Source organism: Pseudomonas parakoreensis, from assembly GCF_021602155.1.
Lineage (GTDB): Bacteria > Pseudomonadota > Gammaproteobacteria > Pseudomonadales > Pseudomonadaceae > Aquipseudomonas > Aquipseudomonas parakoreensis.
The window spans coordinates 56,053-112,111 of sequence record NZ_BQHY01000007.1; the positions used below are offsets into that span (position 1 = coordinate 56,053).

Consider the following 56,059-nt stretch of genomic DNA (forward strand, 5'->3'; position numbering starts at 1 on the left):
CTGAACAGCTCGCCGTCCCACCAGACGGTACCGGCATCGATCGCGTCGCGTTCGGTCTGCGACATCGGCGGCAGGGTTTTCTGGAACCAGTTGAACAGCGGCGCGGTGAAGTGTTTGCGGCGCAGGTCGGGCAGCAGCAACGGCGCAGCAACCACCGCGAGCACGACCCACAGCACCAGCAGCAACCAGCCCGGCGCATGGCTGAAAATACCCATCGCCAGCAGGTAAATGGCGACGATGCCCAACGCGGGCAGCGGGGCGATGCGGCGGTGAGCGAGGTACGCCACACCGACGATCAGAACCAGTATCCACAACAACAGCATATGTAATCCTCCGTGAACCAGGGCCAACCGACCCACCAGAGCTTAGACGGCATCTGTAAAACGGGTGGTCAGAACATGGTGATTGAACTCGTGGGAAACCCCGGATGGTTTTCGTAGGTTCGGTGGGCAACACCCGTGGGAAATCGTTCGCCATTCCCGCGTCTTCGCGTGCATGTTTGGCCGAAACGTCGTTATCTCTGTGCTTGAGCTGTCGCTAGACTCGGGGCTCCCCCAGGAGAACATCGTAATGCGCGAGTATCTGAGTCCCGGCCGCTTCATCGATAGTGACCACCCGGCGGTGGTGGAGTTCGCCGAACAGCACCGCGGTGCCAGCCGTGACCCGCTCGAGCAGGCGCTCGGTCTCTATTACGCCGTACGTGAAGCGGTGCGCTACAACCCCTACACGTTCAGCCTCGACCCGCAGACCCTGTGTGGCAGCCATGCGCTGGCGACCGGAGAAAGTTATTGCGTGCCCAAGGCCACCTTGCTGGCCGGGTGTGCGCGGCATTGCGGCATTCCCGCACGCATCGGTCTGGCCGACGTCAGGAATCACCTGTCGACCCCGCGTTTGCTGGAGCTGTTGCGCAGCGATGTGTTCGCCATGCACGGCTACACCGAGCTGTTCCTCAACGACCGTTGGGTCAAGGCCACACCGGCCTTCAACCAGCAACTGTGCGAACTGTTCAACGTCGCACCGTTGGACTTTGACGGGATCCATGACAGCGTTTTCCACCCGTACAACCGAGACGGCGCGTTGCTGATGGAGTATCTGGTCGATCACGGGCAGTTCGCCGATGTGCCGGAACAGTTCTTCTTCGAACATCTGGAAAAGTGCTACCCGCACCTGTTCGGCGAACATCAGGCGAAGGTGCTGGGCGATATGCAGAGTGATTTGAGCCGTACATGATCCGGCGTATGCTGCCTGCCCACGCATTGAAAAAGAGGCGGTCATGCTGAAGATCTGGGGACGGAAAAACTCATCGAATGTCAGGAAGCCACTGTGGGCCGCCGAAGAGCTTGGCCTGGCCTATGAGGCGATTGACGCGGGTGGCGCTTTCGGGGTGGTCGACACACCTGAGTATCGTGCGATGAACCCGAACGGCCGGGGCCCGGTGATCGAGGATGACGGCTTCGTGCTGTGGGAATCGAATGCGATCGTGCGTTACCTGCTGGCCAAACATGCGCCGAACAGCCAATGGTTTCCGGCAGACCTGCAAGCCCGGGCCATCGCCGACAAATGGATGGACTGGACCACCTCGAGTTTTGCCGGGCCGTTCCGCACGGTGTTCTGGGGTGTGGTGCGTACGCCAGCGGACCAGCAGGACTGGCCAGCGATCAACGCCGCAATCAAGGAGTGCACGGCCCTGCTGGCCATGGCCGATCAGGCCCTCGCCAGCCAGCCATACCTGTCCGGCCGAGAAATCGGCATGGGCGATATTCCCCTCGGCAGTTTCATTTATGCCTGGTTCGAGATGCCCATCGAACGCGCCGCGCAGCCGCATCTGGAGGCCTGGTACGCACGGTTGAAGCAGCGTCCGGCCTATCAGAAAGCGGTTATGACCGCGTTGACTTGATAATAACTATCGACACTCTTGACTGTACTTGTGTGGCGGCGGCAAGCACCATTGCGTTCACGCGCCGTGGTTGTTTTGTTCGCCTCCCGGCCCAATCTTTCCTTTTCTTCCCTTCTTGGTGCGTAAATCCGATATGAGTTCCGCTCTGTCCATCCGGCAGCTAACCAAAACCTACGGCAACGGGTTCCAGGCCTTGAGTGGTATCGATCTGGACGTCGCCGAAGGTGACTTTTTCGCCTTGCTCGGCCCTAATGGCGCGGGCAAATCCACGACCATCGGCATTCTCTCGACCCTGGTCAACAAGACCAGCGGCACGGTGAATATCTTCGGTCATGACCTGGACAAGAACCCCGCCGCGCTCAAGCGCTCGATCGGCGTGGTGCCCCAGGAATTCAACTTCAACCAGTTCGAAAAGACTTTCGACATCGTCGTGACCCAGGCCGGTTACTACGGCATCCCGGCGAAAATCGCCAAGGAGCGCGCCGAGCAGTACCTGACCCAGCTTGGCCTGTGGGACAAGCGCGATGTGCCGTCGCGCTCGCTGTCCGGCGGCATGAAGCGGCGTCTGATGATTGCCCGCGCCCTGGTGCATGAGCCGCGCCTGCTGATCCTCGATGAGCCGACCGCAGGCGTCGACATTGAACTGCGTCGTTCGATGTGGACATTCCTCACCGAGCTGAACCAGAAAGGCATCACCATCATCCTCACCACGCACTATCTGGAGGAGGCTGAGCAGTTGTGCCGCAACATCGGCATCATCGACCACGGCACCATCGTCGAGAACACCAGCATGAAACAGCTGCTGGGCCAATTGCACGTCGAGACCTTCCTGCTGGATCTGAAAAACGACTTGCACGCTGCGCCACCATTGATCGGCTATCCCGCGCGGTTGCTCGACGGCCATACCCTGGAGGTCCAGGTCGACAAATCCATGGGCATCACCGCGCTGTTCACTCAGTTGGCGCAACAGAACATCGAAGTGCTGAGCCTGCGTAACAAAACCAATCGCCTCGAGGAGCTGTTCGTGTCCCTGGTGGAGAAAAATCTGTCGAAGGTGGCGGTATGAGTTCCGAATTGCGCCCCAACCTCGTCGCCCTCAATACCATCGTTTACCGTGAGGTCCGGCGTTTTACCCGAATCTGGCCGCAGACCCTGCTGCCGCCGGCGATCACCATGGTTCTGTATTTCGTGATCTTCGGTAACCTGATCGGCAAGCAGATCGGCGGCATGGGTGGCTTCAGTTACATGGAGTACATCGTGCCGGGGCTGATCATGATGTCGGTGATTACCAACTCCTACGGCAACGTGGTCTCGAGCTTCTTCGGCAGCAAGTTCCAGCGTTCCATCGAGGAACTGATGGTCTCGCCGGTGTCGCCGCACACCATTCTGATCGGCTACACCATCGGCGGCGTGCTGCGTGGTCTGATGGTCGGGGTGATCGTGACCATTCTGTCGCTGTTCTTCACCCATCTGCAGGTGCATCACCTCGGCGTGACCTTGTTGGTGGTGATTCTGACCGCGACGATCTTCTCGCTGCTGGGCTTCATCAACGCGGTGTTTGCGCGCAACTTCGATGATATTTCGATCATCCCGACGTTTGTGCTGACGCCGCTGACCTACCTCGGTGGCGTGTTCTACTCGATCACCTTGCTGCCGCCGTTCTGGCAGACCGTGTCGCTGGCCAACCCGGTGCTGCACATGGTCAACGCTTTCCGCTACGGCATTCTCGGGGTGTCGGATATCCGCATCGGTATCGCGATCACCTTCATGCTGGTGGCGACTGTGGTGTTGTACCTCGGTTGTGCGCGGTTGCTGGTGAGTGGGCGCGGAATGCGGACCTGATCCAATGTGGGAGCGAGCCTGCTCGCGAATGCAGACAACACAAAAATAAACGGCCTCCCACTGCGGAGGCCGTTTTGCATTCAATGCACGCGGTTCTTTTTGCGTCGCGCCCATTGCCGCGCCACCCACCAGCGCCAGTACAGCATCACCGTGAAGTAGGCGAGGATGCCCAGAAGCAGTCCGCATACCACCGACCCCAGCAAAAACGGCTGCCACATGGTCGAGAGCTCTCCGCTGATCCATTCCCAGGTCAAGGAGTCGGGCAGGGTGCGGGCGGGCACATTCATCAACCAGGCTCCGGCCTGATAAGTACAGAAAAACACCGCCGGCATGGTGATCGGGTTGGTCAGCCACACGAGGCTGACGGCAATCGGCATGTTGCCGCGCACGGTGATCGCCAGTGCGGCCGCCACCAGCATCTGCGCCGGAATCGGCAGGAACGCGGCGAACAGGCCGACGGCCATCGCCCGGGCCACCGAGTGACGATTGAGGTGCCAGAGGTTGGGGTCATGCAACAACTTGCCGAGAAAGCGTAAGGATTTGTGTTCCCTGATGCTCGTCGGGTCGGGCATGTAACGTTTGAATAAGCGCCGGGGCATAAGGCTTCTCGGTCGGTTAAGGCGGCAAGTATGTCTGGATTCTACGAAGCGCCCATTCAGACTTTGTGACAATTGTTGACTACGCCCCGCCTTCGCAGCAGCTATGCCTAACGCAGGAACCCTCAAGGACAGGCTTATGCGCACAGGGATGATGGCGCTGGCAGTCGGTCTGCTGGTACCCGTTTTTTTGCCGGTTTTACCGCCGGTCGGGTTGATGATGTTGTTGCCGCTGGTGGGGCTGATGTTGCTGCCGTTTCGCAGCTATCCGCTGGCGTTTCTGCTGTTCGGTTTCTCTTGGGCGTGCGTCGGTGCGCAGTCGGCGTTGAATGATCGCCTGCCCGCAGCGCTTGACGGCGAAACCCGTTGGGTCGAGGGGCGGGTGGTCGGCTTGCCGCAAACCAGCGAGGGCGTCGTGCGTTTCGAGCTGGCCGATGCCCGCTCGCGACACGAGAAATTGCCGTCGTTGATGCGTCTGGCGTGGCACGCCGGGCCGCCGCTCAACAGCGGCGAGCGTTGGCGGCTGGCGGTGAAGCTCAAGCGCCCGAGTGGCCTGCTCAATCCCGATGCGTTCGATTACGAAGCGTGGCTACTGGCGCAACGCATCGGCGCGACCGGCACGATCAAAGACGGTCAGCGCCTGGCCGAGGCCAGTTGGGCGTGGCGCGACAGCATTCGCCAGCGCTTGCTTGAAGTGGACACGCAGGGCCGGGGCGGTGCATTGGCGGCGCTGGTGCTCGGTGACGGCTCCGGGCTCAGTCGCGAGGATTGGCAGATCCTGCAGGACACCGGCACCGTGCATCTGCTGGTGATTTCCGGTCAACACATCGGGATGTTGGCGGCGGTCGTGTATCTGCTGATCGCCGGGCTGGCGCGCTATGGCTGGTGGCCGCTGCGCTGGCCCTGGCTGCCATGGGCCTGTGGGCTGGCGTTTGCCGCAGCGCTCGGCTACGGCTTGCTCGCCGGGTTTGATGTGCCGGTGCAACGGGCCTGCGTGATGGTCGGGCTGGTGTTGTTGTGGCGCCTGCGCTTTCGCCATCTCGGCGCGTGGTGGCCGCTGTTGCTGGCCTTCAATGCGCTGCTGTTATTCGATCCGTTGGCCAGTTTGCGTCCCGGTTTTTGGCTGTCGTTCGCCGCCGTGGGGATTTTGATTTTCACCTTCGGCGGGCGCCTCGGCGCGTGGAATTGGTGGCAGACCTGGACCCGGGCGCAATGGCTGATTGCGCTGGGCCTGTGCCCGCTGTTGCTGGCGCTGAACCTGCCGATCAGCCTCAGCGGCCCTCTGGCGAATCTGCTGGCGGTGCCGTGGGTCAGTCTGCTGGTGCTGCCACCAGCGCTGCTGGGCACGCTATTGTTGCCGGTGCCTTACGTCGGTGCAGGCTTGTTGTGGCTGGCCGGTGGTTTGATCGACTGGCTGTTTCGCGGCTTGTTGGTGATCGCCGGGATCTGGCCGGCATGGATCTCACCGTCGCTGCCGTGGTGGACCTTGTTGATTGGCAGTCTCGGGGCCGTATTGTTGCTGTTGCCGCGCGGTGTGCCATTGCGACCATTGGGTTGGCCGTTGCTGTTGATTTTGCTGGCGCCGCCTCGCGAGCGGGTGGCCGAGGGACTGGCTGATATCTGGCAACTCGATGTCGGTCAGGGCCTGGCGATCCTGATCCGCACACGTCATCACACGGTGCTCTACGACGCCGGGCCACGTTTCGGCGATTTCGATCTGGGGCAGCGGGTGGTGCTGCCGGCGCTGCACAAACTGGGGGTCGAGCGCATCGACCTGATGCTGCTCAGTCATGCCGATGCCGACCATGCCGGTGGTGCGCTGGCGGTATCGCGGGGCCTGAAAGTGACACGGGTGATCAGCGGCGATCCGCCCGGCCTGCCCGCCATCCTGCAGGCCGAGGCCTGCGAAAGCGGACGCCAGTGGCAGTGGGATGGGGTCCGTTTTCAACTGTGGCAATGGTCGGCGGCCCAAGACAGTAATCAGCGCTCTTGTGTGTTGCAGATCGAGGCCAATGGCGAGCGTCTGCTGCTGACCGGCGATATCGACACGGCTGCCGAACGGGCTCTGCTGGAGAGTCCGTTGGCGCTACCAACGCATTGGCTGCAAGCGCCGCATCATGGCAGCCGCAGTTCGTCTTCAATGGCACTGCTTCGGGCTCTGAGGCCGCATTCGGTGCTGATCTCCCGGGGGCAGGGCAATTCGTTCGGGCATCCGCATCCGCTGGTGCTGGCGCGTTATCGCCAGCAAGGGCTGCGCATCTACGACAGCGCGCAGCACGGCGCCATTCATCTGCGCCTGGGCGGCTTTCAGGCGCCATGGCTGATGCGTCAACAGCGGCGTTTCTGGCGGTGAAACACCATTGATCGCGGGATCGGCGAATGCGGCATCAGGTCGTCGGGGCGGCGGGTCTTAATCGCGAACCGGTATGGTAAAGTGGCGCACTTTTTCGAGGGGACTGTCACTGTGTGGGAATTGGTCAAATCCGGCGGCTGGATGATGTTGCCGATCATTCTGAGTTCCATCGCGGCCATGGCGATTGTCGCCGAGCGCCTGTGGACCCTGCGCGCCAGCCGCGTCACCCCCGAGCATCTGCTGGGCCAGGTCTGGGTCTGGATCAAGGACAAGCAGCTCAATAAAGAAAAGCTCAAGGAATTGCGCGCCAACTCGCCGCTGGGTGAAATCCTCGCCGCGGGCCTGGCCAACTCCAAGCATGGTCGCGAGATCATGAAGGAATGCATCGAAGAAGCCGCCGCGCGGGTGATTCACGAGCTCGAACGCTACGTCAACGCGCTGGGCACCATTGCTGCCATGGCACCGTTGCTGGGCCTGCTGGGCACGGTACTGGGCATGATCGATATTTTCAGCGCTTTCACCGGTTCCGGCATGGCCACCAACGCTTCTGTGTTGGCCGGTGGTATTTCCAAGGCACTGATCACCACCGCAGCGGGCCTGATGGTCGGTATTCCATCGGTGTTCTTCCACCGTTTCCTGCAGCGCCGCATCGATGAACTGGTGGTGGGCATGGAGCAGGAAGCGATCAAACTGGTCGAAGTGGTGCAGGGCGACCGTGACGTCGATCTGGCCGGGGACAAAGCGTGAAATTCCGTCGCAAACCCCGGGAAACGATCGACATCAACCTCGCGTCGCTGATCGACGTGGTGTTCATCCTGTTGCTGTTTTTCGTCGTGACCACCACCTTCACCCGTGAGACCCAGTTGCGCGTTGATCTGCCGGAATCGGTCAGCGGCTCGCCTGCCGAAGACCAGCAGCTCAAGCAACTGGACGTCGCGATCAGCGCCGAAGGTGTGTTCTCGGTGAACAACAAGATTCTGCCGAAGAACGACCTGGCGACGCTGATGGAAGCCATGCAGAAAGAAGCCAACGGTGACACCAACATGCCGTTGTCGATCAGTGCCGACGGCAAGACCCAGCACCAATCGGTGATCACCGCCATGGACGCGGCCGGCAAGCTCGGTTTCAGCCATCTGCGCATGACCACGGTCGAGGCGGCGCCCAAATCCTGATGAGCCTGTCCGATCGTTTGCTCGCCGCGTGGTATCAGGGGCACCCGGCCCTGACGCTGCTGCGGCCGCTGGAAATGCTCTACCGCCGCGTGGTGGTCAACAAGCGCCAACGCTTTCTCGACGGTGAAGGCCCGATCTATCAGCCACCGGTGCCGTTGATCGTGGTCGGCAACATCACCGTCGGCGGCACCGGCAAGACGCCGATGATCCTGTGGCTGATCGAGCATTGCCGCCGTGCCGGCCTGCGCGTCGGCGTGGTCAGTCGTGGTTACGGCGCCAAACCGCCGCAACTGCCGTGGCGGGTCACCGCCGAGCAGAGCGCCGATATCGCCGGCGATGAGCCGCTGTTGATCGTGCAGCGCACCGGCGTACCGCTGATGATCGACCCTGATCGCAGTGCCGCGGTCAAAGCCTTGCTCGCCAGTGAACCGCTGGACCTGATCCTCTCCGACGATGGCATGCAGCATTACCGTCTGGCGCGGGATCTGGAGCTGGTGCTGATCGACGCCGCTCGTGGTTTGGGCAACAAGCGCTGCCTGCCGGCCGGTCCGTTGCGCGAGCCGATCGAGCGCCTGCAAAGCGTCGATGGCGTACTGTTCAACGGTGCCACGGCGGATCGTGAAGAGGGTTTCGCCTTTCACCTGCAGCCGACGTCGCTGGTCAATCTGCGCAGCGGCGAGCGCCAGCCGCTGGCGCATTTTGCGCCCGGTCAATCGGTGCACGCGGTGGCCGGGATCGGCAATCCGCAACGTTTCTTCAATACCCTCGAAGCGCTAGACTGGCGGGCAATCCCCCATGCGTTTGCCGACCACGCCGAATACAGCGTGCAGGCCTTGAATTTCACACCGTCATTGCCGTTGGTGATGACCGAGAAGGATGCGGTGAAGTGCCGTGCCTTCGCGGCTGACGACTGGTGGTACCTGACGGTCGATGCCGTGCCGTCACCGGCCTTCGTGGCCTGGTTCGACACCCAGTTGATGCGCCTGTTGCCCGATCGTCTTTTGCCTTAACTCTTTATCCAGGGAATGTTCATGGACACCAAATTGCTCGATATCCTCGCGTGCCCGATCTGCAAAGGCCCGCTCAAGCTCAGCGCCGACAAGACCGAACTGATCAGCAAGGGCGCCGGTCTGGCCTATCCGATCCGCGACGGCATCCCGGTGATGCTCGAAAGCGAAGCGCGCACCCTGACCACTGACGAGCGTCTGGATAAATGACCACTGCTTTCACCGTTGTCATCCCGTCGCGCTACGCCTCGACCCGCCTGCCGGGCAAACCGCTGCTGGATATCGCCGGCAAGCCGATGATCCAGCATGTCTGGGAACAGGCGAGCAAAAGCAGCGCCAGCCGCGTGGTGGTTGCGACTGACGATGCGCGCATCGTCGAGGCCTGCAAGGCGTTCGGCGCGGAAGTGGTGCTGACCCGTGAAGATCACAATTCCGGCACCGATCGTCTGGCTGAAGTCGCCGCCAAACTGGGCCTTGCGCCGGACGCGATCGTGGTCAACGTGCAAGGCGATGAACCGTTGATCCCGCCAAGCGTGATCGACCAGGTCGCCGCCAACCTCGCGGCCCACACCGAAGCGCGCATGGCCACGCTGGCCGAGCCGATCGAAGACGTCGAAACCCTGTTCAACCCCAACGTGGTCAAGGTCGTCAGCGACATTAACGGTCTCGCGCTGACCTTCAGTCGCGCCACCTTGCCGTGGGCCCGCGATGCTTTCGCCAAGAGCCGCGACGTGTTGCCCGAAGGCGTGCCGTACCGTCGCCACATCGGCATTTATGCCTACCGCGCCGGCTTCCTTCAGGACTTTGTGAGCTGGGGCCCGTGCTGGCTGGAAAACACCGAATCGCTGGAACAGCTGCGTGCTCTGTGGCATGGCGTACGGATTCATGTGGCCGATGCGTTGATCGCGCCGCCAACCGGGGTCGACACCGTTGAAGACCTCGAGCGCGTTCGTCGCCTGCTGGAGGCCTGATGCGCGTTCTGTTCGTGTGCCTGGGCAACATCTGCCGGTCGCCCACCGCTGAAGGCGTGTTACGCCACAAACTGCGCGCAGCGGGGCTGGAAAATCAGGTCGAAGTGGCCTCCGCCGGCACCGGTGACTGGCACGTCGGCAATCCGCCGGACAAACGCAGCCAGGCCGCAGCCAAAGTGCGGGGTTATGACCTGTCAGCGCAACGCGCGCAGCAGGTCAGCCGTGCCGATTTCGCCAGTTACGACCTGATTCTGGCCATGGACCACAGCAACCTGCGCAACCTCAAGGCCCTGCAGCCGTCCACTGGCAAGGCTGAACTCGATCTGTTTTTGCGGCGTTACGCCGGTGTGGTCGATGAAGTGCCGGATCCGTACTACGACGGCGATCAGGGCTTCGAGCAGGTACTGGACCTGATCGAAGCGGCGTGTGACCAACTGTTGATCGAAGTGAAGGGCCGGTTATGAGTTTGCAGCTTCAATCACAGGTTTCGCTGAAACCGTTCAACAGTTTTGGCGTCGATGTTCGCGCGCAGTTGTTTGCCGAGGCCCACAGCGACGCCGACGTCCGCGAAGCGCTGGCCTATGCGTCTGCCCATGACGTGCCGTTGCTGGTGATCGGCGGCGGCAGCAACCTGCTGCTGACCGCAGACATTCCGGCGCTGGTGCTGCGCATGGCGACCCGAGGCATTCGGCTGATCAGTGACGACGGCAACCGTGTAGTGATCGAAGCCGAAGCCGGCGAGCCGTGGCATCCGTTCGTGCAGCACACGCTGGCGCAGGGTTTTTCCGGTCTGGAAAACCTCAGCCTGATACCCGGCACTGTTGGCGCGGCGCCGATGCAGAACATCGGCGCCTACGGCGTTGAGATCAAGGATGTGTTCGCCGGGCTGACCGCGCTGGACCGCCAGACCGGCGAACTGCGCGACTTCAGCCTGGAGGAGTGCAACTTCGCCTACCGCGACAGTCTGTTCAAGCAGCAGCCGGGACGTTGGCTGATCCTGCGGGTGCGCTTCAAGCTTGATCGTGTCGCGCATCTGCATTTGGAATACGGCCCGGTGCGCCAGCGCCTGACCGAGCAGGGCATTGAGCAACCAACGCCGAGCGACGTCAGCCGCGCAATCTGCAGTATCCGCAGCGAAAAACTGCCGGATCCGGCGGTGCTCGGCAATGCCGGCAGTTTCTTCAAGAATCCACTGGTATCGGCTGCACTGGTCGAGCAGATCAAGGCGCAACACCCGGATCTGGTGGCCTATGCACAGCCGGACGGGCAGGTGAAACTGGCGGCCGGTTGGCTGATTGAGCGCGCCGGTTGGAAAGGTTTTCGCGAGGCTGATGCCGGCGTGCATAAATTGCAGGCGCTGGTGCTGGTCAACTACGGCACCGCCACCGGCCTGCAATTGCTGGAGCTGGCGCAACGCATCCAGAAAGATATTGCCGAACGTTTCAATGTCGAACTGGAAATGGAGCCGAACCGTTATTGAGGCTACGCTTCAAGTCGGTATCCAAAGCCCTGCACTGAGCGAAAGTGCAGGGCTTTTTTGTTAACGGTGGGTTAACTTAGCCAGCTAACGATAACCGTCATTTGCTCCACCCAAGGCCCGGTGCAGACGTTCGCGTCGGCACAAGAGAGCCATGGTTAATACAGATCAGTAAGCAGTGTTCTCTGTGGCGAGGGAGCTTGCTCCCGCTGGACTGCGTAGCAGACCCTGCCTGAAAACCGGGCCGCTACGCGCTCCAGCGGGAGCAAGCTCCCTCGCCACAGGTTCAGTGTTCGGCTTCACTGATGTGTATTGGCCCATTAGCCTGAGTCGATCTGCGTGAACCACCGCCAGTTCTGCTCGACCCCATAACCACTAATATGCGGGCGTGCCCATGATTACCCTGAAACTAAACGGTCAAGACCATTCCCTCGATGTCACGGAAGACATGCCGCTGTTGTGGGCTATTCGTGATGTCGCCGGTTACAACGGCACCAAATTCGGCTGCGGCATGGGCCTGTGTGGCGCCTGCACCATTCATATCGACGGCTTGCCGGCGCGCAGTTGCATCACGCCGATCGGCTCGGTGATCGGGCAGAACGTCAGTACCATCGATAACCTGCACGCCGATCCGGTCGGGAAAGTCGTTCAGCAAGCCTGGCTCGACAGCGCTGTGGCGCAATGTGGTTTCTGTCAGGGCGGGCAGATCATGTCTGCCACGGCGTTGCTTAAAACCAATCCGGATCCGAGCGACGAGCAGATCGAAGAAGCGATGGTCGGCAACATTTGCCGGTGCGGCACGTATAACCGGATCAAGACCGCGATCCGTCAGGCCTCGACTCACCTGAAGGAGGCCAAGGCATGAGCCGCTTGCCGAACGATTTCGCCCTGAGCAATCTCAGCCGCCGCGGTTTTCTCAAAGGCGTCGGCGCCACGGGCGCATTGGTGCTGGCCGCGAGCTGGGGCTGGCAGGATGCATTGGCTGAAGACGCGCCGAAGAAGTTTGGCGCTGATGGCATGCCCAACGGCTGGATTGACGATCCCAAGGTTTACGTGAGCATTGCCGCAGATGGCACGGTCACCGTGGTCTGCAATCGTTCGGAAATGGGCCAGGGCGTGCGCACCAGCCTGACCATGGTGGTCGCCGATGAACTGGACGCCGATTGGGCCAGGGTCAAAGTGCAGCAGGCGCCGGGCGATGAAGTGCGGTTCGGCAATCAGGACACTGACGGTTCACGCAGCATGCGGCACTGGTATGAACCGATGCGCCGTTGCGGCGCGGCGGCCCGGACCATGCTGGAACAGGCAGCTGCCGCGCAGTGGCAGGTACCCGTAGGCGAGTGCCATGCGCAGTTGCACAAAGTGCTGCACATACCGTCCGGCCGCGAGCTGGGTTACGGCGAACTTGCCGCGGCAGCCAGTGCGCTGGCGGTGCCAGCCCGTGACAGCTTGCGCTTCAAGCAGCCGTCGGAGTTTCGCTACATCGGCAAGGAAGGCACCAAAGCCATTGACGGTGCCGACATCGTCAACGGGCGCGCGGTGTATGGCGCCGACGTGCATTTCGACGGCATGCTCTACGCGACCATCGCCCGTCCGGCGGTGTATGGCGGCAAGGTCAAGTCGCTGGATGACAGCGCCGCGCTGAAGGTTCCGGGTGTGCTGAAGGTCATGCAGATCGAGAGCCGTCCACTGCCTTCGGAATTCCAGCCGCTGGGCGGCGTTGCGGTGATTGCCAGCAATACCTGGGCGGCGATCAAGGGCCGCGAGGCGCTGAAGATCGAATGGGACGACGGGCCCAACGCCAGTTATGACTCGATCGCTTACCGCAAAGCGCTGGAAGCGGCGTCGCGCAAACCCGGCAAAGTGGTGCGCAATACCGGTGATATCGACAAGGCGTTGAGCGGCGCTGCCAGTAGCCTCGAAGCCTCCTATTATTTGCCGCATCTGGCCCAAGCACCGATGGAGCCGATGGTCGCCATCGCTCGCTACGACAAAGGTGTGTGTGAAGCGTGGGCGCCGAGCCAGGCGCCGCAGGTGACTCGTGAACGCATCGCCGAGCGTCTGGGGCTGCCGTTCGACAATGTCACCTTCAACGTCACGCTGCTCGGTGGTGGTTTCGGCCGTAAATCCAAGCCGGATTTCGTCGTCGAAGCGGCGATCCTTGCCAAGGAGTTCCCCGGTAAAGCGGTGCGAGTGCAATGGACCCGCGAAGATGACATCCATAACTCGTATTTCCACACAGTGTCCGCCGAGTATTTGAAGGCGGCTGTCGGCAAGGACGGCATGCCGTCCGGCTGGCTGCACCGTACCGTGGCGCCGAGCATTACCGCGCTGTTTGCGCCGGGCATGAACCATGAAGCGGCGTTCGAATTGGGCATGGGCTTTACCAACATGGCCTACGCGATTCCCAACGTGCGCCTGGAAAACCCCGAAGCCACGGTGCATACCCGGGTCGGCTGGTATCGCTCGGTGTCGAACATTCCTCACGGGTTTGCGATTCAGAGTTTTGTCGATGAACTGGCGCACAAGGCCGGTATTGATCCGCTGAAGTATCAGATCAAGTTGCTCGGCCCGGATCGGCAGATTGACCCGCGCACCCTGAGCGAGGAGTGGAACTACGGCGAATCCCCCGAGCGCTACCCGATCGACACCGGACGCATGCGCACGGTACTGGAAACTGCGGCCAAGGCTGCCGGTTGGGGACGTCAGTTGCCCAACGGCCGTGGTCTGGGTCTGGCGGTGCATTACAGCTTCGTCACCTATGTGGCGGCGGTGATCGAAGTCGAGGTCAAGGACGACGGTACGCTGATCGTGCACAAGGCTGACATCGCCGTCGATTGCGGGCCGCAGATTAACCCGGAACGCATCCGCTCGCAGTTCGAAGGCGCCTGTGTGATGGGCCTGGGCAACGCGGTGCTGGGTGAAATCAGCTTCAAGGACGGCAAGGTCCAGCAGGACAACTTCCACATGTACGAAGTGGCGCGCATGTCGCTGGCGCCGAAGGCAATCGCGGTGCATTTGGTGACGCCGCCGGGCGATGTGCCATTGGGTGGTGTTGGTGAACCCGGCGTACCACCGATTGCGCCGGCGCTGTGTAACGCCATCTTCGCTGCCACCGGCCAGCGCATCCGCAACCTGCCGGTGCGTTATCAGTTGCAGGGTTGGCAAAAGGCGCAAGCGTGATGGACAGCGCCGATCTCAACGTTCTGCGCAGCGTGCTCGAATGGCGCCGCGCCGGGCAGCGAGTGGTGCTGTTCAGCGTGGTGCAAACCTGGGGCACCGCGCCCCGGGCGCCGGGTGCGATGCTCGCGTTGCGCGAGGACGGCGTGGTGATTGGCTCGGTGTCGGGCGGTTGTGTCGAGGATGACTTGATCGCCCGTCTGCACGACGGGCGCATCGCCAGCGACGGACCACCGGTGCAACTGATTACCTATGGCGTCACCCGCGAGGAGGCTGCGCGCTTCGGCTTGCCCTGTGGCGGCACGTTGCGTCTGACCGAAGAGCGGGTCGCTGATCCGGCGTGGGTCGCCGAATTGCTCGCGCGGTGTGAAGCGCATGAAATTGTCGCCCGTGAGCTGAACATCGAAACCGGTGAAGTGGTGCTATCAGCGGCGAGCAAATCCGATGTGCTGGCATTCGACGGCAAGACCCTGCGCGCCATTTATGGCCCGCGCTGGCGTCTGCTGTTGATTGGCGCCGGGCAGCTGTCGCGCTACGTGGCGGACATGGCCCGGCTGCTGGATTTCGAAGTGCTGATTTGCGATCCGCGTACCGAGTTCGTCTACGGTTGGGAAGAGCATCACGGGCGCTTTGTTCCGGGCATGCCGGATGACGCTGTACTAAGCATTCAGACGGACGAACGCACAGCCATCGTCGCGCTGACCCACGACCCACGTCTGGATGATATGGCGTTGCTTACGGCGCTCGATTCGCCGGCCTTCTATGTCGGCGCACTCGGTTCGCGGGTCAACAGCCAGAAGCGCCGGGACAATCTGGCTCAGTTAGGCTTGTCAGAATCAGCCATTGCGCGATTGCATGGGCCGATCGGTCTGCACATCGGCAGCCATTCACCGGCGGAGATTGCCCTGTCGTTGTTGGCGGAGATTGTGGCGATCAAGAACGGCGTCGAGTTGAAACAGAAAAACGTTAGGGACAAGCCATGAGTCAATCCATTGCAGTGATCGTATTGGCAGCGGGCGAGGGCAGTCGCTTTCGTGAAGTTGCCGGTGCCGACAAGGACAAGCTGCTGGCCGATTGCACCGGACGCGACGGTGCGGTGCGTTCGGTGATCGAGCAGGTGTTGCTGAGTCTGCCGGCCAATCTCGACAAGCGGGTGCTGGTGACCACTGACGCACGGCCGCAGGCGATGCGCATGGCGCAGGCTTATGGCTGCGATGTGGTCTCGATTGAATCGACCGGAATGGGTGACAGCATTGCGGCAGGCGTTGCGGCTTGCCCGGACGCCGATGGCTGGCTGATCGTGCTGGGGGATATGCCGTTTATCTTGCCATCCAGTATTGAGCGGGTGGTGGCGGCGATGGCTGACGACGCTGTGAGCGTACCGGTGCAGGACGGCGAGTTTGGCCATCCGGTGGGTTTCGGGCGTTCATACGGAGCGGGGTTGCAGGCGCTGACCGGTGATCGCGGTGCCAGGCCGTTGTTCAAGCAGGGGCGGGTGGTGGAAGTGGCGGTGGATGATCCCGGGGTGGTGTGGGATATCGATGTGCCAGAAGCGTTGGTTTTTAGATAACAGCAAGATCAAAAGATCGCAGCCTTCGGCAGCTCCTACACAGGTCTCCTGTAGGAGCTGCCGAAGGCTGCGATCTTTTGATCTTCTAAATGGAATAAAAAAGCCCCGCCAGGTTTTCACCCGGCGGGGCTTTTTATCGGCTTTCGGAATCAGACGAGCGGTTTAGGCTCGTGTTCTTTTTCCTCGGCCTCTTGGTGATGCTCGACCGCGTCCTGAACGGAGCGTGGTGCTTCGGCGATGACCGATTCAACCACGGCTTCTTCAGTCACGGCAGCAACCTCGACCACTTCAGCAGCCGGAGCAGCAGCGGCAGCCAGTTCGGCTTCCTTCTGCAGGCGCTCGGCTTCACGCTTGCGGCGACGCACTTCACGTGGGTCGTTTGGCGCACGGCCGTTTGGCGTAAGGGCGCTGACCGGTGCGGCTTCAACCACTGGAGCAGGCTCTTCGGCCACCACAGGTGCTTCAGCGACTGGCGCTGGAGCAGGTGCAGCGGCTTCGACCACTGGCGCGGCAGCCTTGGCTTCTTCAACCACTGTGGCTTCAACGACTGGCGCTGGCGTTTCAGCCACCGCAGGCTCGGCAACCCAGTTGAACGCGGTCTGTTCTTCGCGAACTTCACGCACGGTTTCGGTCACGGTTTCAGCGACGGTTTCAGCAACCGGCTCTGCGGCCACGACTGGCGCTTCAACCGCCGGAGCAGGTTCGGCAGCGACGTCAGCTTGAGGCTGAGCTTCGCGAACCGGCGCGACTTCGACTTCCGGAGCAGCAATCACTTCCACCGGGGTAGTGGCCTCAACAACCGGCGCTTCCACTGGAGCGGTTTCCTGAACAGCGGCGGTCGCGCGTTCAGCTTGCTCGTGAGCCTGTGCTTCGGCCGGAGCGCTGATCACGCTGCTGGCAACAGCGGCGGTCACGGCCAGGCCGGCAGCCAGATCGGCAGCGCTTGGAGCAGCGGCGTTTTCGCCGGACTCGGATTCTTCCGAACCTTCGATCACATTGCCGTTGGCATCACGCTGACGCTCGCGACGGTTGCTGCGACGACGCTGACCACGGGAGCGACGACGTGGACGATCGCCTTCGGCGTTGTCCTGACCGTCTTCCGGCAGTTGCTCTTCGTTGGTGTTCACTTCTTCTTCAGCGACGGCAGCAGCGGCCTGCTCGGCGCGCGGTTGACGCTCTTCACGCGGCGGACGCGGTGCGCGTTCTTCGCGTGGCTGACGGGCCGGACGCTCTTCTGCGACCACGGCAGCAGTGGCAGCCGCTACGGGTGCAGCCGGAGCGGCGTCCAGAGGCTCGCGCAGTTCACGCACGCGCTCTTCACGCTCGCCACGTGGCTTGCGGTCTTCGCGTGGAGTACGTGGCGCACGTTCTTCACGCGGAGCGCGTGGAGCACGTTCTTCGCGAGCGGCTGGCGCCTCGGTACGGGCTTCACGTGGCTCGCGGACTTCACGGGCTTCACGTGGCTGACGCTCTTCACGCGGCTCGCGTGGGGCGCGTTCTTCACGCGGTGCACGTTCTTCGCGCGGCTTGCGCTCTTCATCGCGGCGACCGTTACGGTTGCGGCTCTGCTGACGACCGTTGCGACGTTCTTCGTTGCGGGCCGGACGCTCGGTGGCCGGTTTTTCAACGACGACCGGTGCGGCTGGCTCTTCTTTGGTAGCGAACAGGCTGACCAGTGATTTCACCAGACCCTTGAACAGGCTTGGCTCTGGCGCGGCAACCGGAGCCGGCGCAGCGGCGGGCGCGGCGACTTCGGTCGGCACTGGCGCGTTGGCGCGGGCCGGAGCAGTCTTGACCGCGGCTTCCTGGCGAACCAGGGTGCGGGTCGCAGCGGCTGGCTGGACTTCTTCGACTTCGGCAGCGGCGGCAGCGATTTCGTAGCTGGACTGGTTGGTCGCGGCTTCCGGGCTGTCGTCACGCAGACGCTGAACTTCGAAGTGCGGGGTTTCGAGGTGATCGTTCGGCAGAATGACGATACGGGCACGGGTGCGCAGTTCGATCTTGGTGATCGAGTTGCGTTTTTCGTTGAGCAGGAACGCGGCGACCGGGATCGGCACCTGAGCGCGCACTTCGGCAGTGCGGTCTTTCAGGGCTTCTTCTTCGATCAGGCGCAGGATTGCCAGCGACAGCGATTCGACGTCACGGATGATGCCGGTGCCGTTGCAGCGCGGGCAGACGATGCCGCTGCTTTCGCCCAGGGATGGACGCAGGCGCTGACGGGACATTTCCAGCAGGCCGAAGCGCGAAATGCGGCCGATCTGCACGCGAGCGCGGTCGGCTTCCAGGCATTCGCGGACTTTCTCTTCCACGGCGCGCTGGTTCTTGGCCGGGGTCATGTCGATGAAGTCGATGACGATCAGGCCGCCGATGTCGCGCAGGCGCAACTGACGGGCGATTTCTTCGGCGGCTTCAAGGTTGGTCTGCAGGGCGGTTTCTTCGATGTCGCTGCCTTTGGTGGCGCGCGCCGAGTTGATGTCGATGGACACCAGGGCTTCGGTCGGATCGATAACGATGGAACCGCCGGAAGGCAGTTCGACGACGCGCTGGAAAGCGGTCTCGATCTGGCTTTCGATCTGGAAACGGTTGAACAGCGGCACGCTGTCTTCGTACAGCTTGATCTTGCTGGCGTACTGCGGCATCACCTGACGGATGAAGGTCAGGGCTTCGTCCTGGGCTTCAACGCTGTCGATCAGCACTTCGCCGATGTCCTGGCGCAGGTAATCGCGGATGGCGCGGATGATCACGTTGCTTTCCTGGTAGATCAGGAATGGCGCGGAGCGATCCAGCGAGGCTTCTTTGATGGCGGTCCACAGTTGCAGCAGGTAATCGAGGTCCCACTGCATTTCTTCGCTGCTGCGGCCCAGGCCGGCAGTGCGCACGATCAGGCCCATGTCGGCCGGTGCAACCAGACCGTTCAGCGCTTCACGCAGTTCGTTGCGTTCTTCGCCTTCGATGCGACGGGAGATACCGCCGGCACGCGGGTTGTTCGGCATCAGCACGAGGTAACGACCGGCCAGGCTGATGAAGGTGGTCAGGGCAGCGCCCTTGTTGCCACGTTCTTCTTTTTCGACCTGAACGATGACTTCCTGGCCTTCGCTCAGGACGTCCTTGATGTTGACGCGGCCTTCGGGGGCTTTCTTGAAGTATTCGCGGGAGATTTCTTTGAGGGGCAGGAAGCCGTGGCGCTCGGAGCCGAAATCGACAAAGGCAGCCTCAAGGCTTGGTTCGATGCGAGTGATACGGCCTTTGTAGATGTTGGCCTTCTTCTGCTCGCGTGCACCGGATTCGATGTCCAGGTCGTAGAGGCGTTGGCCATCTACCAGTGCAACACGCAACTCTTCGGGTTGAGTTGCGTTAATCAGCATTCTTTTCATGTAGTACCGTCGGTTTCCGGGCTGCCGGAAACGGCGTTCGGCACACACGACTTCTCACGGTCGGTGTCAGGTGCGTCGGGAGTGGTTGGCCATTCCCGTGTCCAGCGATGTCAGGCCAATTGGGCCGATATCGCGACGTACGCGTCCTGCTTGCTGTGGCTACTTAAGCACTCAGTCAGGAGGAGGAATCAACCAGCGGCTGTGGACGAGATGAAGCGTCTTGATAAAGCCTATTGCTACACAGTCCGGCGGTTGTGCATCTCCACCCTACACGTATCCCTGATAATTCGGGTGCTGCCGCGCGCAGAATCCGCAGCGGGTTGGCATTTACCGTGAGCTCCGAAAGGGGAGGTCACGCATCATGGCTAATTCAGGCGATGTTTCCGAAGCCTTCGCTCGGGGTCATCTGCAGCTGACTGCACTTTGTGAACTGGCCTCGAATATGTGCCTGTCAGGCGAGTGAAAACTCTGCTCGACGGTGTAATTCAGGCCTCATGTCACCTGCGCTTGTTACAACTGCAAACTCCACCGTTACGTAGCGAAAGCCCCGTAGGACGGCCTCGCGTCCTGGTGAATTGCGTTGGTCAGGGCCGGTTTTTGACCGTGGTTCCGCTGTCCAGGCCGCTTTTGGCGGCGTTCGCGACTATAGCAGCAATGATTAAGTGCTTCAATTCCATAAAAATTGTTATCATCCGCGGCATGACAACTACTGCCCCTTCGACTCCAGGCGTTCAACTGCTTGAAGTCTCGCCGGAGTATGCCGGCCAACGAATCGACAATTTCCTCCTTGCCCGGCTCAAAGGCGTGCCCAAGACCTTGATTTACCGCATTTTGCGTAAAGGCGAAGTGCGTGTGAACAAGGGGCGGATCAAGCCCGAATACAAGCTGCAGGCCGGCGATATCGTGCGCGTGCCGCCGGTTCGCGTGCCTGAGCGCGACGAGCCGGTGCCATTGGCTCAAGGCCTGTTGCAGCGTCTGGAAGCCTCGATTGTCTACGAAGACAAAGCCCTGATCGTGATCAACAAGCCCGCCGGCATTGCGGTTCACGGCGGCAGCGGCTTGAATTACGGGGTGATCGAAGCCTTTCGTCAGTTGCGTCCCGATGCCAAGGAGCTGGAGCTGGTTCACCGTCTCGACCGTGACACTTCCGGCCTGCTGATGATCGCCAAGAAGCGCAGCATGTTGCGTCACTTGCACGCGGCATTGCGCGGTGACGGTGTCGACAAGCGCTACATGGCACTGGTGCGTGGCAATTGGGCGACCTCGATCAAGCAAGTCCGCGCGGCACTGGGTAAAAGCAACCTGCGCTCCGGGGAGCGCATGGTCGAGGTCGACGAGGAGGAGGGCAAGGAGTCGGTGACCGTGTTCAAGGTCCTGCGCCGCTTTGGCGACTTTGCCACCCTGATCGAAGCCAAGCCGATCACCGGGCGCACCCACCAGATCCGCGTCCACACCTTGCACGCCGGGCATTGCATTGCCGGCGACACCAAGTACGGCGATGACGGTTTCAGCAAGGAAATCCGTGATCTGGGCGGCAAGCGCCTGTTCCTGCACGCCTACATGCTGACCGTGCCGCTGCCCGATGGTGGTGAACTCAAGCTGCAAGCCCCCGTCGATGAAATGTGGGCCAAGACCGTGGAGCGATTGAGTGCGCCCATCTGATTACAAGCTGCTGATTTTTGATTGGGACGGCACCCTCGCCGATTCCATTGGTCGGATTGTCGAGGCGATGCATTCGGCGTCCACGCGTTCCGGTTTCGAGTTGCGCGATGATTTTGCCGTCAAGGGCATCATCGGTCTGGGCTTGCCCGAGGCAATACGTACCTTGTACCCGGACATCAGCGATGCCGAAATGACCCTGTTTCGCGAGTATTACGCCGATCATTACATCGCGGCAGAAGCTGTGCCTTCGCCGCTGTTCGAGGGTGTGGTCGAGTCGATGGCGTCGTTTCGTGAGCAGGGTTATCACCTGGCGGTCGCGACCGGCAAGAATCGTCGTGGACTGGACCGGGTGCTCAAGGCCAATGGCTGGGAAGATTATTTCGATATCACCCGCGCTGCCGACGAGACCGCGAGCAAGCCGCATCCGTTGATGCTTGAGCAAATTCTCGCGCATTGCGACGTGCGGCCCGAGCAGGCGCTGATGGTCGGGGATTCGTCCTTCGATCTGCTGATGGCGCGCAACGCGGGCATGGCGTCGGTGGCGGTCAGCTACGGCGCGCAGTCGATCGAGTCGCTGCAGCAGTTCGAGCCGCGCCTGTCGATCAACCGTTTTAGTGAATTGCACGCCTGGCTGGGGCAGCAGGCTTAATACGTTTTTGCTGGGGTACAGCGCATGACCGACGAATGGAAAGCACCGGCCAAGGCAAGTGCCGACGACGGTGACGAGAAAAGCTGGAAGCTGCTGGAAAAGACTTTGCTGGCCAGTGTGCAGGAGCAGCGTCGCTCGCGGCGTTGGGGGATTTTCTTCAAGCTGCTGACATTTGTTTACCTGTTTGTTGCGCTGATCCTGTTCACGCCGCTGATGGACATGGAGAAGAGCGCCACCCGTGGCCCGAACTACACTGCGCTGATCGACGTCACCGGCATGATTGCCGACAAGGAGCCTGCCAGTGCCGACAACATTGTCGGTAGCCTGCGAGCAGCCTTCGAGGACAAGAAGGTCAAGGGTGTGATCCTGCGGATCAACAGCCCTGGCGGCAGTCCGGTGCAATCGGGTTATGTGTATGACGAGATCAAGCGTCTGCGCGGCCTGCATCCGGATACCAAGGTGTATGCGGTGATTTCCGATCTCGGTGCGTCCGGTGCCTATTACATCGCCAGTGCGGCGGATCAGATCTATGCCGACAAAGCCAGTCTGGTCGGTTCCATTGGTGTGACGGCGGCCGGTTACGGTTTTGTCGGCACCATGGACAAGCTGGGCGTCGAGCGTCGCACCTATACGTCGGGTGAGCACAAGTCGTTCCTCGATCCGTTCCAGCCGCAGAAGCCTGATGAGACTGCGTTCTGGCAGACCGTGCTGGACACCACGCACAAGCAGTTCATCAATAGCGTCAAGCAGGGGCGTGGCGATCGCCTGAAGGATAAAGAGCATCCGGAGCTGTTCTCCGGGCTGGTCTGGTCTGGCGAGCAGGCGCTGCCGCTGGGTCTGATCGATGGTTTGGGTAATGCCAGTTCGGTGGCGCGGGATGTGATTGGCGAGAAAGAGCTGGTGGATTTCACCGTGCAGGAGTCGCCGTTCGACCGCTTCTCGAAAAAGCTTGGTGCCAGTGTGGCTGAGCAGTTGGCGATGTGGATGGGGTTCCACGGGCCTTCGTTGCGCTGATTCGTTGTAAAGATCAAAAGATCGCAGCCTGCGGCAGCTCCTACAGAGATCAATGTAGGGGCTGCCGCAGGCTGCGATCTTTTGCTTTAAGGGATTTGCACGCCTTCGGCCAGCAACATGTCGATCAGGCGAATCAGTGGCAGGCCGATCAGGCTGGTGGCGTCAGGCCCCTCGGTGGACTGAAACAGGCTCACCCCCAACCCTTCGGCTTTGAAACTGCCGGCGCAGTCGTAGGGCTGCTCAAGGCGCAGGTAGCGCTCGATGCGTCCTTCGTCGAGCTGGCGCATGTGTACGGTAAATGGCACGCAGTCGACTTGGCAGTGACCCGTCTGGCTGTTGAGCAGGGCCAGGCCGGTGAGGAAGGTTACGCTAGCGCCGCTGGCCGCCAGCAGTTGCTCGCGAGCCTTGTCGAAGGTGTGCGGCTTGCCGATGATCCGTTCGTCGAGCACTGCGACTTGGTCTGAGCCGATAATCAGATGAGTGGGGTGGCTGGCGGCCAGTGCCCGGGCTTTCTGTTCGGCGAGGCGCTTGACCAGTTCGATGGCGGATTCGCCCGGCTGGTGGCTTTCGTCGATATCCGGCGAGCTGCAGACGAACGGCAGGTGCAGACGGGCGAGCAATTCACGGCGATAAGTCGAGCTCGAAGCAAGTAATAAAGGCAGCATGGGCGTCTCCTGAGGCAGACGCGAATTCTAGCGGAGGCACGCAAGTGACGGACAGGGCACAATTTCCTTTGACATGGGTGGGGGCATCCCTATAATGCTGCGCCTATGTTGAATGACCCGATTCCACCTCACGTTGACCCGCGCAAATTGGCTGACCGTGGCACCACCCTTCAAGGTGAACTGCTGCTGGCCGATTTGAAGAGACTCTGCGACCCGCTTTCCGACGATGTCGGTACGGTGCAGGCCAAATTCGTTTTTGAGCGAGATGAACGTAAATCTGTGGTGATCCACAGTTTTATCGACACCGAAGTCAAAATGGTTTGCCAGCGTTGTCTTGAGCTGGTCACCCTGCCGATCCACAGCGAATGCAGTTACGCTGTTGTGAAGGAGGGTGCGAATACCCAGTCGTTACCGAAAGGTTATGACGTGCTGGAACTGGGCGAAGATCCATTGGATCTGCAGTCACTGATCGAGGAGGAGCTTCTGCTCGCCTTGCCCATTGTGCCTGCTCATCATCCGGAAGAATGCCAGCAGCCGGCGGGAGCAGATGAACCCGAACCGAGCGAGGACGAGGTAACGCGGTCCAACCCGTTCAGTGTATTGGCGCAGTTAAAGCGTGACCCAAACGTTTAGGAGTTAATCAATTATGGCTGTTCAGCAGAACAAAAAATCCCGCTCTGCCCGTGACATGCGCCGTTCGCACGACGCTCTCGAGGCTAGCACCCTGTCTGTAGAAAAAACCACTGGTGAAGTTCACCTGCGTCACCACGTATCGCCAGAAGGCGTATACCGTGGCCGTAAAGTGATCGACAAGGGCGCTGACGAGTAATCACTTGTCCGCTCAAGTCATCGCGATTGACGCAATGGGCGGGGACTTCGGTCCCCGCAGCATTGTTCAGGCCAGCCTTGCTTGCCTTTCTGCTACGCCCTCGCTGCACCTGACCCTCGTCGGTCAACCCTCCCTTCTTGAAGAACTGATCAACGGCCAATCGGCTGCCGATCGCGCGCGCCTGACGATTGTCCCGGCGTCTGAAGTCATCACCATGGACGAAAAGCCGACCCAGGCCTTGCGTGGCAAGCCGGATTCGTCGATGCGTGTCGCCCTGGAGCTGGTGCGTGACGGCAAGGCCCAGGCCTGTGTCAGCGCCGGCAATACCGGGGCGTTGATGGCGCTGTCGCGTTTCGTGCTCAAGACCTTGCCGGGGATTGACCGGCCGGCGATGGTGGCGGCGATTCCGACGCAGAAGGGCTATTGCCAGTTGCTCGATCTGGGCGCCAACGTCGATTGCAGCGCCGAGCATCTGTTGCAGTTCGCGGTGATGGGCTCGGTGGCGGCGCAGACGCTGGGCATCGCCCGGCCGCGTGTCGCGTTGCTGAATATTGGCACCGAAGACATCAAGGGCAATCAGCAGGTCAAATTGGCGGCGACCCTGCTGCAGGCGGCGCGCGGCATCAACTATATCGGCTTTGTCGAGGGCGATGGTTTGTATCGCGGCGAGGCGGATGTGGTGGTCTGTGACGGTTTTGTAGGCAATATCCTGCTCAAGTCCAGCGAAGGCCTGGCGACGATGATCGCTGCACGCATCGAGGCCTTGTTCAGGAAAAACTTCGCTTCCCGCGTAGTAGGTGCTCTGGCCCTGCCATTGATGAAACGTCTGCAAGCGGATCTCGCGCCTGCGCGACATAATGGCGCAAGTTTCCTCGGCTTGCAGGGCATCGTGGTGAAAAGTCACGGTTCGGCCGGGGTTCAGGGCTTTCAGAGTGCGATTCAGCGCGCGCTGATCGAGATTCAGGAGAACCTCCCCGAGCGCCTCCACGGTCGTCTGGAGGATTTGTTGTCTTAGGCGTTTTCGTCGGACAATGCTTAAATGTGACCGCCCGGTTCAAAGGGCCATCCAACTGTCAGTTTCTTGCGTCCCCCGGTGGGGCGTCACTTTCCGACGACAAGATCATTAGGGGCTTGTTACATGTCTGCTTCCCTCGCATTCGTCTTTCCAGGACAGGGTTCGCAGTCCCTCGGCATGCTGGCCGAGCTGGGCGCGGAACATCCGCTGATCCTCGAAACTTTCAAAGAAGCCTCTGAGGCTCTGGGCTATGACCTGTGGGCATTGACCCAGCAAGGCCCGGAAGAGCTGCTCAATCAAACCGATAAAACCCAACCGGCCATTCTGACCGCCTCGATCGCCCTGTGGCGTTTGTGGCTGGCTGAAGGTGGCGCGCGTCCGGCATTCGTTGCCGGTCACAGCCTGGGTGAATACAGCGCGCTGGTTGCTGCCGGCAGCCTGAGCCTGGCTGATGCGGTGAAACTCGTTGAGCGCCGTGGCCAGCTGATGCAGGAAGCCGTTCCGGCCGGGCAGGGTGGCATGGCCGCCATTCTCGGTCTGGAAGACGCTGATGTGCTGGCCGCCTGTGCTGAAGCGGCGCAAGGTGAAGTGGTCAGCGCGGTGAACTTCAACTCGCCGGGCCAGGTGGTGATTGCCGGTGCCAAGGCTGCCGTCGAGCGTGCCATTGAAGGTTGCAAGGCCCGTGGTGCCAAGCGTGCCATGCCGTTGCCGGTGAGCGTGCCGTCGCACTGCGAGCTGATGCGTCCGGCGGCCGAGCGCTTTGCCGAATCCATCGCTGCCATCGACTGGCAGGCACCGCAGATCCCGGTCGTACAGAACGTCAGCGCGCAAGTGCCGGCCGATCTGGAAACCCTAAAGCGTGATCTGCTCGAGCAACTGTACAAGCCCGTTCGCTGGGTTGAATCGGTCCAGACCCTGGCCGCCAAAGGCGCCACCAGTCTGGTCGAATGCGGTCCGGGCAAAGTCCTGGCCGGTCTGAACAAACGTTGCGCCGAAGGCGTTTCGACTTCCAACCTCAATACCCCAGACGCTTTCGCTGCCGCCCGTGCAGCGCTGGCCTGAATCAGGAGAAACTTGCATGAGTCTGCAAGGTAAAGTTGCACTGGTCACCGGTGCAAGCCGCGGTATCGGCCAGGCCATCGCACTGGAACTGGGTCGTCAGGGCGCCATCGTTGTTGGCACTGCGACCTCCGCCAAAGGCGCCGAGGCCATTGCTGCCACCCTGAAAGAGCATGGTATCCAGGGCACGGGTCTGGAACTGAACGTCACCAGCGACGAATCGGTCAGCGCGGTGCTGGCGAGCATTCAGGAGCAGTTCGGTGCGCCGGCAATTCTGGTCAATAATGCTGGCATCACCCGCGATAATCTGATGATGCGCATGAAAGACGATGAATGGTACGACGTGATCGATACCAACCTGAACAGTCTGTATCGCCTGTCCAAGGGCGTTTTGCGTGGCATGACCAAAGCGCGCTGGGGCCGAATTATCAGTATTGGCTCGGTGGTGGGTGCCATGGGCAACGCAGGCCAAGTAAACTATGCAGCCGCCAAGGCCGGTCTGGAAGGTTTCAGCCGTGCGATGGCGCGTGAAGTCGGTTCGCGTTCGATTACGGTCAACTCGGTAACCCCAGGGTTCATCGACACCGATATGACCCGCGAACTGCCGGAAGCACAGCGTGAAGCCTTGCAGACGCAGATTCCGCTGGGTCGTCTGGGGCAAGCTCAAGAGATCGCTTCGGTGGTCGCTTTTCTTGCATCCGACGGTGCGGCATACGTCACTGGAGCTACAATCCCGGTGAACGGTGGGATGTACATGTAAGTAAAATGTGACGGATTGCTTCAAAAAAATGTCATACGAGCTGTCTAAAATCCGTTATAAAGCTGCAATCTATTTATAGGCAGAGGGCCGCAGGGTTTGAGGAGTGAAGCTTTCAGTTGAAAAGCTGAAAAGCCTTTCTATACACTTACCCACTGGCCAGCTGCCTGAATTTGTCCATTAGGAGTGAAAACAAGGTATGAGCATCATCGAAGAGCGCGTCAAGAAAATCGTTGCCGAGCAACTGGGTGTTAAAGAAGAAGAAGTGGTCAACACTGCTTCCTTCGTTGAAGACCTGGGCGCCGACTCCCTTGACACCGTTGAGCTGGTGATGGCTCTGGAAGAGGAATTCGAGACCGAAATCCCTGACGAAGAAGCTGAGAAGATCACTACTGTACAAGCTGCAATCGACTACGTTACTAGCCACCAGGCGTAATAGTTTGTAATCGTTGTCTGCTGTCATGGAAAAACCGCACTGCCATCATGGCGTGCGGTTTTTTCTTTAGGCCTGATGCAAAGTCGTCATTTGAAAAAGGAGAGTGCTGTGTCGCGTAGACGCGTCGTAGTCACCGGTATGGGTATGTTGTCGCCACTGGGCACGGATGTGCCGAGCAGTTGGCAGGGCATTCTGGCTGGCCGCAGTGGCATTGGTCTGATCGAACACACCGACCTTTCTGCCTATTCCACCCGTTTTGGCGGCTCGGTAAAGGGCTTCAATGTCGAGGAATACCTGTCGGTCAAGGAAGCACGCAAGCTCGACCTGTTCATTCAGTACGGTCTGGCCGCGGGTTTTCAGGCTGTTCGCAATGCTGGTCTGGAAGTCACCGACGCCAACCGTGAGCGCATTGGCGTGGCCATGGGCTCGGGCATCGGCGGTCTGACCAACATCGAAGAAACCAGCCGTACCCTGCATGAGACGGGCCCGCGTCGAATCTCGCCATTCTTCGTGCCAGGCTCGATCATCAATATGATTTCCGGTTTTCTGTCCATCCACCTGGGTGCGCAGGGACCGAACTACGCCATTTCCACTGCCTGTACCACCGGAACGCACTGCATTGGCATGGCGGCGCGCAACATCATGTACGACGAAGCCGACGTGATGATCGCCGGCGGTGCCGAGATGGCCGCGTGCGGTCTGGGCATGGGCGGCTTCGGCGCGTCCCGTGCGCTGTCGACCCGCAACGACGAGCCGACCCGCGCCAGTCGTCCATGGGACAAGGGCCGTGATGGCTTCGTGCTGTCCGACGGTGCCGGTGCGCTGGTGCTCGAAGAGCTCGAGCACGCCAAGGCTCGCGGCGCGACCATTTATGCCGAGCTGATCGGCTTCGGCACCAGTGGCGATGCGTTCCACATGACTTCGCCACCCGCTGATGGCGCTGGTGCAGCGCGCTGCATCACCAATGCCCTGCGCGATGCGAAAATCAACATCGACCAGGTGCAGTACATCAACGCCCACGGTACCTCGACCCCGGCCGGCGACCTTGCCGAAGCCAATGCGATCAAGACCGTGTTCGGTGAGCACGCCTACAACCTGGCGGTCAGCTCCACCAAGTCCATGACCGGTCACCTGCTGGGTGCGGCGGGCGCGGTCGAGGCGATCTTCAGTGTGCTGGCAATCAACAGCCAGGTGGCCCCGCCAACCATCAACCTCGACGAGCCGGACGAGGGCTGCGATCTCGATTTCGTGCCGCACACGGCGCGCAACATGGACATCGATGTCGTACTGTCCAACTCCTTCGGGTTTGGTGGCACCAACGGCACGTTGGCGTTCCGTCGGTTCGCCGGCTGATGGACAGCTGGGTCGACGGTCAGCCGGCTGACGCTCTGTCGCTGAAGGATCGCGGCCTGGCTTATGGCGATGGGCTGTTCGAGACCATCGCCGTGCGCGGCGGCCAGCCGATATTGCTGGATCGTCACCTGACGCGTTTGGCCGAGGGCTGCTCGCGTCTGGCTATCGCTGCGGATATTGATCGGGTTCGCACGGAACTGCGGGCCTATGCCGCGGCAATGGGCGAGGGGGTACTCAAGCTGATCCTCACCCGTGGTGATGGCTTGCGTGGCTACGCGCCCGATCCTGCGGCGCAGGGTCGACGCATCCTGCAAGGCAACCCGCCTGCGGCTTATCCTGCCGTGCATGGCGAGCAGGGTGTGCGCCTGTTTCCATGCGCCACGCGGCTGTCGAATCAGCCGTTGTTGGCCGGGCTCAAGCATCTGAATCGGCTGGAGCAAGTGCTTGCCCGCGCCGAATGGCGCGACGGCGAACACGCCGAAGGCTTGATGCTTGATCAGGCCGGACGCGTCATCGAAGGCGTGTTCAGCAACCTGTTTCTGGTGCGCGACGGCGTACTGATCACCCCGGATCTGAAGCGCTGTGGCGTGGCCGGTGTGATGCGTGCCGAACTATTGTTTCAGGCCGAGTCATTGGCCATCCCCACCCAAATTACCGATGTAAGCCTCGAACAGCTGCAATGGGCTGACGAAGTCTTTATCTGCAACAGCGTTTATGGCGTCTGGCCGGTACGCGCCTACGCTGCACTGAGCTGGCCGGTTGGCCCGCTCACCCGTAAACTGCAAACCATTGCCCGCGCGCTACTGGATGCCTGATTCGTGAGACGTAAATTCTTGCTGCTGCTGGAAACCGGACTGGTTCTGGCAGGGCTGATAATGGGCGCCAGCGCCTGGAAAATTCATTCGGCGCTGGAACAGCCTCTGAACATCACGCAGGAAGAACTGCTGGATGTGCCGAAAGGCTCGACACCGACCCGCACCTTTCTTGAACTCGAAACCGAGGGGGTCATCAAGGACGCCTTCTGGTTGCGCATTTACTGGCGCTTCAATCTGGCCGGCACACCGATCCATACCGGCGAGTACCGCATGCAGCCAGGCATGACCGTCAACGGTCTGATCGACTTGTGGAAGCGTGGCGAAGTGGTGCAGTACAGTCTGACGCTGGTCGAGGGCTGGAATTTCCACCAGGTCCGCGCCGCGCTGGCAAAAGATGAAAAGATCGAGCAAACCCTCAAGGGCTTGAGCGACAGCGAAGTGATGGAGAAAATCGGTCATCGGGGATTGTTCCCGGAAGGTCGGTTCTTCCCGGATACCTACCGTTTCGTGCGGGGCGTTTCCGATGTCGAATTGCTGAAGAAGGCCTTTGACCGGCTCGATGAAGTGTTGGCCAAGGAGTGGGAAAACCGCTCGGCCGATGCGCCGTACAGCGAGCCTTATCAGGCGCTGATCATGGCGTCGCTGGTGGAGAAGGAAACCGGCGTACCACAGGAGCGCGGGCAGATTGCCGGCGTGTTCGTGCGCCGCATGGCGCTGGGCATGCAGTTGCAGACCGACCCGACCGTGATCTATGGCCTGGGCGACCGCTACACCGGCAAGTTGACCCGTGCTCATCTCAAGGAGCCGACGCCCTACAATACCTATGTGATTCCCGGGTTGCCGCCGACGCCGATTGCCATGGTCGGTCGCGAGGCGATTCACGCCGCGCTCAATCCGGTGGAAGGCAACAGCCTGTATTTCGTCGCCCGTGGCGATGGCAGCCATGTGTTCTCCGATGACCTGGATGCACACAACAGTGCGGTGCGCGAGTTCCAGCTCAAGCGCCGCGCCGATTACCGCTCCAGCCCGGCCCCGGCGAATGCGCCGGCGGCTCCGGCCACGGCGACGGAGGAGGCGATTCCTGCCGCGTCCCCGAATACCGCGCCTGAAGCGCTGCCGCAGGTTCCGCCTCAGGAACCTGCGCCAGCCCCTGCTGCCGAGCCTGAGACGGCGGCACCGCAAAATGCGCAATGACTTTGATTAAGGACTGCCTGTGACTGGCTTGTTTATTACCCTGGAAGGCCCGGAAGGCGCTGGCAAGAGCACCAACCGCGAGTACCTCGCCGAGCGTCTGCGCGTCGAAGGTATCGAAGTGGTGCTGACTCGCGAACCCGGCGGAACGCCACTGGCCGAACGGATTCGCGACGTGCTGCTGGCCCCGGCCGATGAGGTCATGAACCCCGACACCGAGCTGTTGCTGGTGTTCGCCGCGCGCGCCCAGCATCTGGCCGAAGTGATTCGTCCGGCACTGGCCCGTGGCGCGGTGGTGTTGTGTGATCGTTTCACCGATTCGACATACGCCTATCAGGGCGGCGGTCGTGGTTTGTCAATGGAGCGCATTGCTGCGCTGGAGACGTTCGTTCAGGGCGACTTGCGGCCGGATCTGACACTGATTTTCGATCTGCCGGTGGAAATGGGTCTGGCTCGCGCCAGTGCCCGTGGCCGTCTGGATCGTTTCGAGCTGGAAGGCCGGGCGTTTTTCGAAGCGGTGCGCAATGCGTTTCTCAAGCGCGCTGAGGCTGATCCTGCACGCTATGTGCGCATCGATGCCGGTCAGCCATTGGTCAAGGTTCAGCAATCGCTGGACACCTTGATTCCGAACTTGCTGGAGCTGATTCGTGGCTGAGGCCTATCCATGGCAGGACAGCCTCTGGCAGCAACTGGCCGGACGCAGTCAGCACGCTCATGCGTATTTGCTGCACGGCCCGGCCGGGATCGGCAAGCGCGCGCTGGCCGAACGCCTGATGGCCAGCCTGCTTTGTCAGCGTCCGACACCGGAAGCCTGCGGTGAGTGCAAATCGTGCCTGCTGCTCAAGGCCGGCAGCCACCCGGACAATTACATCCTTGAGCCCGAGGAAGCCGACAAGGCGATCAAGGTCGACCAGGTACGCGATCTGGTCAGTTTCGTGGTGCAGACCGCGCAACTGGGCGGGCGCAAGGTGGTGCTGATCGAGCCGGTGGAGTCGATGAACATCAACGCCGCCAACGCCTTGCTAAAAAGCCTTGAAGAGCCTTCCGGCGATACCGTGCTGTTGCTGGTGAGCCACCAGCCGAGCCGTTTGCTGCCGACGATCAAGAGCCGCTGCGTGCAGCAGGCGTGTCCGCTGCCCGGTGAGGCCATGAGCCTGCAATGGCTGGCACAGGCGCTGCCGGAGTGTTCCGAAGAGGAGCGCATCGAATTGCTGACGCTGGCGGCAGGTTCGCCACTGGCGGCGGTCAGCTTGCAGTCCCAGGGCGTGCGCGAGCAGCGGGCGCAGGTGGTCGAAGGGGTGAAGAAGTTGCTCAAGCAGCAGCAATCGCCGACACAATTGGCCGAAGAATGGAAAAGCATTCCGATGCTGCGCCTGTTCGACTGGTTCTGCGACTGGTCGAGTCTGATCCTGCGCTATCAACTGACCCAGGATGAAGCCGGCCTCGGTCTGACCGATATGCGCAAAGTCGTGCAGTACCTGGCGCAGAAAAGCGCCCAGGGCAAAGTCCTCGATATTCAGGACTGGATTCTCGCCCAGCGGCAGAAAGTCCTGAGCAAAGCCAACCTCAACCCGGCACTGCTGCTGGAAGCGTTGTTGGTGCAATGGGCGGGTTTGCCTGGTCAAAGATAAGAATGTGTACCTAGACTCTGAACATCAGCAGTGGAGGTCAACATGAATGAAGCCATCAGCCCCGGGCCGCGCAACGGCATCCTGTCCCTGACGATCAAGGACAAATCGGTGCTTTACGCTGCCTACATGCCGTTTATCAAGAACGGTGGCCTGTTCATCCCGACCAACAAGAGCTACAAGTTGGGCGACGAGGTGTTCATGCTGCTGAACCTGATGGACGAGGCGGAGAAGATCCCGGTGGCCGGCAAGGTCGCCTGGATAACCCCCAAAGGTGCGCAAGGCAATCGTGCCGCCGGCGTCGGCGTGCAATTCAACGAGGGCGACAACACCGCCCGCAGTCGCATCGAAACCCATCTGGCCGGAGCCCTGAAATCCGACCGTCCCACTCATACGATGTAAGTAGCCGTCTTTTTTATGCTCGTAGATTCCCATTGTCATCTTGATCGCCTCGACCTCGCCGCCCATGATGGCTCGCTGGATGCTGCACTTGATGCGGCCCGCCAGCGTGGGGTCGGGCATTTCCTGTGCATCGGCGTGAGTGCCGACAACGCTGCCGACGTCAAGGCCCTGGCCGAGCGCTATGACGACGTCGATTGCTCGGTCGGTGTGCACCCATTGGATGTGCAACCGGGCGCGGCGCCGGCACTGGACTGGCTGCTGCATGAGCTCAATCACCCGAAAGTGGTGGCGATCGGTGAAACCGGTCTGGACTATCACTACGAGCCGGAAGCCGCCGAGCTGCAGCAGGCATCCTTCCGCCTGCACCTGCAAGCCGCCCGGCAGACCGGTAAACCGGTGATCATCCACACCCGTGGCGCCCGTGCCGATACCCTCGAACTACTGCGTGAAGCGGCGTTGCCCCAGGCCGGTGTGCTGCATTGCTTCACCGAAGACTGGGACATGGCCAAGGCTGCGCTGGACATGGGTTATTACATTTCCCTGTCGGGCATCGTCACTTTCCGCAACGCCGACGCTCTGCGCGATGTGGCGAGCAAGGTGCCGACTGATCGCTTGCTGGTGGAGACCGATTCGCCGTATCTGGCGCCGATCCCGTATCGCGGCAAACCGAACCTGCCGCAGTACGTGCGCGAGGTGGCGGAGTTTCTGGCGATGCTGCGTGGGGAAGACTATGAGCGGTTTGCCGAGCAGACCACCGAGAACTTCAAGCGGCTCTTTCCCTTGGCGCATGTAAAAGGCTGATCGTGTAGGAGCTGCCGCAGGCTGCGATCTTTTGATTTTGATTTTTTAAAAACAACATCAAAAGATCGCAGCCTGCGGCAGCTCCCACAAGCGCGGTGGGCGTAAATGACAGGGATTTACGCCAAATCGCAGGCAAAAAAAACCCGGGTTCTGGGGGGTGAATCCGGGTTAAGACCATTAGGAGTAAAACAAAGGCACGCGGTCCCTTGGTACCTTTACCGGCACGGCACTTGGGGGAGATGCCGCCCGACAGTTCAAGTATTGATCAGTCTGGCGTTCAGTCCAGTTGAGCGGTCGGGGTTTTTAAACAAATTTGGAATACGTGCGCTTCAGTTGAGTTCTCATTGCCGCCTCAGCGTTCGCAAAATGAACAAGAAACACAGATATGGTCGGATGATCCGTGCATTTTTGTGCAAGTTAGGCATAATACGCGGCTTCGAATTTTGACCCCTACAGACCTTTTCTTATGCACAAAGAACCTCGTAAGGTCCGTGAGTTTCGTCGCCGTGAGCAAGAAATTCTCGATACCGCGCTCAAGCTGTTCCTCGAACAAGGTGAAGACAGTGTCACCGTCGAGATGATTGCTGATGCCGTGGGTATCGGCAAAGGCACGATCTACAAGCACTTCAAATCCAAGGCCGAGATCTATCTGCGGCTGATGCTCGATTACGAGCGCGATTTGAACGAGCTGCTGCATTCGGCCGATGTCGACAAGGACAAGGAAGCGCTGTCCCGTGCCTACTTCGAATTCCGTATGCGCGACCCTCAGCGCTATCGCCTGTTCGACCGTCTCGAAGAGAAGGTGGTGAAAGGCAATCAGGTACCGGAAATGGTCGAGGAACTGCACAAGATCCGTGCCTCGAACTTCGAACGCCTGACCTTGCTCATCAAGGGCCGGATCAGCGAAGGCAAGCTCGAAGACGTGCCGCCGTACTTCCACTACTGCGCGTCCTGGGCGCTGGTGCACGGCGCTGTCGCGCTGTATCACTCGCCGTTCTGGAGCAACGTGCTCGAAGATCAGGAAGGCTTCTTCCAGTTCCTGATGGACATCGGCGTGCGCATGGGCAACAAGCGCAAGCGCGATCCGGAAACCCCGAGCAGCTGAATCATTCAGCGGCCTTATTGCGCCATGATTTCGCTACATGACGCAGTACCGCAGGAATATACTCAGGCATAGGGCTTGCTAAAACTTGATTTGTGAGTCAAGTTTTAGCGGCTCGAAATTCTATCGCCGGAGTGATCATGATCGTTGACCGTCAAGGCAGGCGTTTTCGCAATTTGCGCATCAGCCTGACTTCAGCCTGCAATTACGCCTGTACCTACTGCGTGCCCAACGGCAAGCGGTTGGTGGCTGCGCAGGATGAACTGTCGGCCGAGGCCATGGCCCGTGGCGTGGCTTATCTGATCGAAGCCGCCGGCATCGAGCGCCTGCGCATCACCGGCGGCGAGCCGTTGGTCAGCCCCAAACTCGAATCTTTCATGAGCGCCGTCGGCAAGATGGGCCTGGAAGACATCAGCCTGACCACCAACGGTCAACTCCTGGCGAAAAAGCTGCCGCTGCTGGTGGATGCCGGTCTGCGCCGGATCAACGTATCCCTCGATACCCTCGACGCCGGCGCGTTCCGCAGCATCGCCCGTGGCGGCGATCTGGCAACCGTGCTCGACGGCATGGATCAGGCGAAAGCGGCGGGGATGAAGATCAAGGTCAACATGGTGCCGCTGCGCGGGCAGAACCTGGATCAGGTGATGCCGCTGCTCGACTATTGTCTGGAACGTGGCTACGAGCTGCGTTTCATCGAGTTGATGCGCATGGGCCACCTCGCTACTGACTCCAATGCCTTCCTGCAACAGTTCGTCAGCCTGCAGCAGTTGCTGAGCCTGATTGGCGAGCGTTATGAGTACGCACAAGCCGATGCGCCGGTGGACGCCACGGCCGTGCGCTATGCGATCCCGGGGCTGGGCCATTTCGGCGTGATCGCCAACGAAAGCGTGCCGTTCTGCAGAACCTGTTCGCGCTTGCGTCTGTCGTCGACCGGCTGGCTGCACGGCTGCCTGTCGTCGAGCAACCGCCACTATGTCGGCGATCTGCTCGACAAGCCGCGTCATCAGGCATTGCCGGCGTTGCAGCGTTTGCTGGTCAAGGCGCTGGGCGACAAGCAGGAAGTGGCGTTCTCCGGTGGTGCGACCGTCATGAAGATTATCGGCGGCTGATCCTTTTTTTCGCGAGCAGGCTCGCTCCCACAGGGTTTTTCTTAATCCTGTGGGAGCGAGCCTGCTCGCGAAAGCATTTCATCATCCGGCAAAGATCCTGAGCTGGCGCAAAAGCTGCATCCAACGGCCATTCGCCGGTTTTCCGTCACCGGCTTCTGGAGGATGAGGATGCGTAGCCTGGTTTTGCTGCTGGCCGTTTTGGCGCTTGGCGGCTGTATGACTGTCAGCGATATGGCCGAAGGCACTCGCTATCAGATGAGCGACGCGGGGCTGTTGGATCACAGCGACAGCCGTCGGGTGAACAACTTCCGCATTCAGCCGGACTCGTTCATCTACATCGCCCAGGGTTCATTCGCACCGCCGGGTGGCTCCTATCCGCGCCCGAACGTTGTGGCCGAAGAAGCGTTCAAAGGTTTTGTCGAATACTTCCCGATGGTCCGCCGTGCGCGAGCCCCGGAAGGCCTCGATCAGGCATTGGGCGAAGCTCGCGATGCCGGTGCTCACTACCTGCTGTATACCCGCTTCGCCAAGGCTGACGACCGCATCGGCAACTCCGACGAGTGGCTCGATCAGGAAGCCGTGGATCGCCTCGGCATCGACGGCGGGGTGATTCAGATCATGTTGATCGAGACCAGCACGCAGTATTTGATTGATACTGCACGGATCAAGAGTCGTGGCGGTTTACTGACGTTCCACGATAACAAGCCGGAAGACCTGATCGGCCCGCCACTGGCGCAATACGCGCGCAGCCTGCTGGGAGTCGGCGACCAATAAACCCAAGGAGTACGCCATGAGTGGCCCGCAAAAAGCCAATGACCTGTTGGGACAGATCCCCAAAACCAAAGGCCTGCCGCCGGTGCATTTGTGGAATCCGGACTTCTGCGGCGACATCGACATGCGCATCGCCCGTGACGGCACCTGGTATTACCTGGGCACGCCGATCGGGCGCAAGCCGATGGTCAAGCTGTTCTCCACCATCATCCGCCGCGACGGCGATGATTACTTCCTGATTACCCCGGTGGAAAAGGTCGGGATCAAAGTCGACGACGCGCCGTTTGTGGCGATTGCCGTGGAGGTTGAAGGCGAGGGTGAAGCGCAGTTGCTGCGCTTCACCACCAACGTCGAGGAGACCGCCGAGGCCGGGCCGGAACATCCGATCCGCGTCGAGATCGACCCGGTGACTCAAGAGCCCGCGCCTTACGTGCACGTGCGCAGCAACCTCGAAGCGCTGATTCACCGCAATGTGTTTTACCAACTGGTGGAACTGGCGGTCAGTCGCGAAATCGACGGGCAGCGCTGGTTGGGCGTATGGAGTGGCGGCGAATTCTTCCGCATCGGCCTCGAGCCTTAAACAAAAATCCCTGTGGGAGCGAGCCTGCTCGCGAAGACGATATGTCAGTAGATCTTAGGGCGACTGATACATCGCTTTCGCGAGCAGGCTCGCTCCCACATAGGATTTTAGAGTCACCTTGAAATCCCGATTGACTGTTAATCGTATGATGATTAGCGTGAACACCCATCGCCAAGCGCTTTGAGGTTTTCATGTCCAGCAGCTTTCATGCATCAACGGTCGATTGGCTGGGCAGCTGGATTGCCGCTGGCCAGGTAAAGCCGGGGCAGACGATCAAGGTCGAGGCCGATCTGGGCGAGCAGCTCGGCGTCAGCCGCACCGTGATTCGCGAGGCGATCAAGACGCTGGTCGCCAAAGGCATGCTTGAGGTCGGGCCGAAAGTCGGCACCCGCGTGTTACCGGTGCGGCGCTGGAACCTGTTTGATCCGCAAGTCGTCGGTTGGCTATCGCGCAATGGCTTGCCGGAAAATTTCGTCGATGACCTGCTCGACCTACGCCGTACCATCGAACCGATGGCCGTGCGCTGGGCCTGCGAGCGCGCCAGCCTGGAGCAGATTCACGCGGTGCAACTGGCCTACAACGCGCTGGAGCGGGCGGTCGACAGCGGCATCGATTACAACCGTGCCGACCAGGTGTTCCACGAGTGCATTCTGGCAGCCAGCCATAACCAGTTCATTGAGCAAATGGTCCCGGCCCTCGGCGCCTTGCTCGCGGTGTCGTTTGAAGTCTCCGCCGCTGACCCTGATGAACTGCGTCGCACCTTGCCGATCCACAAGGACATGGCTGACGCCATCGCCGCCCGCGATGCGGCGCGCGGGGTGTGGGCCTGCATGACCCTGATCGACAATGCCGACCTGGCAATCAAGCGCTTTTACCCGCAGGTGATGGCCGACAAAAAAGCCAGCTGACAACACAAATCCCCACCATAAAAACCACAAGAACCAAGGAGTTGCCATGAGCTGGACCGCCGTAACCCAACACCGCGCCAGACTCGGAGAAGGCCCGTTCTGGGACGCCCCCACCCAGGCGCTGTACTGGGTCGATATCGCCGGCCAGCAGGCGCTGCGGCTGATCGGCAACAACGTGCAGATCTGGCAGATGCCCGAGCACGTTTCGGCGTTTATCCCGTGTGCCAGCGGCGACGCGTTGGTGACCCTGAGCAGCGGCGTGTACCGTCTGGACCTCGATTCCCCGGGCCTTGAGCCAAGCCTGACGCTGTTTTGCATCGCCGACCCGCAACCGGGCAATCGGCCCAATGAAGCGCGCTGCGACGCCCAAGGGCGACTGTGGCTCGGCACCATGCAGAACAACATCGGCGCCAACGGCGAAGACTTGCCGGTCGAACGTCGTTCCGGTGGCCTGTTCCGCATTGATCCCGACCAGCGCGTCACACCGTTGCTGCGTGGCTTGGGGATTCCCAACACCTTGCTGTGGAGCGACGACGGCACCACGCTGCTGTTCGGCGACAGCCTCGACGGGGTGCTCAATCGCTATTTCATTCACACCGACGGCAATCTCGATGTCGCCAGCCGCTGGTACGGTCCTGACCAGAACGGCGGCCCGGACGGTTCGGCAATGGACGCCGAAGGCTACGTGTGGAATGCCCGTTGGGACGGCAGCTGCCTGCTGCGTCTGACACCCGAAGGGCAAATCGACCGCAAAATCGATCTGCCCGTCAGCCGCCCGACCAGTTGCGTATTCGGTGGCGAAGACCTGAAAACCCTGTACATCACCAGCGCCCAGAGTCCGCATAACCATCCACTGGATGGCGCGCTATTGTCGATGCGGGTCGATGTGCCGGGCAAACTCTGCACACGCTTCGCTGGTTAAATCCCAAAATATGGGATGCAAAATTATATATTGAGATTATTCGGCGGTCGGGTTTATAGTCGGCTCCAGCAGTAACACGCACTCACACTTAAAAAGAACAAAACAGGTGAAGTGATGCAGCGAATCTCTATCGCACTCCCCAACGGAGTCAGCGTCTCGCAACGGCCCGGCGTCGCTCGCCGCGCCTGCCTGTTTCGTTTCCACAGTCTTCCAGACCGGACATCGGCAGATGCCCGGTTTTTTTGTGCTGACGAACAGGAGTCCTGATCCATGGCTGAACCTCTTTGCTTGCCGCCGGTGCCTGCGCCGCCGAAGGGTGAGCGTCTGAAAGACAAAGTGGTGCTGCTGACCGGCGCGGCCCAAGGCATCGGCGAAGCCATCGTCGCCACCTTCGCCTCACAGCAGGCCAGGCTGGTGATCAGCGATATTCAAGCAGAGAAGGTCGAGAAGGTTGCCGCGCACTGGCGCGAGCAGGGCGCTGACGTGCAGGCGGTCAAGGCCGACGTCTCGCGCCAGCAAGACCTGCACGTCATGGCCAGACTGGCGGTTGAGCGGCACGGGCGCATCGACGTGCTGGTCAACTGCGCCGGGGTCAACGTGTTCCGCGACCCGCTGCAAATGACCGAAGAAGACTGGCGTCGTTGCTTCGCCATCGATCTGGACGGCGCCTGGTACGGCTGCAAGGCCGTGTTGCCGCAGATGATCGAGCAGGGCGTCGGCAGCATCATCAACATCGCCTCGACCCATTCCTCCCACATCATTCCCGGTTGCTTCCCGTACCCGGTGGCCAAGCACGGCCTGCTCGGACTGACCCGGGCGCTGGGCATCGAATACGCGGCGAAGGGCGTTCGGGTCAACGCCATTGCCCCGGGCTACATCGAGACGCAACTCAACGTCGATTACTGGAACGGCTTTGCCGACCCGCAGGCCGAGCGTCAGCGCGCATTCGATCTGCACCCGCCGAAACGTATCGGCCAGCCGATTGAAGTGGCCATGACCGCGGTGTTTCTGGCCAGTGACGAAGCGCCGTTTATCAATGCCTCGTGTATCACCATCGATGGTGGACGCTCGGTGATGTACCACGACTGAATAGCTTGGGTTTCAGGCGGTGAAATCCGCGTGAAATCCAATCATCATACGATATGACTATTTTCAACAGGCTTTGCAGCAGTACGTGTCACGCCACCACACCTGTGGCGAGGGAGCTCGCTCCTGCTCGGCTGCGCAGCAGTCGTAAATTCGGGCTGCGCGGTGTGTTTGATTGACCGAGGTAACCGGTTTTAGGGCCGCTTCGCAGCCCAGCGGGAGCAAGCTCCCTCGCCACAAGCTGTTTAATTTGCTCAAGAAAAATAACAAGGAGTCAGCTTATGAAACGTCGTTTTGGGATTCGTACCCTGTGCAGTGCCGCGCTGGCGGTCACCGCGTTCAGTCTGAGCAGTACGCTGCTCGCTGCCGACGCCGTGAAAATCGGTTTTCTGGTCAAGCAGGCTGAAGAGCCATGGTTCCAGACCGAATGGGCCTTCGCCGAAAAAGCCGCCAAGGACAAAGGCTTCGAACTGATCAAGATCGCCGTGCCGGACGGCGAGAAAACCCTCTCGGCCATCGACAGCCTTGCGGCCAACGGCGCCAAAGGCTTCGTGATCTGCCCGCCGGACGTCTCGCTCGGCCCGGCAATCATGGCCAAAGCCAAACTCAATGATCTGAAAGTGATCGCCGTCGACGACCGTTTCGTCGACGCCAGCGGCAAGTTCATGGAAGACGTGCCGTACCTCGGCATGGCCGCGTTCGAAGTCGGCCAGAAGCAGGGCAACGCGATGGTCGCCGAAGCGAAGAAACGCAACTGGGACTGGAAAGACACTTACGCGGTGGTCAACACCTACAACGAACTCGACACCGGCAAGAAGCGCACCGACGGTTCGATGAAGGCGCTCGAAGACGCCGGCCTGCCGAAAGACCACATCCTGACCGCCGCGCTGAAAACCCTCGATGTACCCGGCAGCATGGACGCTACCAACTCGGCGCTGGTAAAGCTGCCCAGCGCAGCGAAGAACCTGATCATCGGCGGCATGAACGACAACACCGTGCTCGGCGGCGTGCGCGCCACCGAAGCCGCCGGGTTCGCTGCGGCCAACGTGATTGGTATCGGCATCAATGGCACCGACGCCATCGGCGAGCTGAAAAAGCCCAATAGCGGTTTCTTCGGTTCGATGCTGCCAAGCCCGCACATCGAAGGCTACAAGACCGCCGAGATGATGTACGAGTGGGTCACCACCGGCAAAGAACCGCCTAAGTACACGGCGATGGATGACGTCACCCTGATCACCCGCGAGAACTTCAAGCAAGAGCTGGAAAAAATCGGCCTGTGGAACTGATGGCTGCTCGATCGGTGTGAAGAGGTGACTCAGATGCACGCGCAAGTACAGACACATGTAAACAGCAGCGGCGGCAGCCTGCGCTTCAACGGGATCGGCAAGACTTTTCCCGGGGTCAAGGCGCTGGACGCCATCAGCTTCGTCGCCCACCCGGGGCAGGTGCACGCCTTGATGGGCGAGAACGGCGCCGGCAAATCGACCCTGCTGAAAATTCTCGGCGGCGCCTACATTCCGAGCAGCGGCGAGTTGCAGATCGGCGAGCAGACCATGGCGTTCAAGTCGACCGCCGACAGCATCGGCAGTGGCGTCGCGGTGATTCACCAGGAGCTGCATCTGGTGCCGGAAATGAGTGTGGCCGAGAACCTGTTTCTCGGTCATCTGCCGGCCAGTTTCGGCCTGATCAATCGTGGCGTCCTGCGCCAGAATGCCTTGGCCTGTCTCAAGGGCCTGGCCGATGAAATTGATCCGCAGACCAAGGTCGGGCGCCTGTCGCTCGGCCAGCGGCAACTGGTGGAAATCGCCAAGGCGCTGTCCCGTGGCGCGCATGTGATCGCCTTCGATGAGCCGACCAGCAGCCTCTCGGCGCGCGAAATCGACCGTTTGATGGCGATCATCAGCCGCCTGCGCGATGAGGGCAAAGTGGTGCTCTACGTCTCGCATCGCATGGAAGAGGTGTTCCGCATTTGCGACGCGGTGACGGTGTTCAAGGATGGCCGTTACGTGCGCACCTTCGATGACATGAGCCAGTTGACCCACGATCAACTGGTGACCTGCATGGTCGGCCGCGACATTCAGGATATCTACGATTACCGCAGTCGCCCACGCGGCGCGGTGGCGTTGAAGGTCGACGGTTTGCTCGGCCCGGGCCTGCGCGAACCGGTGAGTTTCGAGGCGCACAAGGGCGAGATTCTTGGGCTGTTCGGCCTGGTCGGGGCCGGGCGCACCGAGCTGTTCCGGCTGCTCAGCGGGCTTGAGCGCAACACCGCCGGACGCCTGGAATTGCGCGGCCATGAACTGAAATTGCGCTCACCACGTGACGCGATTGCCGCCGGGATTCTGCTATGCCCCGAGGACCGGAAAAAAGAAGGGATCATTCCGCTGGCCAGCGTTGCCGAGAACATCAACATCAGCGCGCGCGGCGCCAATGCCAGCCTCGGCTGCCTGCTGCGCGGGCTATGGGAGAAGGGCAACGCCGACAAGCAGATCAAGGCGCTGAAAGTCAAAACCCCGCACGCCGGGCAGCAGATCAAATTCCTGTCCGGCGGCAATCAGCAGAAGGCCATTCTCGGTCGCTGGCTGTCGATGCCGATGAAGGTTCTGCTGCTCGACGAGCCGACTCGCGGCATCGACATCGGCGCCAAGGCCGAGATCTACCAGATCATCCATAACCTGGCCGCCGATGGCATTTCGGTGATCGTGGTGTCCAGCGACCTCATGGAGGTGATGGGCATTTCCGACCGCATTCTGGTGCTCTGCGAAGGCGCGCTGCGCGGCGAAGTCAGCCGCGACCAGGCCAATGAATCCAACCTGCTGCAACTGGCTTTGCCGCGCCATCGCGCTGACGGCGTGGCGAACTGAGAGGTGACTATGATGACCATCCAAAACAAGGCACTGCCGACTCCCCGCAAACCGCTGGACCTGCGGCGCTTCCTCGATGACTGGGTCATGCTGCTGGCGGCGATCGGGATCTTCGTCGCCTGCACGCTGCTGATCGACAACTTCCTCTCGCCACTGAACATGCGCGGGCTGGGCCTGGCGATTTCCACCACCGGCATCGCCGCGTGCACCATGCTCTACTGCCTGGCGTCGGGGCACTTCGACTTGTCGGTAGGCTCGGTGATCGCTTGCGCCGGCGTGGTGGCGGCGGTGGTGATGCGCGACACCAACAGCGTGTTCCTCGGCGTCAGCGCAGCGCTGGTGATGGGCCTGATGGTCGGGCTGATCAACGGCATCGTGATTGCCAAGTTGCGGGTCAATGCGCTGATCACCACGCTGGCGACGATGCAGATCGTCCGCGGCCTGGCCTACATTTTTGCCAACGGCAAAGCGGTGGGCGTGTCGCAGGAATCGTTCTTCGTCTTCGGCAACGGCCAGTTGTTCGGCGTGCCGGTGCCGATTCTGATCACCATCGTCTGCTTCCTGTTCTTCGGCTGGCTGCTGAACTACACCACCTACGGGCGCAACACCATGGCCATCGGCGGCAACCAGGAAGCAGCGTTGCTCGCCGGGGTCAACGTTGACCGGACCAAGATCATCATTTTCGCCGTGCACGGCGTGATCGGCGCACTGGCCGGGGTGATTCTGGCATCGCGCATGACCTCCGGGCAGCCAATGATTGGCCAGGGTTTCGAGCTGACTGTAATTTCGGCGTGTGTGCTCGGCGGCGTGTCGTTGAGCGGCGGGATCGGCATGATCCGGCATGTGATTGCCGGGGTACTGATTCTGGCGATCATCGAGAATGCGATGAACCTGAAGAACATCGACACGTTTTATCAGTATGTGATTCGCGGTTCGATTCTGTTGCTGGCCGTGGTGATCGATCGCCTCAAACAACGCTGATTCCCGCTCAGCACGCGAACCTGTGGGAGCTGGCTTGCCAGCGATTTCGGTTGATCATTCAACATTAACTTTGAATGTTCCGCCGCCATCGCTGGCAAGCCAGCTCCCACAGGTGGTTGCGCCGCGCCAGACCTTCCGTCATCTCTCCTAAAAATTCCTTGCTCGCCCGCGCCCGTTTCGGGTATCAATTTGTACATGATTAGACAGGTACGATTTGACAAGAAACAACGGGTGGTCGACGAGCTCGTCCGGCGTATCGAAAGCGGCCTCATGGAGGACGGCTTTCTGTTGCCCGGCGAGCATCAGTTGGCTCAGGAATTCAACGTCAGCCGTGGCACGTTGCGCGAGGCGCTGGCCGAACTGAAGCGGCGCAATTACATCGCCACGCAAAGCGGGGTCGGCTCCATTGTCACGTTCGACGGTGTAGCGCTCGATCAGCGCAGCGGCTGGGCGCAGGCGCTGGCCGACAGCGGGGCGCTGATCAACACTGAAGTGCTGCGCCTGGAAGCCGTGACCCGGCCCGATCTGCTCTCGCGGTTTGGCACCGACCAATTCATCACCCTCGACCGCCGTCGCCGCTCCAACGACGGCACTCTGGTGTCCCTTGAACGCTCGTTGATGCCGGCCACCGGCGGCCTGGAAAGCCTGCCGCGGGTCGGTCTGATCGACAACTCGTTGACCATTACCCTCGCGGCCTACGGCTACATCGGCGAGCGCGGTGATCAGTGGATCGGCGCCGAACCGCTGAATGCCGAAGACGCTGAGCTGCTCGGGCGCCCGGTGGGGACGGTGTTCCTCAAGGCCCTGCGCACCACCTACGACCGGCAGAACCGTTTCATGGAACAGGTCGAAAGCCTGCTCGACCCGGTGCATTTCCGCCTGCACCTGCAATTTGGAGAATCGAAATGACCGCGCTCAACCGTGCCCTTGGTGCGTTTTATGGCCTGGCCCTCGGTGATGCGCTGGGCATGCCGACGCAATCGCTGAACCGTGAAACGATCAAGATCCGCTTCGGCTGGATCACCGATCTGCAGGATGCCGGTCCTCTGCAACCAATAGCCGCCAACATGCCCAAAGGCTCGATCACCGACGACACCGAACAGGCGATTCTGGTCGGCGAGTTGCTGATCGAGGGCAAGGGCCGCATCGAGCCGGCCGTGCTCGCCCAACGGCTGATCGAGTGGGAAGCCGAGATGCAGGCCAAGGGTTCCCAGGATCTGCTCGGCCCGTCGACCAAACGCGCCATTGAAATGATCCTAGCCGGCCACTCGCCGGAGGAGGCCGGGCGTTATGGCACCACCAACGGCGCGGCGATGCGCATCACTCCGGTGGGCATCGCCGCAAACGTCGCCGATCCCGAGCGGTTCATCGCGGCCGTGGTGCAGGCCTGTCAGGTCACCCACAACACCACGCTGGGGATTTCCAGTGCGGCGGCGGTGGCGGCGGTGGTCTCGGCCGGGATCAACGGCATGGATCTGGGCCAGGCGTTGAACCTCGGCCAGCAGATTGCGCAACAGGCCGAGGCACATGGGCACTGGGTGGCCGGCGGGCGCATCGCTTCGCGCATCAGTTGGGCGCGAACCATCAGCGTCGATAGTGACAAGGCGCTGCTGGCGGATCTGCTGTACGACGTGATCGGCACGTCGGTGGCATCGCAGGAATCGGTGGTGGTCTCATTCGCCCTGGCGCAGCAAGTGGCGGTCGGCGAGATGAGTGCGTTCGAAGCGTTGTGCATGGCCGCCAGCCTGGGCGGTGACACCGACACCATCGCGGCGATTCTTGGCGCCATGCTCGGGGCCTGCCTGGGTCTTGAGAGTTGGCCTGCCGAGATGATCAAAACGGTGAAGGCTGTCAATCATCTGGAGCTTGAGCCGTTGGTGCAAGGTCTGTTGGCCTTGCGTTGATTCAATTGACGCCTTCGCTGGCAAGCCAGCTCCCACAGGGATCGTGCATATCTTAAGGTTCACTTTGAACCTGTGGGAGCGGGCTTGCCCGCGATAGGCGCGACGCGTTTATGAATTATTCACCCGCAATGGATCGCACAGACAGGCCGAGGATGGCCGGGATGTCTTGTCGTTTTGCGTCATTGCCACAACCACAATAAAGGCAAACAGGAGCACTGTTCATGAGTTCATCAAACGTCGGGCCAAGCGCCGGGCAACTGGAAACCCGCGGCATTGAGCCGGTGCCGGAAGCCGAGTGCAACGGCCATCCGTTGCAACTGTTCTGGGTCTGGTTCGCCGCCAACATTTCCATTCTCGGACTGCCGCTGGGCGCTACGCTGGTGGCGTTTCGCGGGCTGGCGATCTGGCAGGCGATCATCGTCGCGATTGTCGGCGCAGCCGGTTCGTTTGCGGTGGTGGGGATCATCTCGATTGCCGGCCGCCGCGGCCGCGCGCCGAGCCTGACCCTGTCGCGGGCGATCTTCGGCGTGCGCGGTAACATCGGCCCGACCCTGGTCTCGCTGATGTCGCGTCTGGGCTGGGAAACGGTCAACACCACCACCGCCGCATTCGTGCTGCTGTCGCTGTGCTCGATCCTGTTCGGCTCGCCGGTGGAAGCGAAAAGCGCGCCCGTGCTGACGCTGATCTTCATCGCCATTTTCGTGTTACTGACCCTGTCGGTTTCCGGTCTCGGACACGCGACGTTGCTGGTGATCCAGAAGTGGGCGACCTACGTGTTCGGCGCGCTGAACATTCTGGTCGGCGGCTTCCTCTGCGCGACCATCGACTGGAGCGCGGTGTTCAACGCCACGCCAGCGCCGCTGAGCGCGATGATCATCGGCATCGGCACCATGGCCGCCGGCACCGGGATCGGCTGGGCCAACGCCGGCGCGGACATGTCGCGCTATCAGCACCGCAGCGTCAAGGCGGTGCGGCTGGTGGCATCGGCGGCGTTCGGCGCGGGGATTCCGCTGGTGCTGCTGATCACCCTCGGTGGCCTGCTGTCGGTGGGCAACAACGATCTGGCATCGGCGACTGATCCGATCGTGGCGATCCGCGACATGCTGCCAACGTGGATGGCCGTGCCGTACCTGATCACCGCATTCGGCGGACTGCTGCTGTCGAACAACCTCTCGGTGTACTCCGCCGGTTTGACCACGCTGACGTTGGGTCTCAAGGTCAAACGCGTCTACGCGGTGGTGGTGGACATCGTCGCGATCTTCGCCGGCTCGATCTACTTCATGCTGATTGCCGACAGCTTCTACGGCCCGTTCATCACCTTCATTTCCCTGCTGGCGGTGCCGATCACCGCGTGGGTCGGGATCTTCGTGATCGACCTGATTCACCGGCATTACTACAGCCCCAACGACCTGCTTGATGTCAGCCCGAGCAGCGCCTATTGGTATCGCGGCGGCATCGAGTGGCGCGCGTTCGGCGCCTGGGCGATTGCCATCGTGCTCGGCTTCAGTTTCACCACCATCGGCACCACCGCCGAGAATGTCTGGTTCAAAGGCTTCCTGTCTGACTCGTGGCTGGGCCACAACGGTCTGGGCTGGATCGTGACCTTCGTGGTGGCCGGTGGCATTTACCTGGTTCTCGGCGGGGCGAAAGACCGCCGCGCCGCGCAAGTCGAGAATGCTCATGCCTAAGATGTTGCACACCGGCCAGGTCATCATTGACCTGGTCATGGCGGTGGATCAGTTGCCGCAAATCGGCGGCGATGTGCTGGCGCAGTCTGCGGCGTTCGAGGCCGGCGGCGGTTTCAACGTGATGGCCGCTGCCGTACGCAATGGTTTGCCGGTGGTTTATCTCGGTCGCCACGGCAGCGGGCGTTTCGGTGATCTGGCGCGTCAGGCGATGAAGGATGAAGGCATTCACATCGGTATCCAGACGCCTGCGCAACGCGACACCGGGATTTGCGTGGCGCTGACCGATGCGTCGGCCGAGCGCAGTTTCATTTCCTACATCGGCGCTGAAGGTGAGGTGACCTGGGAGGATTTGAACAGCGTGACCGCCGAGGCGGGCGATTACGTGTATGTGAGCGGCTACAGCCTGCTGCATGCAGGCAAGGCGCAGGCACTGCTGGACTGGACGCTGGCGCTGCCGGACGCGATCAACGTGGTGTTCGATCCGGGCCCGCTGGTGGAGTCGCCGGACTTGGCGTTGATGCGGGCGCTGCTGCCGCGCATTGATGTGTGGACCAGCAACAGCGTCGAAGCGTTGCGCTTTACCGGGGCGGCGGACATTGGCGCGGCACTGGACCGACTCGCCAAACACTTACCGCAAGACGTGCTGTTGGTGGTACGCGACGGGCCGCAGGGGTGCTGGATTCAGCAGGCCGGTGAGCGGCGGCATGTGCCGGGGTTCGCCGTGAACGCCGTGGACAGCAACGGTGCGGGTGATGCGCATGCCGGGGTGTTTGTCGCCGGGTTGGCGCAGGGCCTGGATGCGCATGAGGCGGCGCGGCGGGCGAATGCGGCAGCGGCTTTGGCAGTCACGCGATGGGGGCCGGCGACGGCGCCGGGGGCGGCTGAAGTGGATGGTTTTATCCGCGAGTCCTGCGGCGACTGATCTGACGCTTTCGCTGGCAAGCCAGCTCCCACAGGTTTACAGGGTGAAACGCAAATTTGTGTACCCCGGAGTCACTGTGGGAGCTGGCTTGCCAGCGATAAGGCCATCAGCCTCAAAACAAATATCAGCCCGCTTTGCGCAACGCCGCAATCAACTCATCCTTGCGCATCGAAGAACGCCCGGCGATATTCTTCGCCCGCGCCTCTTTCCTCAGACTGTCCACGGTCTGCGTCTCGCGCGACGCCTTGCTGTCACGCGCATGTCCTGCACGACTGGCCACCGCTCGCCGCGATGATTCCTTGCGATCTTCGGACTTGGCACTCGCCGGTTTCCTGCGCCCGGAACCGCCAGCCTTTTCGCCACCGCCCGACTGTTTGTTGACCGTCGCCCAGGCGCGCGCTTCGGCTTCGTCCTTGGACAGGCCTTTATGCTCGTAGCTGTCTTCAATGTGCTGAGCCTTGCGCTTCTGCTCGGCCGTGTATTTGTCTTTGCTTCCACGAGGCATGGGATTTCTCCTTGCATCAGTAGATGGGTTTCATATGTAGGAGCTGCCGAAGGCTGCGATCTTTTGCTTTTAAAAAACAAGATCAAAAGATCGCAGCCAGCGGCAGCTCCTGCATGATCATGCGTTCACACAACCACTGCTTCTAGACATCCAGCTTGCGCGCCGCTTCGACTCCCGCGGCACTGAGCTTGATCGGCAGATTCAACGAGTGTTCGCCGGCCTCGTTGCAAGTCACATGACCATGGTGAATCAGTCCGCGATCCTGCAGGGCGGCGAGGGCGCTGGCCACGACTTTCTCACCGCGATAGTTGTCCAGCACCTCTTTGCCCAGTCCGCTCGGATGGGCGTGCAGCAGGCGGGTAAGGACTTCTTTTTCCAGGTTTTTATCGACGTTCATGGTTACCTCTTCATGGATGTGAATAGGACGCTCGCGTCGGCGAACTACTGACCGCTACCTTCGGAACCCGAGCCACCGGTGGTGGTTTTCGAGCCGATGCCGGGGCCGGCGTTATCGGGTGTGGCGGGGGAGTCGGGGGTGTTCATGCCACCCTGGCGACCGGGATCACTGCCCTGGGTGCGCGGATCGGTGCCGGTGGCGGGTGGCTGATTGATCAACGGAACGCCGGAGCCATCGGTGTTCATGCCCGGGGCACTGTTAATGGCGGGAGCGCGTGGTGACGGAACCGGATCGGTAGGACCGGTGCCTGCTGCGGTGGTAGAAGCGGCGAAAACCGCAGGACTCAGCAGGGCGGCGAAAACGAGGGCAGTCAACCTTGACGGGATCATAGGGCTTCTCCAGTGATTGAATTCCTTACCTTTCGTTGGTCTGCCCCTGGACTGGATTGGTGCCTGATGAACGACGAACGGTCGAGACACAGGTCATCAATCGATGCCGATTTCCTCCTTGAACTGCTCCATGAAACCCTTCAGACGCTGATGGCGGATCTGCGCCAGACGCTGACCGGCGCCAGTCTGAAAACCGTCGGCAAGGTGCAGCAGTTTGGTCTGGAAGTGGTCGAGGCAGAAGCGTGTGTCATCGTAGTCACGTGTCTTGGCTTCGGGGTCGCGTGGATCGTACAGCGCACTGCCCATGCGCCCGGCAACGTAGAAGGTACGGGCAACGCCGAGCATGCCCAGCGAATCGAGACGATCGGCGTCCTGGACCAGTTTTGCTTCGAGGGTGAGCGGGGTGATATTGGCGGAGAAACTGTGGGCTTCGATGGCGTGGCTGACGGCGGCGATTTTGCTGGCGGGCCAAGCCAGTTCAGCCAGCACATTGGCCGCTTTGTCAGCGGCAAGGCGCGAGGCCTGCGAGCGCAGCGGCGAGTTCTTCTCGACAGCTACGCAGTCGTGCAGCAGCACGGCGGCGAGCAACACTTCGAAGTCGCCGCCTTCCTCGGCCTGCAAGGTGCGCACGGTGTGCCAGACCCGTTGCAAGTGAGCGAGGTCGTGGGCGCCGTCGTCGGAGGTCTCCAGAGCGTGGGGCAGCAACTCGGCGGCGAGTGAGGTGAGCGGGGCAAAAGCAGCGGCGTTCATGAACATCCTTACAGACTTACCTGAATTTCGAAGCCCATGATACTTCTGTGGTGAGGGGATTTATCCCCGATGGAGTGCGAAGCACTCCCATTTTTCAAGGCTGCTGCGCACCCCATCGGGGATAAATCCCCTCACCGCAAGGTTCTGTACCAGGTATTGAATGTGACGAGCGCTGCCCACGGCTTTAGTATGGCGCTTTCCCTTTTCCGACAAGGCCCGTTCATGACGATCGAAATCCGCCCGGCGACCCCCAGCGATGCGCCGCAAATCCTCGCCTTCATCACCGAACTGGCAGATTTCGAAAAGGCCCGCCACGAAGTGATCGCCAGCGTCACCGATATCGAGCGCAGCCTGTTCAGCGAAGGCGCCACGGCCCATGGCCTGATCTGCCTGCGTGACGGTATGCCAATCGGTTTCGCGGTGTTCTTCTTCAGCTATTCGACGTGGCTCGGCAGCAACTGCCTGTACCTCGAAGACCTCTACATCACTCCCGAACAACGCGGCGGCGGTGCCGGTAAAACCCTGCTGCGGCATCTGGCGAAAATCGCCTGCGACAACGACTGCGGCCGCTTCGAATGGAGTGTGCTGGACTGGAACACCCCGGCCATCGAATTCTACAAATCCCTTGGTGCGCAGCCGCAGGAAGAGTGGGTGCGCTATCGCATGGATGGCAAGGTGTTGCGCGAGTTTGCCGAGGGGTAGTTGATCCCTCAGGAAAAGATCGCAGCCTTCGGCAGCTCCCTCCTACAGAAGATTGATCATCCTCTGCAGGAGCTGCCGAAGGCTGCGATCTTTTTTTGGGTTAATCCCATAATGTGGGAGAGTTATTTATATATTGAGATTTGTCTGCGCCAAGGTTTATAGTCCGTCGCACTCACTGCCAAAAACAAAACAGGTGAAGCGATGCAGGCGCAATTGATCGCGCTCGATTGGGGGACGACCTCATTACGTGCTTACAAACTCGCAGCGGGCGCAGTGGTGCTGGAGCAGCGTGCGCTGTCGTTCGGGATCATGCAGTTACCGAAGACGTCGCGAGTCATCAACGGTGGTGAATGCACCGACGGTTTTGAACTGGCCTTCGAAGAGGCGTGTGGCGACTGGCTCGATGCGCAGCCGGATCTGCCGGTGATCGCCTGCGGCATGGTGGGCAGCGCTCAAGGCTGGCGCGAAGCGGCTTACTGCGAGACGCCGGCAAACGTCGCCAATCTCGGAAACTCCCTACAAACGCTGGTCAGTCTGCGCGGCACACGGGTGCATATCGTGCCGGGCGTGATCCAGCGCTCTCGTCTGCCCAATGTCATGCGCGGTGAAGAAACCCAAGTCCTCGGCGTGCTGCAGAACTTGCCGGCCGAGGCGGGCGGCGATCTGTTGATCGGTCTGCCGGGCAGCCATTCCAAGTGGGTGGAAGTGATCGACGGCTGCATCACGCATTTCGATACGTTCATGACCGGCGAAGTGTTCGCCGTGCTCAGTGAACACAGCATTCTCGGGCGTACCCAGCAACAGGGTGCAGCGTTCGACGGGCTGGCGTTTGACCGTGGCGTGCAAGTGGCGCTGTCGGCGGACGGCGAACTGGGTGTGCTCTCCACATTATTCAGTGCACGCACCTTGGGCCTGACCGGCGAACTGGTCCCGACCGCGCAAGCGGATTACCTGTCCGGGCTGATGATCGGCCATGAACTGGCGGCGCTTGCCGCCGTGCAGCGGCGTCGGCGCCACAGCGAGCATCTGCCCGCAATCATCCTTATTGGCAACGCGCAACTCTGCGCCCGTTACGGCCGTGCGCTGGAGGCCTGCGGTTTCGCTCGCGTCACGCTGGCCGAGCAGGCCACCGAGTGTGGCCTGTGGCAACTGGCGCTGGCCGCCGGGCTGCTCGATTCCTCATCCCGTTAACCCTGACTGGAGGCCTGACATGCTCAAGCAAGCACTGGCACAAAACGGTCTGATCGCGATTCTGCGTGGCCTGCATCCGCAGGAAGCCGCAGCTGTCGGAGAAGTCCTGTATGCCGCCGGATTTCGCGTCATCGAAGTACCGCTCAATTCCCCGTCGCCGTACGAAAGTATCCGCATCCTGCGTCAGACCTTGCCCGCCGATTGCCTGATCGGTGCCGGTACGGTGTTGACGCCGGATCAGGTCGAATTGGTGAAAGAGGCTGGCGGCCAGGTGATCGTCATGCCGCACAGCGATGCCAAGGTACTGCGAGCAGCGAAAGCGGCGGGGCTGTACCTGTCGCCGGGTGTCGCCACGCCGACCGAAGCCTTCGCGGCGCTGGAGGAGGGCGCGGACATTCTCAAGCTGTTCCCGGCCGAGCAGATGGGCCCGGCAGTGGTCAAGGCGTGGCTCGCGGTGTTGCCTTCAGGGACGGTGCTGGCGCCGGTTGGCGGGATCACCCCGGACAACATGCAAGCGTTCATTGACGCCGGCGTAAAAGGTTTCGGCCTCGGTTCCGGCCTGTTCAAACCGGGCATGACGGTTGAGCAAGTGGCGGCCAATGCCGAAGCCTACGTGGCCGCGTGGAAAGCCCTTCGCTGAGATTTATCCGGCGCTGCGTGCGCTGCATCTAACAAGAGAGACAAGCAGATGAAAATCACCAAACTCACCACCTTCATCGTCCCGCCGCGCTGGTGCTTCCTCAAGGTCGAAACCGATGAGGGCGTGACCGGTTGGGGCGAGCCTGTAGTCGAAGGCCGCGCCCACACCGTCGCGGCCGCGGTCGAGGAATTGTCCGACTACCTGATCGGCAAAGACCCACGCAACATCGAGGACATCTGGACCGTGCTGTACCGCGGCGGCTTCTACCGCGGCGGCGCGATCCACATGAGTGCGCTGGCCGGTATCGACCAGGCGCTGTGGGACATCAAGGGCAAGGCCCTTGGCGTGTCGGTCAGCGATCTGCTGGGCGGTCAGGTGCGCGACAAGATCCGCGTGTATTCGTGGATCGGTGGCGATCGTCCAGCCGACACCGCGCGTGCCGCCAAAGAGGCGGTAAGCCGTGGTTTTACGGCGGTGAAAATGAACGGCACCGAAGAGCTGCAGTTCCTCGACTCCTTCGAGAAAGTCGATCTGGCCCTGGCCAATGTCGCCGCCGTGCGCGATGCGGTCGGGCCGAACGTCGGCATCGGTGTCGACTTCCACGGTCGGGTGCACAAGCCGATGGCCAAGGTGCTGATGAAGGAGCTCGACCCGTACAAGCTGATGTTCATCGAAGAGCCGGTGCTCAGCGAAAACTATGAGGCGCTGAAGGAGCTGGCGCCGTTGACCAGCACGCCGATTGCCCTCGGTGAGCGGCTGTTCTCGCGCTGGGACTTTAAACGGGTGTTGAGCGAAGGTTACGTCGACATCATACAGCCGGATGCCTCCCACGCCGGCGGCATCACCGAAACCCGCAAGATCGCCAACATGGCCGAAGCCTACGATGTGGCGCTGGCGCTGCATTGCCCGCTGGGGCCGATTGCGCTGGCGGCGTGTCTGCAACTCGACGCGGCTTGTTACAACGCGTTTATCCAGGAACAGAGCCTGGGTATCCATTACAACGAGAGCAACGACTTGCTCGACTACGTGAAGGATCCGCGGGTGTTCGATTACGACCAAGGCTTCGTGAAGATTCCGAACGGGCCGGGGCTGGGTATCGAGATCAACGAGGAATACGTGATCGAGCGTGCCGCCGTCGGCCATCGCTGGCGCAATCCGATCTGGCGCCATGCCGATGGCAGTTTTGCCGAGTGGTGAGTCTCTTCTGACCCACCCAAAATCCATTGTGGGAGCTGGCTTGCCAGCGATGACGGCGGCACATCCGACATTGATGTAACAGATGCACCGCTATCGCTGGCAAGCCAGCTCCCACAGGGTTCGGCGCAAGTTTTACGACTGTCCTCAAATAATCATAAGAAGAGGCACCCCCCATGCCAACGCAAACCCTCACCGGGCAGGCGTCTTTAGTCACGCCTAGCCGCAAGCGGTTTTTCATCATGGTGCTGCTGTTCATCACCGTGGTCATCAACTATCTCGACCGCAGCAACCTGTCGATTGCCGCGCCCGCGCTGACCAGCGAACTGGGCATCGATCCGGTTCACGTCGGGCTGATTTTCTCCGCATTCGGCTGGACTTACGCCGCCATGCAGATCCCCGGCGGCTGGCTGGTGGATCGGGTGCCGCCGCGGATCCTCTACAGTGTCGCGCTGCTGCTGTGGTCGCTGGCCACGGTGCTGCTCGGATTTGCCGCGAGTTTCATCGCGCTGTTCGTGCTGCGCATGGCGGTCGGCGCGCTGGAAGCGCCGGCCTATCCGATCAACAGCCGCGTGGTCACCACCTGGTTTCCCGAGCGCGAGCGGGCCACGGCGATTGGTTTCTACACCTCCGGGCAGTTTGTCGGCCTGGCGTTTCTGACCCCGGTGCTGGCCTGGCTGCAACATGAATTCGGTTGGCACATGGTGTTTGTCGCGACCGGTGCGGCGGGCATCATCTGGGCGGCGATCTGGTACGCGGTGTATCGCGAACCGCGAGATTTCAAGGGCGCCAACAACGCGGAGATCGACCTGATCCGCGAGGGTGGCGGACTGGTAGACATTCAAGCGCAAGCAACCAAGGCCTCATTCAGCTGGACCGATCTCGGCATCGTCCTGAGCAAACGCAAGTTGTGGGGCATCTACCTCGGCCAGTTCTGTCTGAACTCGACGCTGTGGTTCTTCTTGACGTGGTTTCCGACCTATCTGGTGAAATATCGCGGTATGGACTTCATCAAATCCGGCCTGTTGGCGTCACTGCCGTTTCTTGCCGCGTTCATTGGCGTGCTGTGTTCGGGGTTCTTCTCCGACTTGTTGATCCGCCGTGGCTGCAGCGTGGGCTTTGCGCGCAAGTTGCCGATCATTGGCGGACTGCTGATTTCCACCTCGATCATCGGTGCCAACTTCGTTGAATCGACACCGCTGGTGATTGCCTTCCTGGCGCTGGCGTTTTTCGGTAACGGGCTGGCCTCGATCACCTGGTCGCTGGTCTCGACCCTCGCTCCGGCGCGCTTGCTGGGGCTGACCGGCGGGGTGTTCAACTTCATCGGCAACCTGTCGGCAATTGCCACGCCGATTGTCATCGGTTTCCTCGCCAGCGGTGATTCGTTCGCCCCGGCGATTACTTACATCGCGGTTCTGGCGCTGATCGGTGCATTGTCCTACGTGCTGCTGGTGGGCAAGGTCGAGCGTATCGAGTTGTAGTCGTCTGCGTCGGGCGACCATAATGCCGCCCGTTCCCTCGCTCAACGGTAAAGGCTGGATATGCAGGAAGACGCCCCGGAAAAAACCAAGGACGCCGCACCCACCGGCACCCAGACGCTGCTTCGCGGCCTGGGTGTGGTGCACGCGGTGGCCAGTGGCGCCCGCGATCTGAAAGAGATTGCCCGGCTGATCGGCACCACGCGCAGCACCACCCATCGTCTGGCCAGTTGCCTGGTGGACGAGCGCTATTTGCGCGTA

At 61.1% G+C, this 56,059-nt stretch carries 60 protein-coding genes (2 of these 60 running past the window's edge); 52 read left to right on the forward strand and 8 right to left on the reverse strand.

From position 1 onward, the window contains the following. Positions 1-323: the 5' portion of an acyl-CoA dehydrogenase gene (locus tag L6D63_RS12465; protein WP_047295702.1), read on the reverse strand. Its footprint begins 2,125 nt before the window's first position; the window shows 323 of its 2,448 coding nt (coding positions 1-323); it begins with the start codon at positions 321-323; its stop codon lies off the left edge, out of view. 247 nt (positions 324-570) lie between these two features. On the opposite strand from L6D63_RS12465, the gene L6D63_RS12470 reads away from it, so the two are divergent. From L6D63_RS12470 to L6D63_RS12485, 4 genes are all read left to right on the forward strand, one after another. Next, entirely contained in the window at positions 571-1,230 is a 660-nt protein-coding gene (locus L6D63_RS12470; RefSeq protein WP_047295700.1) for a transglutaminase-like domain-containing protein, read from the forward strand. Positions 1,231-1,273: 43 nt separating this feature from the next. Next, on the forward strand, positions 1,274-1,897 hold the full coding sequence (locus L6D63_RS12475; protein ID WP_236170337.1) for a glutathione S-transferase family protein: 624 nt from the start codon (positions 1,274-1,276) through the stop codon (positions 1,895-1,897). A 133-nt stretch (positions 1,898-2,030) separates the two neighbouring features. Continuing rightward, entirely contained in the window at positions 2,031-2,963 is a 933-nt protein-coding gene (locus L6D63_RS12480; RefSeq protein WP_121186661.1) for an ABC transporter ATP-binding protein, read from the forward strand. After that, entirely contained in the window at positions 2,960-3,739 is a 780-nt protein-coding gene (locus L6D63_RS12485) for an ABC transporter permease (RefSeq protein WP_041069097.1), read from the forward strand. Before L6D63_RS12480 ends, L6D63_RS12485 begins: the two co-directional genes overlap by 4 nt. 80 nt (positions 3,740-3,819) lie before the next feature. On the opposite strand, the gene L6D63_RS12490 is transcribed toward L6D63_RS12485, so the two are convergent. Continuing rightward, a complete protein-coding gene (locus L6D63_RS12490) occupies positions 3,820-4,338 on the reverse strand; it encodes a DUF2062 domain-containing protein (protein WP_047295696.1) in 519 nt (172 codons plus the stop codon). Between the two features lie 136 nt (positions 4,339-4,474). On the opposite strand from L6D63_RS12490, the gene L6D63_RS12495 reads away from it, so the two are divergent. From L6D63_RS12495 to L6D63_RS12550, 12 genes are all read left to right on the forward strand, one after another. Further along, on the forward strand, positions 4,475-6,688 hold the full coding sequence (locus L6D63_RS12495) for a DNA internalization-related competence protein ComEC/Rec2 (RefSeq protein WP_131671688.1): 2,214 nt from the start codon (positions 4,475-4,477) through the stop codon (positions 6,686-6,688). Between the two features lie 111 nt (positions 6,689-6,799). Then, positions 6,800-7,435, forward strand: a complete 636-nt coding sequence (locus L6D63_RS12500) for a MotA/TolQ/ExbB proton channel family protein (RefSeq protein ID WP_047295693.1) — start codon at positions 6,800-6,802, stop codon at positions 7,433-7,435. After that, on the forward strand, positions 7,432-7,860 hold the full coding sequence (locus L6D63_RS12505) for an ExbD/TolR family protein (protein ID WP_027612340.1): 429 nt from the start codon (positions 7,432-7,434) through the stop codon (positions 7,858-7,860). The genes L6D63_RS12500 and L6D63_RS12505 overlap by 4 nt, the downstream gene beginning before the upstream one ends. After that, a complete protein-coding gene (gene lpxK, locus L6D63_RS12510) occupies positions 7,860-8,870 on the forward strand; it encodes a tetraacyldisaccharide 4'-kinase (protein WP_131671687.1) in 1,011 nt (336 codons plus the stop codon). Before L6D63_RS12505 ends, lpxK begins: the two co-directional genes overlap by 1 nt. Before the next feature lie 21 nt (positions 8,871-8,891). Further along, a complete protein-coding gene (locus L6D63_RS12515) occupies positions 8,892-9,077 on the forward strand; it encodes a Trm112 family protein (RefSeq protein ID WP_003174668.1) in 186 nt (61 codons plus the stop codon). Beyond that, the gene (gene kdsB, locus L6D63_RS12520) at positions 9,074-9,838 is read left to right on the forward strand and encodes a 3-deoxy-manno-octulosonate cytidylyltransferase (RefSeq protein ID WP_047295688.1); all 765 of its coding nucleotides are present in this window, start codon (positions 9,074-9,076) and stop codon (positions 9,836-9,838) included. The genes L6D63_RS12515 and kdsB overlap by 4 nt, the downstream gene beginning before the upstream one ends. Beyond that, positions 9,838-10,302 (forward strand): low molecular weight protein-tyrosine-phosphatase, encoded by a 465-nt coding sequence (locus L6D63_RS12525; protein ID WP_047295686.1) that lies wholly within the window; start codon positions 9,838-9,840, stop codon positions 10,300-10,302. Before kdsB ends, L6D63_RS12525 begins: the two co-directional genes overlap by 1 nt. Continuing rightward, positions 10,299-11,318 carry a UDP-N-acetylmuramate dehydrogenase gene (gene murB, locus L6D63_RS12530; protein WP_047295684.1) on the forward strand — a complete coding sequence of 340 codons (1,020 nt, stop codon included), beginning with the start codon at positions 10,299-10,301 and terminating at the stop codon, positions 11,316-11,318. The genes L6D63_RS12525 and murB overlap by 4 nt, the downstream gene beginning before the upstream one ends. A gap of 391 nt (positions 11,319-11,709) precedes the next feature. Next, positions 11,710-12,180, forward strand: coding sequence for a (2Fe-2S)-binding protein (locus tag L6D63_RS12535; RefSeq protein WP_047295682.1), 471 nt, complete (start codon positions 11,710-11,712; stop codon positions 12,178-12,180). Next, the gene (locus tag L6D63_RS12540) at positions 12,177-14,498 is read left to right on the forward strand and encodes a xanthine dehydrogenase family protein molybdopterin-binding subunit (RefSeq protein ID WP_131671686.1); all 2,322 of its coding nucleotides are present in this window, start codon (positions 12,177-12,179) and stop codon (positions 14,496-14,498) included. Before L6D63_RS12535 ends, L6D63_RS12540 begins: the two co-directional genes overlap by 4 nt. Further along, positions 14,498-15,478 carry an XdhC family protein gene (locus L6D63_RS12545; protein WP_131671685.1) on the forward strand — a complete coding sequence of 327 codons (981 nt, stop codon included), beginning with the start codon at positions 14,498-14,500 and terminating at the stop codon, positions 15,476-15,478. Before L6D63_RS12540 ends, L6D63_RS12545 begins: the two co-directional genes overlap by 1 nt. Next, positions 15,475-16,065 (forward strand): nucleotidyltransferase family protein, encoded by a 591-nt coding sequence (locus L6D63_RS12550; RefSeq protein WP_131671684.1) that lies wholly within the window; start codon positions 15,475-15,477, stop codon positions 16,063-16,065. Before L6D63_RS12545 ends, L6D63_RS12550 begins: the two co-directional genes overlap by 4 nt. A gap of 149 nt (positions 16,066-16,214) precedes the next feature. Here the strand turns inward: L6D63_RS12550 and rne are convergent, their stop codons facing one another. Further along, a complete protein-coding gene (rne, locus tag L6D63_RS12555; RefSeq protein WP_131671683.1) occupies positions 16,215-19,439 on the reverse strand; it encodes a ribonuclease E in 3,225 nt (1,074 codons plus the stop codon). A gap of 699 nt (positions 19,440-20,138) precedes the next feature. Between rne and rluC the strand changes: the two genes are divergently transcribed. From rluC to sppA, 3 genes are read left to right on the forward strand one after another with little or no spacing between them, the layout of a single operon-like run. Further along, positions 20,139-21,101 (forward strand): 23S rRNA pseudouridine(955/2504/2580) synthase RluC, encoded by a 963-nt coding sequence (rluC, locus tag L6D63_RS12560; RefSeq protein ID WP_007950779.1) that lies wholly within the window; start codon positions 20,139-20,141, stop codon positions 21,099-21,101. Beyond that, positions 21,088-21,750: an HAD-IA family hydrolase gene (locus L6D63_RS12565; protein WP_047295670.1), complete on the forward strand. Its 663-nt coding sequence runs from the start codon at positions 21,088-21,090 to the stop codon at positions 21,748-21,750. The genes rluC and L6D63_RS12565 overlap by 14 nt, the downstream gene beginning before the upstream one ends. A gap of 24 nt (positions 21,751-21,774) precedes the next feature. Next, positions 21,775-22,764 carry a signal peptide peptidase SppA gene (gene sppA, locus L6D63_RS12570; protein ID WP_027612352.1) on the forward strand — a complete coding sequence of 330 codons (990 nt, stop codon included), beginning with the start codon at positions 21,775-21,777 and terminating at the stop codon, positions 22,762-22,764. 86 nt (positions 22,765-22,850) lie between these two features. Here the strand turns inward: sppA and L6D63_RS12575 are convergent, their stop codons facing one another. Continuing rightward, the gene (locus tag L6D63_RS12575; RefSeq protein ID WP_047295667.1) at positions 22,851-23,429 is read right to left on the reverse strand and encodes a Maf family protein; all 579 of its coding nucleotides are present in this window, start codon (positions 23,427-23,429) and stop codon (positions 22,851-22,853) included. A gap of 105 nt (positions 23,430-23,534) precedes the next feature. Here L6D63_RS12575 and L6D63_RS12580 point away from each other — a divergent pair, with 105 nt between their 5' ends. The 27 genes from L6D63_RS12580 to L6D63_RS12710 all read left to right on the forward strand — a co-directional run bounded on the left by L6D63_RS12580 (position 23,535) and on the right by L6D63_RS12710 (position 48,552). Further along, positions 23,535-24,062 (forward strand): YceD family protein, encoded by a 528-nt coding sequence (locus tag L6D63_RS12580; protein WP_003204262.1) that lies wholly within the window; start codon positions 23,535-23,537, stop codon positions 24,060-24,062. Between the two features lie 13 nt (positions 24,063-24,075). Beyond that, a complete protein-coding gene (rpmF, locus tag L6D63_RS12585; protein WP_003179396.1) occupies positions 24,076-24,258 on the forward strand; it encodes a 50S ribosomal protein L32 in 183 nt (60 codons plus the stop codon). 4 nt (positions 24,259-24,262) lie between these two features. Further along, on the forward strand, positions 24,263-25,273 hold the full coding sequence (plsX, locus tag L6D63_RS12590) for a phosphate acyltransferase PlsX (protein WP_080963300.1): 1,011 nt from the start codon (positions 24,263-24,265) through the stop codon (positions 25,271-25,273). A gap of 123 nt (positions 25,274-25,396) precedes the next feature. Further along, positions 25,397-26,335 (forward strand): ACP S-malonyltransferase, encoded by a 939-nt coding sequence (gene fabD, locus L6D63_RS12595; protein WP_047295663.1) that lies wholly within the window; start codon positions 25,397-25,399, stop codon positions 26,333-26,335. A 16-nt stretch (positions 26,336-26,351) separates the two neighbouring features. After that, entirely contained in the window at positions 26,352-27,092 is a 741-nt protein-coding gene (fabG, locus tag L6D63_RS12600; protein ID WP_007967600.1) for a 3-oxoacyl-ACP reductase FabG, read from the forward strand. Between the two features lie 196 nt (positions 27,093-27,288). After that, positions 27,289-27,525, forward strand: a complete 237-nt coding sequence (gene acpP, locus L6D63_RS12605; RefSeq protein WP_236170338.1) for an acyl carrier protein — start codon at positions 27,289-27,291, stop codon at positions 27,523-27,525. 108 nt (positions 27,526-27,633) lie between these two features. Beyond that, the gene (gene fabF / locus L6D63_RS12610; protein WP_027612357.1) at positions 27,634-28,878 is read left to right on the forward strand and encodes a beta-ketoacyl-ACP synthase II; all 1,245 of its coding nucleotides are present in this window, start codon (positions 27,634-27,636) and stop codon (positions 28,876-28,878) included. Next, positions 28,878-29,693 (forward strand): aminodeoxychorismate lyase, encoded by an 816-nt coding sequence (gene pabC, locus L6D63_RS12615; protein WP_131671682.1) that lies wholly within the window; start codon positions 28,878-28,880, stop codon positions 29,691-29,693. The genes fabF and pabC overlap by 1 nt, the downstream gene beginning before the upstream one ends. A 3-nt stretch (positions 29,694-29,696) precedes the next feature. Continuing rightward, positions 29,697-30,887: an endolytic transglycosylase MltG gene (gene mltG, locus L6D63_RS12620; RefSeq protein ID WP_047295658.1), complete on the forward strand. Its 1,191-nt coding sequence runs from the start codon at positions 29,697-29,699 to the stop codon at positions 30,885-30,887. Between the two features lie 19 nt (positions 30,888-30,906). After that, on the forward strand, positions 30,907-31,539 hold the full coding sequence (tmk, locus tag L6D63_RS12625) for a dTMP kinase (RefSeq protein ID WP_041069196.1): 633 nt from the start codon (positions 30,907-30,909) through the stop codon (positions 31,537-31,539). Then, positions 31,532-32,515 (forward strand): DNA polymerase III subunit delta', encoded by a 984-nt coding sequence (locus L6D63_RS12630; protein WP_041069199.1) that lies wholly within the window; start codon positions 31,532-31,534, stop codon positions 32,513-32,515. Before tmk ends, L6D63_RS12630 begins: the two co-directional genes overlap by 8 nt. Before the next feature lie 42 nt (positions 32,516-32,557). Continuing rightward, on the forward strand, positions 32,558-32,914 hold the full coding sequence (locus L6D63_RS12635) for a PilZ domain-containing protein (protein ID WP_027612362.1): 357 nt from the start codon (positions 32,558-32,560) through the stop codon (positions 32,912-32,914). A gap of 15 nt (positions 32,915-32,929) precedes the next feature. Continuing rightward, the gene (locus L6D63_RS12640) at positions 32,930-33,715 is read left to right on the forward strand and encodes a TatD family hydrolase (protein WP_047295654.1); all 786 of its coding nucleotides are present in this window, start codon (positions 32,930-32,932) and stop codon (positions 33,713-33,715) included. 466 nt (positions 33,716-34,181) lie between these two features. Beyond that, entirely contained in the window at positions 34,182-34,820 is a 639-nt protein-coding gene (locus L6D63_RS12645; RefSeq protein ID WP_007950805.1) for a TetR/AcrR family transcriptional regulator, read from the forward strand. Positions 34,821-34,957: 137 nt separating this feature from the next. Then, on the forward strand, positions 34,958-35,926 hold the full coding sequence (locus tag L6D63_RS12650; protein WP_041069205.1) for a GTP 3',8-cyclase MoaA: 969 nt from the start codon (positions 34,958-34,960) through the stop codon (positions 35,924-35,926). Between the two features lie 168 nt (positions 35,927-36,094). Beyond that, positions 36,095-36,700, forward strand: a complete 606-nt coding sequence (locus tag L6D63_RS12655) for a DUF4823 domain-containing protein (protein ID WP_041069208.1) — start codon at positions 36,095-36,097, stop codon at positions 36,698-36,700. 16 nt (positions 36,701-36,716) lie between these two features. Next, positions 36,717-37,277, forward strand: coding sequence for a DUF1285 domain-containing protein (locus tag L6D63_RS12660; protein WP_131671681.1), 561 nt, complete (start codon positions 36,717-36,719; stop codon positions 37,275-37,277). 191 nt (positions 37,278-37,468) lie between these two features. Next, complete coding sequence (locus L6D63_RS12665; RefSeq protein ID WP_047295648.1) at positions 37,469-38,185, forward strand: FadR/GntR family transcriptional regulator; 717 nt, start codon at positions 37,469-37,471, stop codon at positions 38,183-38,185. A gap of 46 nt (positions 38,186-38,231) precedes the next feature. Then, positions 38,232-39,107 carry an SMP-30/gluconolactonase/LRE family protein gene (locus L6D63_RS12670; RefSeq protein ID WP_131671680.1) on the forward strand — a complete coding sequence of 292 codons (876 nt, stop codon included), beginning with the start codon at positions 38,232-38,234 and terminating at the stop codon, positions 39,105-39,107. A 270-nt stretch (positions 39,108-39,377) separates the two neighbouring features. Then, entirely contained in the window at positions 39,378-40,196 is an 819-nt protein-coding gene (locus L6D63_RS12675; protein WP_131671679.1) for an SDR family oxidoreductase, read from the forward strand. A gap of 278 nt (positions 40,197-40,474) precedes the next feature. Further along, positions 40,475-41,479, forward strand: a complete 1,005-nt coding sequence (locus tag L6D63_RS12680; RefSeq protein WP_047295641.1) for a substrate-binding domain-containing protein — start codon at positions 40,475-40,477, stop codon at positions 41,477-41,479. 33 nt (positions 41,480-41,512) lie between these two features. Further along, positions 41,513-43,057, forward strand: a complete 1,545-nt coding sequence (gene araG, locus L6D63_RS12685) for an L-arabinose ABC transporter ATP-binding protein AraG (protein ID WP_047295637.1) — start codon at positions 41,513-41,515, stop codon at positions 43,055-43,057. A gap of 12 nt (positions 43,058-43,069) precedes the next feature. Continuing rightward, positions 43,070-44,038, forward strand: coding sequence for an L-arabinose ABC transporter permease AraH (gene araH / locus L6D63_RS12690; RefSeq protein WP_041069807.1), 969 nt, complete (start codon positions 43,070-43,072; stop codon positions 44,036-44,038). Positions 44,039-44,233: 195 nt separating this feature from the next. Then, entirely contained in the window at positions 44,234-44,947 is a 714-nt protein-coding gene (locus L6D63_RS12695; protein ID WP_027612372.1) for a GntR family transcriptional regulator, read from the forward strand. Next, on the forward strand, positions 44,944-45,942 hold the full coding sequence (locus tag L6D63_RS12700; protein WP_131671677.1) for an ADP-ribosylglycohydrolase family protein: 999 nt from the start codon (positions 44,944-44,946) through the stop codon (positions 45,940-45,942). The genes L6D63_RS12695 and L6D63_RS12700 overlap by 4 nt, the downstream gene beginning before the upstream one ends. 221 nt (positions 45,943-46,163) lie before the next feature. Then, complete coding sequence (locus tag L6D63_RS12705) at positions 46,164-47,630, forward strand: purine-cytosine permease family protein (protein WP_131671676.1); 1,467 nt, start codon at positions 46,164-46,166, stop codon at positions 47,628-47,630. After that, positions 47,623-48,552 (forward strand): PfkB family carbohydrate kinase, encoded by a 930-nt coding sequence (locus tag L6D63_RS12710; protein ID WP_131671675.1) that lies wholly within the window; start codon positions 47,623-47,625, stop codon positions 48,550-48,552. Before L6D63_RS12705 ends, L6D63_RS12710 begins: the two co-directional genes overlap by 8 nt. A 124-nt stretch (positions 48,553-48,676) precedes the next feature. On the opposite strand, the gene L6D63_RS12715 is transcribed toward L6D63_RS12710, so the two are convergent. From L6D63_RS12715 to L6D63_RS12730, 4 genes are all read right to left on the reverse strand, one after another. Then, the gene (locus L6D63_RS12715) at positions 48,677-49,057 is read right to left on the reverse strand and encodes a Rho termination factor N-terminal domain-containing protein (protein ID WP_131671674.1); all 381 of its coding nucleotides are present in this window, start codon (positions 49,055-49,057) and stop codon (positions 48,677-48,679) included. A gap of 142 nt (positions 49,058-49,199) precedes the next feature. Continuing rightward, positions 49,200-49,454: a hypothetical protein gene (locus L6D63_RS12720; RefSeq protein ID WP_007961959.1), complete on the reverse strand. Its 255-nt coding sequence runs from the start codon at positions 49,452-49,454 to the stop codon at positions 49,200-49,202. 44 nt (positions 49,455-49,498) lie between these two features. Then, on the reverse strand, positions 49,499-49,843 hold the full coding sequence (locus L6D63_RS12725; RefSeq protein WP_047295624.1) for a hypothetical protein: 345 nt from the start codon (positions 49,841-49,843) through the stop codon (positions 49,499-49,501). A 96-nt stretch (positions 49,844-49,939) separates the two neighbouring features. Further along, on the reverse strand, positions 49,940-50,593 hold the full coding sequence (locus L6D63_RS12730) for an HD domain-containing protein (protein WP_047295622.1): 654 nt from the start codon (positions 50,591-50,593) through the stop codon (positions 49,940-49,942). A 222-nt stretch (positions 50,594-50,815) separates the two neighbouring features. Between L6D63_RS12730 and L6D63_RS12735 the strand changes: the two genes are divergently transcribed. From L6D63_RS12735 to L6D63_RS12760, 6 genes are all read left to right on the forward strand, one after another. Then, on the forward strand, positions 50,816-51,295 hold the full coding sequence (locus tag L6D63_RS12735) for a GNAT family N-acetyltransferase (RefSeq protein ID WP_047295620.1): 480 nt from the start codon (positions 50,816-50,818) through the stop codon (positions 51,293-51,295). A gap of 201 nt (positions 51,296-51,496) precedes the next feature. Then, complete coding sequence (locus tag L6D63_RS12740) at positions 51,497-52,486, forward strand: 2-dehydro-3-deoxygalactonokinase (protein ID WP_131671673.1); 990 nt, start codon at positions 51,497-51,499, stop codon at positions 52,484-52,486. 19 nt (positions 52,487-52,505) lie between these two features. Further along, positions 52,506-53,126 (forward strand): 2-dehydro-3-deoxy-6-phosphogalactonate aldolase, encoded by a 621-nt coding sequence (locus L6D63_RS12745; RefSeq protein ID WP_095668608.1) that lies wholly within the window; start codon positions 52,506-52,508, stop codon positions 53,124-53,126. Positions 53,127-53,174: 48 nt separating this feature from the next. Continuing rightward, positions 53,175-54,323, forward strand: coding sequence for a galactonate dehydratase (gene dgoD, locus L6D63_RS12750; RefSeq protein ID WP_007961968.1), 1,149 nt, complete (start codon positions 53,175-53,177; stop codon positions 54,321-54,323). 173 nt (positions 54,324-54,496) lie between these two features. Further along, positions 54,497-55,801, forward strand: coding sequence for an MFS transporter (locus L6D63_RS12755; RefSeq protein ID WP_041069255.1), 1,305 nt, complete (start codon positions 54,497-54,499; stop codon positions 55,799-55,801). Between the two features lie 60 nt (positions 55,802-55,861). After that, a protein-coding gene (locus L6D63_RS12760) for an IclR family transcriptional regulator (protein WP_041069258.1) crosses the window boundary here: on the forward strand, positions 55,862-56,059 show its start. Its footprint extends 606 nt past the window's final position; only the first 198 of its 804 coding nucleotides appear in the window; the start codon lies at positions 55,862-55,864; its stop codon lies beyond the right edge, outside the window.

Bases quoted from the DNA above. Each gene is read 5' to 3' on its own strand.
- L6D63_RS12470 (WP_047295700.1), top strand. From the start codon at position 571: ATGCGCGAGTATCTGAGTCCCGGCCGCTTCATCGATAGTGACCACCCG.
- L6D63_RS12475 (WP_236170337.1), top strand. From the start codon at position 1,274: ATGCTGAAGATCTGGGGACGGAAAAACTCATCGAATGTCAGGAAGCCA.
- L6D63_RS12480 (WP_121186661.1), top strand. From the start codon at position 2,031: ATGAGTTCCGCTCTGTCCATCCGGCAGCTAACCAAAACCTACGGCAAC.
- L6D63_RS12485 (WP_041069097.1), top strand. From the start codon at position 2,960: ATGAGTTCCGAATTGCGCCCCAACCTCGTCGCCCTCAATACCATCGTT.
- L6D63_RS12490 (WP_047295696.1), bottom strand. From the start codon at position 4,338: ATGCCCCGGCGCTTATTCAAACGTTACATGCCCGACCCGACGAGCATC.
- L6D63_RS12495 (WP_131671688.1), top strand. From the start codon at position 4,475: ATGCGCACAGGGATGATGGCGCTGGCAGTCGGTCTGCTGGTACCCGTT.
- lpxK (WP_131671687.1), top strand. From the start codon at position 7,860: ATGAGCCTGTCCGATCGTTTGCTCGCCGCGTGGTATCAGGGGCACCCG.
- L6D63_RS12515 (WP_003174668.1), top strand. From the start codon at position 8,892: ATGGACACCAAATTGCTCGATATCCTCGCGTGCCCGATCTGCAAAGGC.
- kdsB (WP_047295688.1), top strand. From the start codon at position 9,074: ATGACCACTGCTTTCACCGTTGTCATCCCGTCGCGCTACGCCTCGACC.
- L6D63_RS12525 (WP_047295686.1), top strand. From the start codon at position 9,838: ATGCGCGTTCTGTTCGTGTGCCTGGGCAACATCTGCCGGTCGCCCACC.
- murB (WP_047295684.1), top strand. From the start codon at position 10,299: ATGAGTTTGCAGCTTCAATCACAGGTTTCGCTGAAACCGTTCAACAGT.
- L6D63_RS12535 (WP_047295682.1), top strand. From the start codon at position 11,710: ATGATTACCCTGAAACTAAACGGTCAAGACCATTCCCTCGATGTCACG.
- L6D63_RS12540 (WP_131671686.1), top strand. From the start codon at position 12,177: ATGAGCCGCTTGCCGAACGATTTCGCCCTGAGCAATCTCAGCCGCCGC.
- L6D63_RS12545 (WP_131671685.1), top strand. From the start codon at position 14,498: ATGGACAGCGCCGATCTCAACGTTCTGCGCAGCGTGCTCGAATGGCGC.
- L6D63_RS12550 (WP_131671684.1), top strand. From the start codon at position 15,475: ATGAGTCAATCCATTGCAGTGATCGTATTGGCAGCGGGCGAGGGCAGT.
- rne (WP_131671683.1), bottom strand. From the start codon at position 19,439: ATGAAAAGAATGCTGATTAACGCAACTCAACCCGAAGAGTTGCGTGTT.
- rluC (WP_007950779.1), top strand. From the start codon at position 20,139: ATGACAACTACTGCCCCTTCGACTCCAGGCGTTCAACTGCTTGAAGTC.
- sppA (WP_027612352.1), top strand. From the start codon at position 21,775: ATGACCGACGAATGGAAAGCACCGGCCAAGGCAAGTGCCGACGACGGT.
- L6D63_RS12575 (WP_047295667.1), bottom strand. From the start codon at position 23,429: ATGCTGCCTTTATTACTTGCTTCGAGCTCGACTTATCGCCGTGAATTG.
- L6D63_RS12580 (WP_003204262.1), top strand. From the start codon at position 23,535: ATGTTGAATGACCCGATTCCACCTCACGTTGACCCGCGCAAATTGGCT.
- rpmF (WP_003179396.1), top strand. From the start codon at position 24,076: ATGGCTGTTCAGCAGAACAAAAAATCCCGCTCTGCCCGTGACATGCGC.
- fabD (WP_047295663.1), top strand. From the start codon at position 25,397: ATGTCTGCTTCCCTCGCATTCGTCTTTCCAGGACAGGGTTCGCAGTCC.
- fabG (WP_007967600.1), top strand. From the start codon at position 26,352: ATGAGTCTGCAAGGTAAAGTTGCACTGGTCACCGGTGCAAGCCGCGGT.
- acpP (WP_236170338.1), top strand. From the start codon at position 27,289: ATGAGCATCATCGAAGAGCGCGTCAAGAAAATCGTTGCCGAGCAACTG.
- pabC (WP_131671682.1), top strand. From the start codon at position 28,878: ATGGACAGCTGGGTCGACGGTCAGCCGGCTGACGCTCTGTCGCTGAAG.
- L6D63_RS12635 (WP_027612362.1), top strand. From the start codon at position 32,558: ATGAATGAAGCCATCAGCCCCGGGCCGCGCAACGGCATCCTGTCCCTG.
- L6D63_RS12640 (WP_047295654.1), top strand. From the start codon at position 32,930: ATGCTCGTAGATTCCCATTGTCATCTTGATCGCCTCGACCTCGCCGCC.
- L6D63_RS12645 (WP_007950805.1), top strand. From the start codon at position 34,182: ATGCACAAAGAACCTCGTAAGGTCCGTGAGTTTCGTCGCCGTGAGCAA.
- L6D63_RS12650 (WP_041069205.1), top strand. From the start codon at position 34,958: ATGATCGTTGACCGTCAAGGCAGGCGTTTTCGCAATTTGCGCATCAGC.
- L6D63_RS12655 (WP_041069208.1), top strand. From the start codon at position 36,095: ATGCGTAGCCTGGTTTTGCTGCTGGCCGTTTTGGCGCTTGGCGGCTGT.
- L6D63_RS12660 (WP_131671681.1), top strand. From the start codon at position 36,717: ATGAGTGGCCCGCAAAAAGCCAATGACCTGTTGGGACAGATCCCCAAA.
- L6D63_RS12665 (WP_047295648.1), top strand. From the start codon at position 37,469: ATGTCCAGCAGCTTTCATGCATCAACGGTCGATTGGCTGGGCAGCTGG.
- L6D63_RS12670 (WP_131671680.1), top strand. From the start codon at position 38,232: ATGAGCTGGACCGCCGTAACCCAACACCGCGCCAGACTCGGAGAAGGC.
- L6D63_RS12675 (WP_131671679.1), top strand. From the start codon at position 39,378: ATGGCTGAACCTCTTTGCTTGCCGCCGGTGCCTGCGCCGCCGAAGGGT.
- L6D63_RS12680 (WP_047295641.1), top strand. From the start codon at position 40,475: ATGAAACGTCGTTTTGGGATTCGTACCCTGTGCAGTGCCGCGCTGGCG.
- araG (WP_047295637.1), top strand. From the start codon at position 41,513: ATGCACGCGCAAGTACAGACACATGTAAACAGCAGCGGCGGCAGCCTG.
- araH (WP_041069807.1), top strand. From the start codon at position 43,070: ATGACCATCCAAAACAAGGCACTGCCGACTCCCCGCAAACCGCTGGAC.
- L6D63_RS12695 (WP_027612372.1), top strand. From the start codon at position 44,234: ATGATTAGACAGGTACGATTTGACAAGAAACAACGGGTGGTCGACGAG.
- L6D63_RS12700 (WP_131671677.1), top strand. From the start codon at position 44,944: ATGACCGCGCTCAACCGTGCCCTTGGTGCGTTTTATGGCCTGGCCCTC.
- L6D63_RS12705 (WP_131671676.1), top strand. From the start codon at position 46,164: ATGAGTTCATCAAACGTCGGGCCAAGCGCCGGGCAACTGGAAACCCGC.
- L6D63_RS12710 (WP_131671675.1), top strand. From the start codon at position 47,623: ATGCCTAAGATGTTGCACACCGGCCAGGTCATCATTGACCTGGTCATG.
- L6D63_RS12715 (WP_131671674.1), bottom strand. From the start codon at position 49,057: ATGCCTCGTGGAAGCAAAGACAAATACACGGCCGAGCAGAAGCGCAAG.
- L6D63_RS12720 (WP_007961959.1), bottom strand. From the start codon at position 49,454: ATGAACGTCGATAAAAACCTGGAAAAAGAAGTCCTTACCCGCCTGCTG.
- L6D63_RS12725 (WP_047295624.1), bottom strand. From the start codon at position 49,843: ATGATCCCGTCAAGGTTGACTGCCCTCGTTTTCGCCGCCCTGCTGAGT.
- L6D63_RS12730 (WP_047295622.1), bottom strand. From the start codon at position 50,593: ATGAACGCCGCTGCTTTTGCCCCGCTCACCTCACTCGCCGCCGAGTTG.
- L6D63_RS12735 (WP_047295620.1), top strand. From the start codon at position 50,816: ATGACGATCGAAATCCGCCCGGCGACCCCCAGCGATGCGCCGCAAATC.
- L6D63_RS12740 (WP_131671673.1), top strand. From the start codon at position 51,497: ATGCAGGCGCAATTGATCGCGCTCGATTGGGGGACGACCTCATTACGT.
- L6D63_RS12745 (WP_095668608.1), top strand. From the start codon at position 52,506: ATGCTCAAGCAAGCACTGGCACAAAACGGTCTGATCGCGATTCTGCGT.
- dgoD (WP_007961968.1), top strand. From the start codon at position 53,175: ATGAAAATCACCAAACTCACCACCTTCATCGTCCCGCCGCGCTGGTGC.
- L6D63_RS12755 (WP_041069255.1), top strand. From the start codon at position 54,497: ATGCCAACGCAAACCCTCACCGGGCAGGCGTCTTTAGTCACGCCTAGC.